Annotated in this window: 53 protein-coding genes and 1 pseudogene; 20 read left to right on the top strand and 34 right to left on the bottom strand. The window is 64.6% G+C overall.

Translation table 11 applies throughout. The annotated features are described in order from the left end of the window. Positions 1-109 precede the first annotated feature (109 nt). The 4 genes from IVA92_RS28585 (at position 110) to IVA92_RS28575 (ending at position 3,362) form a co-directional block, all read left to right on the top strand. Positions 110-577, top strand: coding sequence for a hypothetical protein (locus IVA92_RS28585; RefSeq protein ID WP_247278326.1), 468 nt, complete (start codon positions 110-112; stop codon positions 575-577). Positions 578-823: 246 nt separating this feature from the next. Then, positions 824-952 carry a hypothetical protein gene (locus IVA92_RS35840; RefSeq protein ID WP_256464592.1) on the top strand — a complete coding sequence of 43 codons (129 nt, stop codon included), beginning with the start codon at positions 824-826 and terminating at the stop codon, positions 950-952. A 170-nt stretch (positions 953-1,122) separates the two neighbouring features. Continuing rightward, entirely contained in the window at positions 1,123-1,758 is a 636-nt protein-coding gene (gene upp, locus IVA92_RS28580) for a uracil phosphoribosyltransferase (protein WP_130216606.1), read from the top strand. Between the two features lie 32 nt (positions 1,759-1,790). Further along, on the top strand, positions 1,791-3,362 hold the full coding sequence (locus IVA92_RS28575) for an AMP-binding protein (protein WP_247278325.1): 1,572 nt from the start codon (positions 1,791-1,793) through the stop codon (positions 3,360-3,362). Between the two features lie 33 nt (positions 3,363-3,395). On the opposite strand, the gene IVA92_RS28570 is transcribed toward IVA92_RS28575, so the two are convergent. Continuing rightward, positions 3,396-4,562, bottom strand: a complete 1,167-nt coding sequence (locus IVA92_RS28570; RefSeq protein ID WP_247278324.1) for an acyl-CoA dehydrogenase family protein — start codon at positions 4,560-4,562, stop codon at positions 3,396-3,398. Positions 4,563-4,790: 228 nt separating this feature from the next. On the opposite strand from IVA92_RS28570, the gene IVA92_RS28565 reads away from it, so the two are divergent. Continuing rightward, positions 4,791-5,243, top strand: coding sequence for a MaoC family dehydratase (locus IVA92_RS28565; RefSeq protein WP_126255091.1), 453 nt, complete (start codon positions 4,791-4,793; stop codon positions 5,241-5,243). Beyond that, complete coding sequence (locus IVA92_RS28560; protein ID WP_247278323.1) at positions 5,243-6,094, top strand: CoA ester lyase; 852 nt, start codon at positions 5,243-5,245, stop codon at positions 6,092-6,094. The genes IVA92_RS28565 and IVA92_RS28560 overlap by 1 nt, the downstream gene beginning before the upstream one ends. A gap of 72 nt (positions 6,095-6,166) precedes the next feature. Here the strand turns inward: IVA92_RS28560 and IVA92_RS28555 are convergent, their stop codons facing one another. The 6 genes from IVA92_RS28555 to IVA92_RS28530 all read right to left on the bottom strand — a co-directional run bounded on the left by IVA92_RS28555 (position 6,167) and on the right by IVA92_RS28530 (position 10,322). Then, a complete protein-coding gene (locus tag IVA92_RS28555) occupies positions 6,167-6,550 on the bottom strand; it encodes a hypothetical protein (RefSeq protein ID WP_247278322.1) in 384 nt (127 codons plus the stop codon). A gap of 150 nt (positions 6,551-6,700) precedes the next feature. After that, positions 6,701-7,492: a fumarylacetoacetate hydrolase family protein gene (locus IVA92_RS28550; RefSeq protein WP_247278321.1), complete on the bottom strand. Its 792-nt coding sequence runs from the start codon at positions 7,490-7,492 to the stop codon at positions 6,701-6,703. A gap of 125 nt (positions 7,493-7,617) precedes the next feature. Further along, positions 7,618-8,721, bottom strand: a complete 1,104-nt coding sequence (locus IVA92_RS28545) for a trypsin-like peptidase domain-containing protein (protein WP_247278320.1) — start codon at positions 8,719-8,721, stop codon at positions 7,618-7,620. Between the two features lie 152 nt (positions 8,722-8,873). Then, complete coding sequence (locus tag IVA92_RS28540) at positions 8,874-9,209, bottom strand: hypothetical protein (RefSeq protein WP_247278319.1); 336 nt, start codon at positions 9,207-9,209, stop codon at positions 8,874-8,876. A gap of 84 nt (positions 9,210-9,293) precedes the next feature. Next, positions 9,294-9,785, bottom strand: a complete 492-nt coding sequence (locus IVA92_RS28535; protein WP_247278318.1) for an Hsp20/alpha crystallin family protein — start codon at positions 9,783-9,785, stop codon at positions 9,294-9,296. A 75-nt stretch (positions 9,786-9,860) separates the two neighbouring features. Continuing rightward, the gene (locus IVA92_RS28530) at positions 9,861-10,322 is read right to left on the bottom strand and encodes an Hsp20 family protein (protein ID WP_247278317.1); all 462 of its coding nucleotides are present in this window, start codon (positions 10,320-10,322) and stop codon (positions 9,861-9,863) included. A 355-nt stretch (positions 10,323-10,677) separates the two neighbouring features. On the opposite strand from IVA92_RS28530, the gene IVA92_RS28525 reads away from it, so the two are divergent. The 4 genes from IVA92_RS28525 to IVA92_RS28510 all read left to right on the top strand — a co-directional run bounded on the left by IVA92_RS28525 (position 10,678) and on the right by IVA92_RS28510 (position 16,345). Beyond that, complete coding sequence (locus tag IVA92_RS28525) at positions 10,678-12,240, top strand: hypothetical protein (RefSeq protein WP_247278316.1); 1,563 nt, start codon at positions 10,678-10,680, stop codon at positions 12,238-12,240. Positions 12,241-12,587: 347 nt separating this feature from the next. Beyond that, a complete protein-coding gene (locus IVA92_RS28520) occupies positions 12,588-13,787 on the top strand; it encodes an ABC transporter substrate-binding protein (RefSeq protein ID WP_247278315.1) in 1,200 nt (399 codons plus the stop codon). 7 nt (positions 13,788-13,794) lie between these two features. After that, positions 13,795-15,528, top strand: coding sequence for an FAD-dependent oxidoreductase (locus IVA92_RS28515; RefSeq protein WP_247278314.1), 1,734 nt, complete (start codon positions 13,795-13,797; stop codon positions 15,526-15,528). 22 nt (positions 15,529-15,550) lie between these two features. Further along, positions 15,551-16,345: an IclR family transcriptional regulator gene (locus IVA92_RS28510; protein ID WP_247278313.1), complete on the top strand. Its 795-nt coding sequence runs from the start codon at positions 15,551-15,553 to the stop codon at positions 16,343-16,345. Between the two features lie 222 nt (positions 16,346-16,567). On the opposite strand, the gene IVA92_RS28505 is transcribed toward IVA92_RS28510, so the two are convergent. Genes IVA92_RS28505 through IVA92_RS28490 form a run of 4 tightly spaced genes read right to left on the bottom strand, consistent with a single transcriptional unit; the run spans position 16,568 to position 21,070 of the window. Next, positions 16,568-17,347, bottom strand: coding sequence for an SDR family oxidoreductase (locus IVA92_RS28505; protein ID WP_247278312.1), 780 nt, complete (start codon positions 17,345-17,347; stop codon positions 16,568-16,570). A 39-nt stretch (positions 17,348-17,386) separates the two neighbouring features. Then, complete coding sequence (locus IVA92_RS28500) at positions 17,387-18,130, bottom strand: aspartate/glutamate racemase family protein (protein WP_247278311.1); 744 nt, start codon at positions 18,128-18,130, stop codon at positions 17,387-17,389. Positions 18,131-18,139: 9 nt separating this feature from the next. Then, positions 18,140-19,405 (bottom strand): FAD-dependent oxidoreductase, encoded by a 1,266-nt coding sequence (locus IVA92_RS28495; protein ID WP_247278310.1) that lies wholly within the window; start codon positions 19,403-19,405, stop codon positions 18,140-18,142. Between the two features lie 3 nt (positions 19,406-19,408). Continuing rightward, positions 19,409-21,070 carry a thiamine pyrophosphate-binding protein gene (locus IVA92_RS28490; protein WP_247278309.1) on the bottom strand — a complete coding sequence of 554 codons (1,662 nt, stop codon included), beginning with the start codon at positions 21,068-21,070 and terminating at the stop codon, positions 19,409-19,411. 259 nt (positions 21,071-21,329) lie between these two features. Between IVA92_RS28490 and IVA92_RS28485 the strand changes: the two genes are divergently transcribed. Continuing rightward, entirely contained in the window at positions 21,330-22,019 is a 690-nt protein-coding gene (locus tag IVA92_RS28485; protein WP_247278308.1) for an aspartate/glutamate racemase family protein, read from the top strand. A gap of 167 nt (positions 22,020-22,186) precedes the next feature. Here IVA92_RS28485 and uxuA read toward each other — a convergent pair whose 3' ends face one another. The 6 genes from uxuA to IVA92_RS28455 all read right to left on the bottom strand — a co-directional run bounded on the left by uxuA (position 22,187) and on the right by IVA92_RS28455 (position 28,399). Continuing rightward, on the bottom strand, positions 22,187-23,377 hold the full coding sequence (uxuA, locus tag IVA92_RS28480) for a mannonate dehydratase (RefSeq protein WP_247278307.1): 1,191 nt from the start codon (positions 23,375-23,377) through the stop codon (positions 22,187-22,189). Positions 23,378-23,390: 13 nt separating this feature from the next. Beyond that, positions 23,391-24,440, bottom strand: a complete 1,050-nt coding sequence (locus IVA92_RS28475; protein WP_247278306.1) for an L-idonate 5-dehydrogenase — start codon at positions 24,438-24,440, stop codon at positions 23,391-23,393. Beyond that, a complete protein-coding gene (locus tag IVA92_RS28470; protein ID WP_247278305.1) occupies positions 24,437-25,843 on the bottom strand; it encodes a TRAP transporter large permease in 1,407 nt (468 codons plus the stop codon). The genes IVA92_RS28475 and IVA92_RS28470 overlap by 4 nt, the downstream gene beginning before the upstream one ends. A 4-nt stretch (positions 25,844-25,847) precedes the next feature. Further along, positions 25,848-26,426 carry a TRAP transporter small permease gene (locus IVA92_RS28465; RefSeq protein WP_247278304.1) on the bottom strand — a complete coding sequence of 193 codons (579 nt, stop codon included), beginning with the start codon at positions 26,424-26,426 and terminating at the stop codon, positions 25,848-25,850. 112 nt (positions 26,427-26,538) lie between these two features. Continuing rightward, on the bottom strand, positions 26,539-27,516 hold the full coding sequence (locus IVA92_RS28460; RefSeq protein ID WP_247278303.1) for a sialic acid TRAP transporter substrate-binding protein SiaP: 978 nt from the start codon (positions 27,514-27,516) through the stop codon (positions 26,539-26,541). Positions 27,517-27,586: 70 nt separating this feature from the next. Next, on the bottom strand, positions 27,587-28,399 hold the full coding sequence (locus IVA92_RS28455; RefSeq protein ID WP_247278302.1) for a FadR/GntR family transcriptional regulator: 813 nt from the start codon (positions 28,397-28,399) through the stop codon (positions 27,587-27,589). A gap of 142 nt (positions 28,400-28,541) precedes the next feature. Between IVA92_RS28455 and IVA92_RS28450 the strand changes: the two genes are divergently transcribed. Together IVA92_RS28450 and IVA92_RS28445 are read left to right on the top strand one after the other, a co-directional pair. Further along, positions 28,542-30,026, top strand: coding sequence for a mannitol dehydrogenase family protein (locus IVA92_RS28450; RefSeq protein ID WP_247278301.1), 1,485 nt, complete (start codon positions 28,542-28,544; stop codon positions 30,024-30,026). A gap of 92 nt (positions 30,027-30,118) precedes the next feature. Then, a complete protein-coding gene (locus IVA92_RS28445) occupies positions 30,119-30,526 on the top strand; it encodes a nuclear transport factor 2 family protein (protein WP_247278300.1) in 408 nt (135 codons plus the stop codon). A gap of 67 nt (positions 30,527-30,593) precedes the next feature. Here IVA92_RS28445 and IVA92_RS28440 read toward each other — a convergent pair whose 3' ends face one another. Beyond that, on the bottom strand, positions 30,594-31,313 hold the full coding sequence (locus IVA92_RS28440; protein WP_247278299.1) for an HAD family hydrolase: 720 nt from the start codon (positions 31,311-31,313) through the stop codon (positions 30,594-30,596). A gap of 150 nt (positions 31,314-31,463) precedes the next feature. Here IVA92_RS28440 and IVA92_RS28435 point away from each other — a divergent pair, with 150 nt between their 5' ends. The 3 genes from IVA92_RS28435 (at position 31,464) to IVA92_RS28425 (ending at position 35,083) form a co-directional block, all read left to right on the top strand. Further along, positions 31,464-32,312 carry an SDR family oxidoreductase gene (locus IVA92_RS28435; protein ID WP_247278298.1) on the top strand — a complete coding sequence of 283 codons (849 nt, stop codon included), beginning with the start codon at positions 31,464-31,466 and terminating at the stop codon, positions 32,310-32,312. Positions 32,313-32,436: 124 nt separating this feature from the next. After that, positions 32,437-33,705, top strand: a complete 1,269-nt coding sequence (locus tag IVA92_RS28430; RefSeq protein ID WP_247278297.1) for a serine hydrolase domain-containing protein — start codon at positions 32,437-32,439, stop codon at positions 33,703-33,705. A 313-nt stretch (positions 33,706-34,018) separates the two neighbouring features. Next, entirely contained in the window at positions 34,019-35,083 is a 1,065-nt protein-coding gene (locus IVA92_RS28425; RefSeq protein WP_247278296.1) for a 2-dehydropantoate 2-reductase, read from the top strand. Between the two features lie 27 nt (positions 35,084-35,110). Here the strand turns inward: IVA92_RS28425 and IVA92_RS35835 are convergent, their stop codons facing one another. Next, positions 35,111-35,242, bottom strand: coding sequence for a hypothetical protein (locus IVA92_RS35835; protein ID WP_256464591.1), 132 nt, complete (start codon positions 35,240-35,242; stop codon positions 35,111-35,113). A gap of 424 nt (positions 35,243-35,666) precedes the next feature. Between IVA92_RS35835 and IVA92_RS28420 the strand changes: the two genes are divergently transcribed. Together IVA92_RS28420 and IVA92_RS28415 are read left to right on the top strand one after the other, a co-directional pair. After that, entirely contained in the window at positions 35,667-36,485 is an 819-nt protein-coding gene (locus tag IVA92_RS28420) for a YkgJ family cysteine cluster protein (protein WP_247278295.1), read from the top strand. Positions 36,486-36,589: 104 nt separating this feature from the next. Next, a complete protein-coding gene (locus tag IVA92_RS28415; RefSeq protein WP_247278294.1) occupies positions 36,590-38,104 on the top strand; it encodes an ATP-binding protein in 1,515 nt (504 codons plus the stop codon). 7 nt (positions 38,105-38,111) lie between these two features. Here the strand turns inward: IVA92_RS28415 and IVA92_RS28410 are convergent, their stop codons facing one another. The 9 genes from IVA92_RS28410 to IVA92_RS28370 form a co-directional block, all read right to left on the bottom strand. Then, entirely contained in the window at positions 38,112-39,194 is a 1,083-nt protein-coding gene (locus IVA92_RS28410) for a HoxN/HupN/NixA family nickel/cobalt transporter (RefSeq protein ID WP_247278293.1), read from the bottom strand. A gap of 235 nt (positions 39,195-39,429) precedes the next feature. Next, positions 39,430-40,170, bottom strand: coding sequence for an ABC transporter ATP-binding protein (locus IVA92_RS28405; protein ID WP_247278292.1), 741 nt, complete (start codon positions 40,168-40,170; stop codon positions 39,430-39,432). Continuing rightward, entirely contained in the window at positions 40,167-41,015 is an 849-nt protein-coding gene (locus IVA92_RS28400) for an ABC transporter ATP-binding protein (protein WP_247278291.1), read from the bottom strand. The genes IVA92_RS28405 and IVA92_RS28400 overlap by 4 nt, the downstream gene beginning before the upstream one ends. After that, on the bottom strand, positions 41,015-42,838 hold the full coding sequence (locus tag IVA92_RS28395; RefSeq protein ID WP_247278290.1) for an ABC transporter permease: 1,824 nt from the start codon (positions 42,836-42,838) through the stop codon (positions 41,015-41,017). Before IVA92_RS28395 ends, IVA92_RS28400 begins: the two co-directional genes overlap by 1 nt. Before the next feature lie 54 nt (positions 42,839-42,892). Continuing rightward, positions 42,893-44,050 carry an ABC transporter substrate-binding protein gene (locus tag IVA92_RS28390; protein WP_247278289.1) on the bottom strand — a complete coding sequence of 386 codons (1,158 nt, stop codon included), beginning with the start codon at positions 44,048-44,050 and terminating at the stop codon, positions 42,893-42,895. A 61-nt stretch (positions 44,051-44,111) separates the two neighbouring features. After that, positions 44,112-44,696 carry an alkylhydroperoxidase domain protein gene (locus tag IVA92_RS28385; RefSeq protein WP_247278288.1) on the bottom strand — a complete coding sequence of 195 codons (585 nt, stop codon included), beginning with the start codon at positions 44,694-44,696 and terminating at the stop codon, positions 44,112-44,114. 11 nt (positions 44,697-44,707) lie between these two features. Next, positions 44,708-45,325 (bottom strand): CMD domain protein, encoded by a 618-nt coding sequence (locus IVA92_RS28380; RefSeq protein WP_247278599.1) that lies wholly within the window; start codon positions 45,323-45,325, stop codon positions 44,708-44,710. Between the two features lie 36 nt (positions 45,326-45,361). Continuing rightward, positions 45,362-46,396: a putative FMN-dependent luciferase-like monooxygenase gene (locus tag IVA92_RS28375; protein WP_247278287.1), complete on the bottom strand. Its 1,035-nt coding sequence runs from the start codon at positions 46,394-46,396 to the stop codon at positions 45,362-45,364. A 128-nt stretch (positions 46,397-46,524) separates the two neighbouring features. Next, positions 46,525-47,319 (bottom strand): MetQ/NlpA family ABC transporter substrate-binding protein, encoded by a 795-nt coding sequence (locus tag IVA92_RS28370; RefSeq protein ID WP_247278286.1) that lies wholly within the window; start codon positions 47,317-47,319, stop codon positions 46,525-46,527. 235 nt (positions 47,320-47,554) lie between these two features. Between IVA92_RS28370 and IVA92_RS28365 the strand changes: the two genes are divergently transcribed. Continuing rightward, positions 47,555-48,070 carry a ferritin-like domain-containing protein gene (locus IVA92_RS28365; RefSeq protein WP_247278285.1) on the top strand — a complete coding sequence of 172 codons (516 nt, stop codon included), beginning with the start codon at positions 47,555-47,557 and terminating at the stop codon, positions 48,068-48,070. 153 nt (positions 48,071-48,223) lie between these two features. Further along, positions 48,224-50,011, top strand: coding sequence for a peptide ABC transporter substrate-binding protein (locus tag IVA92_RS28360; protein ID WP_247278284.1), 1,788 nt, complete (start codon positions 48,224-48,226; stop codon positions 50,009-50,011). Positions 50,012-50,246: 235 nt separating this feature from the next. Here IVA92_RS28360 and IVA92_RS28355 read toward each other — a convergent pair whose 3' ends face one another. From IVA92_RS28355 to IVA92_RS28330, 6 genes and pseudogenes are all read right to left on the bottom strand, one after another. Further along, positions 50,247-51,104: an SDR family oxidoreductase gene (locus tag IVA92_RS28355; RefSeq protein ID WP_247278598.1), complete on the bottom strand. Its 858-nt coding sequence runs from the start codon at positions 51,102-51,104 to the stop codon at positions 50,247-50,249. Positions 51,105-51,750: 646 nt separating this feature from the next. Next, the gene (locus IVA92_RS36130; protein ID WP_247278283.1) at positions 51,751-52,038 is read right to left on the bottom strand and encodes a DUF2934 domain-containing protein; all 288 of its coding nucleotides are present in this window, start codon (positions 52,036-52,038) and stop codon (positions 51,751-51,753) included. Between the two features lie 312 nt (positions 52,039-52,350). Beyond that, on the bottom strand, positions 52,351-52,512 hold the full coding sequence (locus IVA92_RS28345) for a DUF2934 domain-containing protein (RefSeq protein WP_247278282.1): 162 nt from the start codon (positions 52,510-52,512) through the stop codon (positions 52,351-52,353). A 543-nt stretch (positions 52,513-53,055) separates the two neighbouring features. Further along, positions 53,056-53,268, bottom strand: a pseudogene (locus tag IVA92_RS28340) (porin); the annotation flags it as partial. A 197-nt stretch (positions 53,269-53,465) separates the two neighbouring features. Continuing rightward, entirely contained in the window at positions 53,466-53,957 is a 492-nt protein-coding gene (locus IVA92_RS28335; protein WP_247278281.1) for a MarR family transcriptional regulator, read from the bottom strand. An 87-nt stretch (positions 53,958-54,044) separates the two neighbouring features. Then, on the bottom strand, positions 54,045-55,583 hold the full coding sequence (locus IVA92_RS28330) for a porin (RefSeq protein ID WP_247278280.1): 1,539 nt from the start codon (positions 55,581-55,583) through the stop codon (positions 54,045-54,047). Between the last annotated feature and the right edge of the window lie 940 nt (positions 55,584-56,523).

Genomic DNA, 56,523 nt, shown 5'->3' with positions numbered 1-56,523 from the left:
TATGAAATCCATATATCTCTCGCCCGATCCTCATCTCGCTTTCAAATACCCTCCCGGCCATCTTGGCAATGCCGGCCGACTGACCGACGCAAATTCCAGGAGGCCTGATATGACCGCCTCACTCCGACGCCTTGACCCGCCTTCCCTGAGCGAGCGGCTTCGCGCGGCACCGGCGATGACACGGGCGCTGATGCTCGACATCATCGAGCACGCCTGCCGGCGCGTTCCCTCGCTCGGGCAAAGCGAACGCACCACACGGATCGTGCGCCTGATCGACGTCGAGGCCTGGGCCGATGCGGCGCTGGCGCTGGTGGAGCTCGAGCTGCCGAGGTGGCAGGTCCGCCGTATCGCCTATGACGAGGGCGAGTGGCATTGCGCGCTGTCGCGCGAACGCGAGTTGCCGGACTGGCTCGACACCGCGGTCGAGGCGCGCCATGTCGACCTTTCGCTTGCCCTGCTGTCGGCCTTCGCTGAAGTCCGGACCGAGCGTGCGGAGACACCGCGACCGAGCGTTTCTTCTGTCCGTCCGCTGCGAGAGCCACTCTACCAGCCGATCACGTGCGACAATTTCGGCTAGACGCTCCTAATGGAAGGACACCAGAAATGTCGACGCTGCGCAGAGCCCGGCTCAAACGTATCGTCCGGCATGGGCTCGCCGTCCTCTCGATGGGCAGCGTGCTCACAGCGCTGATCGCGCTGAGGACAGCAATTCTGTGCCTCGCGAGATAACGCATGATCGGACTCAAGATCATCATCCTGGCATTGATGGCTGCACTGCTGCTCGGCATGCGCATCGGCGCGGCGCCCGCCCCGGACAAGTAGCATGCATCCCTTCAAGGGACACCTGGAGCACGTGATCACCACGACCGTCCTGACCAAAGCGTTGAGCCTGATCTGGGGCGCGATCCTGACGCTCGTGATCACGCTTCTGGCACGCAGGCTCGGCGCCTAGCTGCTCACGGGCCATGCGCATGGCGATCGACCGCGAATAGACCACGTCTGCCTATGAGGCGAGCAACCGGGCACGCAGCGCAGTACGCGATGCCCAGTTGAGGCGGCATATCCCGCGGAAAAGACTCGGCCGATCTGGCGCAATTTCACGGAACCGTGTAGAGCGGTTTTATGAGCACAAGCAGCGTCAACGTGGTCGCCCACCCCCTGGTCCAGCACAAGCTCTCCTTGATGCGCGAGAAGGACCGCTCGACCAAGAGCTTTCGCGAGATCCTGAACGAGATCGGGATGCTGCTCGGCTACGAGGTGACGCGCGACCTGCCGCTGGAGCTGGTGGACATCGAGACGCCGATCGCCCCGATGCAGGCGCCGAAGATCGCCGGCAAGAAGCTCACCCTGGCGCCGATCCTGCGCGCGGGCGTCGGCTTCCTCGACGGCATGCTGGCGCTGATGCCCTCGGCGCGCATCGCTCATATCGGGCTCTACCGCGACCCCGAGACGTTGCAAGCCGTGGAATATTACTTCAAGGCACCGCAGGACCTGTCCGATCGCACCGTGATCCTGATGGATCCGATGCTGGCCACCGGCAATTCGGCCTGCGCCGGCGCGTCCCTGCTCAAGGCGCGCGGTGCCCGCGACATCCGCTTCGTCTGCCTCTTGGCCGCGCCCGAGGGCATCGCGCAGTTCCAGAGCGAGCATCCCGACGTGCCGGTCTGGACCGCCGCCATCGACGAGCGGCTCAACGACCACGGCTATATCGTGCCGGGCCTGGGCGATGCCGGCGATCGGATGTTCGGCACCAAGTAGACAGCTTTGCACGATCGGGTTACTCCGATTGCATGCTGATCGACAGATGTTCGCTGCAATCGCTGCTCCCGACCGAGACCGCCAGTCGCGTCCTCATGTTCGATGGCACGCCGATCTCGCGTGCGGAGCTCTCAGGAAGGATCGAGCAGACCGCCGCCTGGCTGGCCGCGCAGGGCATCGGGAGGGGCGACGTCGTCGCCGTCTGGCTGGTCAACCGGATCGAATGGCTCGCACTGCTGTTCGCCGCCGGCCGCCTGGGCGCGGTCGTCGCCGCCGTCAATACGCGCTATCGCAGTGCGGAGGTCGCGCATCTGCTCCGCCTGTCCGGTGCCAAGCTGATGGTGGTCGAGGCCGCGTTCCGCTCGATCGATTTTGCCGCCATTCTCGCCGGTGTCGCCAAGGACGAGGTGCCCGCGCTGCAACAGCTTGCCGTGGTGGGCAAGACCGCGATCCCCGCGCAATGGCCGAGTGTGCGGTTCGATGCCTTCGACAGGTCTTATCCGCCTGCCCCGCCGGCTCAGGAGGACGTCGATCTGCCCGTCCTGCTGTACACGACATCGGGCACGACGAAGGGCCCGAAGCTCGTCGCCCATTCGCAGCGGACGCTGGCGACGCATGCCGCGTCCGTCGCCAAGGCGCTGCAGCTTGATCCGCAGCGCCATTCGCTGCTGGCGATGCTGCCGTTATGCGGCACTTTTGGCATGACAAGCATGCTCGGTTTCATCGCAGCGGGCGCGACCATCCATGTACTCGATGCTTTCGAGGCGGCGCCGGCCGTGAGGATCCTCGGCGAGTGCAGGATCACGCATTCGTTCGGCTCGGACGAGATGTTCCGCCGCATCCTCGCGCTCACCGATGCACCACGACCGTTTCCGCATCTCGAAATCTGCGGCTTCGCCGCATTCCAGCCCGGCTGGCGCGAGTTGGCCGCGGAGGCCGAAGTGCGCGGTATGCCGCTGTTCGGCTTGTACGGTTCGAGCGAGGTGCAGGCGCTGTTCTCGATCGGCCGCGGCAGCGATGCCTTCGCCGATCGCATCGAAGGCGGCGGCTGGCCGATGTCGCCGGACGCGAAAATCCGCATCCGCGATGTCGAGACCGGCGAGCTTGCGGCCCGGGGCGGCTCCGGCGAGATCGAGATCAGCGCGCCGTCATGCTTCCTCGGCTACTTCAACAATCCCGAGGCGACGCGGGAAGCGATCACCGCCGATGGCTTCTTCCGCACCGGCGACATCGGCCGGCTGCGCGGGGATGGTTCGTTCGTCTACGAGACCCGTGCCGGCGATGCGATGCGGCTCGGCGGCTTCCTGGTCGCGCCCGGCGAGATCGAAGACGAGCTCAAATCGTGCGCGGGTGTCGCCGACGCCCAGGTGGTCGCGATCGACCTGAAGGGACAGGCCCGCTGCGTCGCCTTCGTAATTCCAGCTGGAGAGCCACCACGACAGGAAGCGCTAATCGCCCATGTGCGCGAGCGGCTCGCCGGCTACAAGGTGCCGGCGCGGGTCTATGTCGTGGATGCCTTCCCCGTCACCGACAGCGCCAATGGCGTCAAGATTCAGCGCGCCCGGCTTCGTGCCATGGCCATGGACCGGATCGCCGCTGAATAGGAACAGCCTTTTGAGCTTGCGCCCGAAGGTCGCTCAGTAAGACTTGGCGAGGCCAAGCACCTTTTCCGCGATGAAGCTGAGCGCGAGCTGCGGACTGACCGGCGCGATGCGCGGAATCAGGATCTCGCGCAAATAGCGCTCGACATGGAATTCCTTGGCATAGCCGAAGCCGCCATGGGTCATCACCGCCTGCTCGCAAGCCGAGAAGCCTGCCTCGCCAGCGAGATACTTTGCCGCATTGGCGGCGGCGCCGCAGGGCATGCGCTTGTCGTATTGCCAGGCCGCCGACATCACCATCAGCCAGGCCGCCTCGAGCTCGACCCAGTTCACCGCCAGCGGATGCTGGATGCCCTGATTCTTGCCGATGGGCCGGTTGAACACCACACGCGTCTTGGCGTATTCGGTCGCACGCGATAGCGCGAGCTTGCCGAGACCGACCGCTTCCGCCGCGATCAGGATACGCTCCGGGTTCATGCCTTCGAGGATGTACTCGAAGCCTTTGCCTTCCTCGCCGATCCGATCCTCCATCGGGATTTCAAAATCCTCGAAGAACAGCTCGTTGGAATCGACGATCTTGCGGCCCATCTTCTCGATCTCGTGGACCTTAATCTTGTTGCGGTCGAAATCGGTGTAGAACAGGCTGAGGCCGTGGGTCGGCGAGCGCACCTGTTCCAGCGGGGTGGTGCGCGCCAGCAGCAGGATCTTGTGCGCGACCTGCGCGGTCGATATCCACACCTTCTGGCCGTTGACGATGTAGCGATCGTTCTTGGCGACCGCGCGGGTCTTGAGCTGGGTGGTGTTGAGACCGGTGTTGGGCTCGGTAACCGCGAAACAGGCTTTCTCGCGACCCTCGACCATCGGCGGCAGCATGCGCTTGCGCTGCTCCTCGGTGCCGAACACGACGACGGGGTTGAGTCCGAACACGTTGATATGCACCGCGGACGCGCCGGACATGCCGGCACCTGATTCCGCGATGGTGCGCATCATGATCGCGGCTTCGGTAATGCCTAGCCCGGAGCCGCCATACTCCTCCGGCACGCAGATGCCGAGCCAGCCGGCATCTGCCAGCGCCTTGTGAAAGTCGTGCGGGAAGCCGCCGTCGTGATCCTTCTTCAGCCAATAGGCATCGGGAAAGCCTTCGCAGATCTTGGCGATGGCGTCGCGAATGGCTTCCTGCTGATCGGTGAGCGCGAAATCCATGTTCTTGATCTCCGTGCTAGGAGCCGCGGCGACTCACGTGCCCGATCTTTGAGCCCACCCAACCGGCGATGGAAGATTGCCGCGCCGGACCTTCCCTCGCTTGCGTTCTTTAGCTCGAAAAACTCAGTACAGATACGTGAATTTGCCTGCCAAGTGCGTGTACCATGCATAGGGTCATGCGGCGCGACGGTGCGAGCGCGTCGTTATTTCGCAAGGAGGGAAACCGCGATGGCCGGACTTTATTTCGAGGACTTCTCCGTAGGCCAGGAGTTCAGGCATCCGCTGACCCGGACCGTCACGGAGATGGACAACACCATGTTCAGCCTGCTGACGCTCAATCCGCAGCCGCTGCACATCGATGCGCATTTCGCCGAGAAGACCGAGTTCGGCCAGCGCATTTTCAACAGTCTTTACACCCTCGGTATCATGATCGGCATGACGGTCTATGATACGACCCTCGGGACCACTGTTGCCAATCTCGGCATGACCGACGTCACTTTTCCAAAGCCGGTCTTCCACGGCGACACGTTGCGGGCGACGACGAAGGTGCTTTCGTTGCGGGAATCGAAATCGCGCCCGAGGGCAGGCATCGTCGAGTTCGAGCACCACGCCCTCAACCAGAACGACGAGATCGTCGGCAAATGCCGGCGCATGGCGATGATGCACAAGAGGCCGGTCTGATGCGTTCGATGCTGTTCGTGCCGGGTGATTCCCCGCGCAAATTCGAGAAAGCGAGCGAAGGCAAGGCCGACGCGCTGATCATAGACCTCGAGGATTCCGTCGTCGCCGAGAAGAAGGAGCAGGCGCGCGGGTTGACGCTGGAGATGCTGAAGGGCTCTCGCGGCCCGCACCAGCTCTATGTCCGTGTCAACGCGCTCGACACCGGCATGACGCTTGTCGATCTCGCCACGGTGATGCCGGGCAAGCCCGACGGCATCGTGCTGCCGAAATCGCAAGGCGGCGACGATGTGCGGCAGGTGGCGACCTGGCTCGAAGCGTTCGAGGCGGCGGCCGGCATCGCGGTCGGCGCGACGCGCATCGTCTGCGTCGCGACGGAGACCGCCGGCTCCATCTTCGGGCTTGGCAGCTACAAAGGCTGCTCCCCTCGCCTCGCTGGACTGATGTGGGGTGCCGAAGATCTCTCGGCTTCGCTCGGCGCCACCGAGAAAGCCTCGGGCGGCGTGTTCCACAGCCCCTATCGGCTCGCGCGCGATCTCTGCCTGATGGCGGCGGCCGCGGCCGAGGTTGCGCCGATCGACACCGTCTATACCGACATTGACAATCTCGCCGGCCTCGACGCCGAGACGCGCGCGGCACGGCGCGACGGTTTTGCAGCCAAGGCGCTGATCCATCCCAAGCATGTCGATGTCGTCAACGCGGCCTTCGAGCCGACGGAGGCCGAACGCACATGGGCGGAGAAGGTAATCGCGGCATTCGCGAGCAATCCGAATGCCGGCACGCTGCGGCTCGACGGCCAGATGATCGACAAGCCGCATCTTCGCGCCGCGAAGAAGATCCTGGGCCAACCCTAGATCGCCGTCACTTCGGCTGACCGCGCGGGCGACCTTCAACCTGCCGAAGGTGTGTCGGTTGAAGCCGCGCCGTCAGTCGAACCCCTGAACGGGCGGAGCCGAGGTCTGCGCCGGCACGGCAGGCTCGGCTTGAACCGGCGGGGTCGGGTTGCCGGCAGCGCTCGTCTGGCCATTGGCAGCCATCGCCTCGCGCGTGCGCGGTGGGACGCGGGTCGCGGCAGCGCGACGTGGCGGCTGCGGGTGTCTTGCCGACTGCGAACCACTCAGGCCCCAGGACCGGGCGATCGAAGGTCCGGCGGTGTAACCAACCAACGCTCCGGCGACGGCTCCGACCGGGCCAAGTACGACCGCACCGGATAAGGCGCCGAGCGCTGCATCGCCCGCGCGCTCCTGCGCAACTGCGCTCGCCGGCACACAAGCCAGCATTGCAATAGCGGTGATCACAGCCTTGTTCATCGGAGCGCCTCCCTCGCGGCAGATCACTCCTGCTCAAATATGGCCGTACCAAGTTCGCTTGCCGGCCAACCAAGGGCAATCGATGGAACTCGGCGTTCGCAGCTCTTGCGCCCTCAACCGGGGCTCCACGCGGGCCACTCAGAGCAACTGCTAGACGATCCTGATCGACACGTCCGGCAGGCCCTCGAGCTTGCACAACAGCACGTCGCCCTTCACCACCGGGCCGACATTCTCCGGCGTGCCGGAATAGATGATGTCGCCCGCCTTCAGCTCGAACGCTTCCGACAGCTTTGCGATCTGCTCGGCGACGCTCCAGATCATCTTGCTGAGATCGGAGTTCTGCCGGACGGCGCCGTTGACTGCCAGCGAAATCGCACCCTTCTCGAAATGGCCGGTCTTGCTTGCCGGGTGAATCGGACCGAGCACGGCCGCATGATCAAAGCTCTTGCCGATCTCCCAGGGCTTCTTCTCCGCGGCCATGCCGTTCTGAAGATCGCGCCGGGTCATGTCGAGCCCGAGCGCATAGCCATAGACATGGTCGAGCGCCTTCTCGACCGGAATGTTGGTGCCGCCCGATTTCAGCGCCGCAACCAGCTCGACCTCGTGATGATAGTTCTTGGTCAGCGACGGATAGGGATGATCGGCGACCTCGCCGATCGCGACGTTCTGAATCGCGTCGGTCGGCTTCTGGAAGAAGAACGGCGGCTCGCGGTTCGGATCCGAGCCGCGCTCGATCGCGTGCGCCGCGTAATTGCGCCCGATGCAGTAGATGCGGCGCACCTGAAACACCTGGGTCTCACCGACGATCGGGATCGTCACCATCGGCACCGGAAAGATCGGCTTGGGTCCGGCCTGCGCGGCGGCCGGTGCGACCCCGGTCATCGAAACGGCGGTAGCCGCCGCAGCGGTTGCGAGCAAATCACGTCGCGTGGGTGAGGTCATCTCGGATGCTCCCTTTGCCTTTGCTTGGGCAGCGTCATGCGCGCCGATCCGGCTGATAGTCGATATTTGGTGTGCCAGCAACATGGATCGGCGCGGCTTGCTGGATACCGCGCGGTGCGAACCCGCTAACGGACGAAACGGTTGCCAGCGGCGGCACTGCTTGGTTCGGGCGCGGGAGCGACTCTCACGACCGCCGTTAGCGGGGCGCCATTGCGCAGCAGGACGAGTTTGACTTCCTCGCCGATGCGCGCAAGGCCGATCGTGTTGCGGAGCTGGGCGGCGGTGCGGATCGGGCGGTCGTCGGCCCTGATGATGATATCGCCCTTGCGCAGGCCTGCCTGTTGCGCCGGCGAATCCGCCGCAATGTCCGCGATGACGGCACCTTCGTTGAATCCCTTGTTGACTGATGGATGCAAGTCCTTCAGCGAAATGCCGATCCGGCCGCGCTCGACGCGGCCCTTGGCGACGATCTGCTCCATCACCTTCCGCGCCATGTTGACGGGAATTGCAAATCCGATGCCGACATTGCCGCCGGCAGGCGAGATGATGGCCGAGTTGATGCCCACCAGTTCTCCGCGCAAGCTGACCAGCGCCCCGCCGGAATTGCCGGGATTGATCGCAGCATCGGTCTGGATGAAGTCCTCATAACCCTGCTTGCCGAGTCCGGTCCGGCCCAGCGCGCTGACGAGGCCGGACGTCACGGTCTGGCCGAGGCCGAATGGGTTGCCGATCGCAAGCACGAAATCGCCGACTTCGAGCGCGTCGCTGTCGCCGAAGGAAAGCGCCTTGAGCCCGGCCGGGCTCTGGATCTGGAGCACCGCAACGTCCGTCGGCGGATCGCGGCCGATGACCTTCGCCGAGAACTGCCGGCCGTCCTTGGTGGTGATCTGAACGGCGGAGGTGCCATCGACCACGTGATTGTTGGTGAGTACGTAGCCGCGCTGTGCATCGACGATGACCCCCGAGCCGGTCGCGTTGACCTCCTTCTCGATCTGCCGGGGGACGTCGAAGAACTCGCGGAAGAGCGGGTCGCGATAGAGCGGATTGTCCTCGCGCACACGGCCATGCACGGAGATGTTGACCACGGCCGGCGTCACCTGACGCACCAGCGGCGCCAGGGTCGGCACAGAGCCGCCCGTCTTCAGGTCCGGAATTTGGCCAGCGGCGGGCTGCGATGCCGTGAGCGTCAGCAACAGCAACGCCAGCGAAAGCAAACGCACAGCATTCATCTTCGTCACCTGCCGCCTAGCCCAGAATGGAAGAACTTTGTGGCCTCAGTCACGCGGCGCGGCGGTGAGACCGTGCATGGCCAGATAAGGAACGGCGAAGGCCGCCGAGGCCTGACCGATCAGCACGAGCGTCAGAACAGTGTGCGTGAGCATCATGCGGCTCGCCTCTCGGCGGCGGCCCAGGGCCGCCGCAACCGCATCGGGACGCCGCCCCCGCGCGGCGGGTCGTCATTGTCATTGTCGCCGTCGAGCCGGCGCAACGCCGTCAGAATATCGACGAGCCGCACGGTGTGGCTCATGCCTGGTATCTCGCGCAGCGCGGGACAGGATTCGACCGCGTACATGTCCGAGGCCCAGGATGACAGGATGATCCGCTTCTCCGGCGTGGAGAGCTCCTCTGCATTCAGGACGTCGGCAGGCGAGTCGTAATGGGCAGCGGGATGAAACAGCGGGCTGAGAGTGCCGGCATTGGTGTTCACGTTGGTCATCGGTCCTCCCCTCATGCTCCTTTCCAAGGGACGGGTTTGTTGACGATGGACGGCGGCGCCGACCGCCGCCGTCCGCGATTGATGCTAATGAGTGTTGATCGCGATGCGCTTGACGCCTTCGCGTGCTTTTTCCGACTTCGGCAGCGACACGGTCAGGACGCCATTCTTGAACGACGCCTCGGCCTTGTCCTCCTCGACGCCCTCCAGCGGGATCTGCCGCTCGAAAGCACCATAATAGCGCTCGGTAAAGTACCTGCCTTCGCCGTTGCGCTCGGCTTTTTTCTCGCCGCGGAGCGTCAGGACGCCATTGGCGATCTCGACCTGGACGTCCTTCTCCTCCAGTCCGGGAAGTTCGGCCGAAACGGTCAGCGTCTTGTCGGTCTCGCTGAGCTCGACCTTTGGCCAGCCGAAACGGCCCTCCATCAGCGGCGACAGGCTGGTCCCGCCGAAGCCGCGGAAGACATCGTCGAACAGACGGTTCATCTCGCGATGAAGCGTCAGGAACGGATCGAAGTTATCGCGCGCAGGCGCGAGCTCCTGGTTCCTCGACCAGGGAATGAGATCACGAAAAGCCATGGTTCTCTCCTCCATGCATCGGGGAACGCGGCGCGCATCCTAGCGCCGCGTTCCGCCGTTCGCCCGATCGAATGCTTAGGCTGCTTTCTTCTGCTCGATCTGCGATGCCGCAGGTGTGCCGCCGTTGATCGCGATCCGGCGCGGCTTCATGGCTTCCGGAACCTCGCGGACGAGGTCGATGATCAGGAGCCCGTCCTGGAAGGAGGCCTGCTTCACCTGGACATAATCGGCGAGGTTGAACACGCGCCGGAAAGGACGCGCGGCGATGCCCTGATAGAGGTACTCGCGCGGGGCGCCCTCGGGCTTTCTGCCTTCGATCGTGAGCGCGTTCTGTTCGGCCGTCACCGTGATGTCGTTGGCGCCGAAGCCCGCCACGGCAAGGCTGATCCGGTAATGATCTTCGCCGGAACGCTCGATGTTGTAGGGGGGATAATTGTCCTCGGTCGCCTGGCGCAGCGTGCTGTCGACGAGGTCGGCCAGGTGGTCGAAGCCGATGGTGGAGCGCCACAGGGGCGCGAAGTCGAAACTGGTCCTCATAACCAAGTCCTCCAAAGAGCAAGATGGATACGAAGGAGCGCAAGGCGGGGATTTCAGACGGGTCCGAAAAGACCAGCCCGGCGCCCGTGCCGGACCCGATTCTGGCATCCGGCACACCGCTCTCGCGGCGAAAAACGACTTAGAAAAAGCGATATCAGTTTCAAGGGGGCTGCCACAAATTTTTTGTGCCCCACCCTGGTTGATGCTCGGCTGACGGCCCGCCCCCTCCCTGCCCGCGACCACCGGCGGCGGGTGGCCCGGAAGCCCCCGGGATCGATCGCGGGGTAAAATAGAGATAAATTGGCGAGCTTGGCAAAGACCAGGGTTGCCTCTTATGCATCCGGACCGGCAACGCATGACGAAGCACCGGGCCGCATACGACAGCGGGGGATACGGAACGCACCCAACCGGTCGCGCAGCGGCATGCGCGCTGACGATTGCGCTGCTCGCAGCCGCAACGATGTGCGCGGCGCGCGCCGGCGACGGGCCCGTCGTGGCGGCGGAATTGAAGGCGATCGGAACGGTCGATACGCGCTTTCAGTCCTACAACATCGAAATGGTGGAGGTGACCGGCGGACGGTTCTGGAAGCCCTATCCGCGAACGGCACGGACCTTCGACCAGCGGGATCGTTACAGCGCAAGACCGCCGATCGATCTGACCAATGCACGCCTGCGCCTGCTCGCCGCCGCCTTGTCGCCGGCCTATCTGCGCGTGAGCGGCACCTGGGCCAATGCGACGTTCTTGGCCGACCCGCCGGGAAAGCCGCCGCCGGGGTTCAACTCCGTCCTCAGCCACGACCAGTGGCGCGGCGTCGTCGAGTTCGCGCGCGCGGTCGATGCCGAGATCGTCACCTCGTTTGCGATCAGTCCTGGCAGCCGCGATGCCGATGGCGTGTGGAAACCGGATCAGGCGCAGCAGCTCATCGACACCACGCGCGCGCTGGGCGGCCGCATCGCCGCCGCCGAATTCATGAACGAGCCGACGCTCGCAGCGACCAACGGCGCACCCGCCGGCTATGACGCGACCGCCTATGGCCGCGACTTCAAGATCTTCCGCGACTGGGTGCGGCGCGAGGCGCCTGAGACCTTGATCCTCGGTCCAGGCTCCGTTGGCGACGCGCCATCGCCATCCGGGGCGGGCATCACCACGCGCGATCTGCTCGCTGCATCCGGTTCGGGGGTCGACCGCTTCTCCTATCACCACTACAACACGATCTCGCCGCGCTGCGGCGGGCACGATGATCCGGCGCAGGCGCTCTCGGAAGGATGGCTGGCACGCACGGATGCGACACGCGCGACCTACCAGGCGCTGCGCGACACATTCGAGCCGGGCAAGCCGATCTGGCTGACTGAGACGGCTGATGCGGCCTGCGGCGGCAACCGATGGGACGGGACGTTTCTCGACACGTTCCGCTATCTCGACCAGCTCGGACGCCTGGCGAAGGCCGGCGTCCAGGTAGTGATGCACAACACCCTCGCTGCCAGCGACTACGGTCTGCTCGACGAAGCCACGTTCCGGCCGCGGCCGAGTTACTGGGCTGCGCTGCTCTGGCGGAGGCTGATGGGACCGACCGTGCTCGATGCAGACAGGGCCGCTTCGCCAGATCTTCATCTCTACGCCCATTGCCATCCGACCATGGCAGGTGCGGTGTCGCTGCTCGCGATCAACACGTCGCGCCGCGCCTCGCGCCCGCTGACGCTCTCGGACTCAGCCGAGCGGTACGCACTGCATGCGGCGCGTTTGCAAGGCACGGTTGTGCAGCTGAACGACAAGACGCTCGCGCTGACTGCCGATGGCAGATTGCCCCGGCTTGACGCGCACGCAGCACCGGCAGGAGCAATCCGGCTCGCGCCCGCGACCATCACCTTCCTGGTGTTTCCGAACGCGGCAAATCCCGCCTGCTTGCCGCGACGATGAGGCGGCCGAGCCGGCCGCCATAGTGCCCGATGATCGCGCCGCCGATCAGCCGCGCCGTGAAGCCGACCGCATAGCTCGAGAACGCCGCGAGCGTGCCAACATGCGCGGTCGTCGAGTTCTCCGCTGGCGCAGAGACCCTGTCGCTGCCGTGCCCTGCCGTCGATTCCGGTGCGCATCATGGCCAAATCGCGCTGGAATGAGCACCGATGCTCCAAACTCATGTCCTGCACGGACCCTGACTGCCGAATCCGACCTCTCATTCGCCATTGACAAACTCATTTGCTATTATCTAACCTGCAGCCACAACGACCAGCCGTGCCAAGCGGCCAATAAGCGAGGGAACGACGATGAGAGGGCTTTTGGCCTGCGCCATGCTCGCGGCCATGACGTCTGCTGCTACTGCACAAGTCTCGGACGACGCGGTCCGGATCGGCGTGCTGACGGACCTGTCGAGCTGGGGCCGCGACAACAGCGGGCCTGGCTCGGTCGAAGCCGCCAAGATGGCGGTGGAGGAATTCGGGCCGACCGTGCTCGGCAAGCCGATCGAGATCATCAGCGCCGACCACCAGATGAAGACCGACGTCGGCGTGCAGATCGTGCGCGGCTGGTTCGACAACGGCAAGGTCGACGCTGTCGTCGACATCCCCAATTCCGGCATCGCCATCGCCGTTCACAACATGGTGCGCGAACGCAACAAGATCGCTCTGCTCTCCGGCCCCGGCGCGAGCTCGCTGACCGACGAGCTGTGCAGCCCCAACACCGTGCATTTCACCTACGACACCTACGCGCTGTCGAAGGTGACGGCCTCCGCCGTGATCAAGGAAGGCGGCAAGTCCTGGTATTTCATCACCGCCGACTACGCCTTCGGCCAGCAGCTCGAGAAGGACGCAACCCGCTTCATCAACGAGATGGGCGGCAAGGTGCTCGGCGGCGTCAAGCACCCGACCAATACCGCCGATTTCTCCTCCTTCGCGCTCCAGGCGCAGAGCTCGAAGTCCGACGTGGTCGCGTTCGCCAATGCCGGCCAGGACACCGATAACGCCATCAAGCAGTCGGGCGAATTCGGCCTGGTGCAGGGCGGCCAGAAGCTGGTCGGCCTGTTGATGTTCGACACCGACGTGCACGCGATCGGCCTCAAGGCCGCGCAGGGCACCTATATGACCACGGCCTCATACTGGGCCATGGACGAGGCGACCCGGGCCTGGTCGAAGAAGTTCTACGAGCGCACCAAGGTGATGCCGACCATGATCCAGACCGGCGTCTACGGCTCGGTGCTGCATTATCTCAAGGCCATCAAGGCCGCCGGAACCGACGATTCGGCCAAGGTCATGGCCAAGATGCGCGAGCTGCCGGTCGAGGATACATTCGTCCATGGCGGACGCTTGCGCGAGGACGGTCGCGTCATCCGCGACATGTATCTCGCCAAGGTGAAGTCGCCCGAGCAGTCCAAGGAGCCGTGGGACTATCTGGACATCGTCAAGACCGTGAAGGGCGAGGACGCCTTCCGCCCGGTCTCCGAGTCCAAATGTCCGCTCTTGAAGAAGTGAGATCCAGATGACCGGCAGCGACCAAAGCACAATTGAGACTTACGAGTGCGATGTGCTCGTGGCCGGATCGGGCGCCTCCGGCATGTCGGCGGCAATCACCGCGCGTTATCGCGGCCTCGACGTACTCATTGTCGAGAAGGAGCCGCGCTTCGGCGGCACCACCGCCCGCTCCGGCGGCTGGCTCTGGATTCCCGGCACCTCGCTTGCCAGGGCTTACGGCATCGAGGAGACGCCGGAGCAGGCCCGCACCTATCTCCGCCACGAAGCCGGCAACAATTACGACGCCGCGCGGGTCGATGCATTCCTCAGCGCCGGCCCCGAAGCGGTCGATTTCTTCACTACCAAGACCGCGCTGCGCTTCGACATGCCGCTAGTGTTTCCCGACTACCATGCCGAGGCGCCCGGCGGTGTGCAGGGCGGCCGCTCCATGGTCACGCGCCCATTCGACGGCCGCGAGCTCGGCGACCTCATCAAGACCCTCGGCATGCCCCTGCCCGAACTGACCGTGTTCGGGATGATGCTCGGCTCCGGCAAAGAGATCATCCACTTCATGCGCGTGACGAAGTCGCTGACCTCCGCGGCCTATGTCGCCAAGCGCCTGTCACGTCATCTCATGGACGTGCTGCGCTACGGCCGCGGCATGACGCTCACCAACGGCAATGCGCTCGCAGGACGGCTGGCGAAATCCGCGCTCGACCTGAAGATTCCGATGTGGCTGTCCTCGCCGGTGCGCGAGCTCTCGGTCGAGAACGGTACCGTGACCGGCGCAATCGTTGCGCGCGAGGGACGCGATGTGCGCGTCCGCGCGCGCCAGGGCGTCGTGCTTGCCTGCGGTGGCTTTCCGCACGATGTCGAGCGGCGCAGAAAGATGTTTCCACATGCGCCGACGGGCAAGGAGCACTATTCGCCGGGCCCGACCGGCAACATTGGTGACGGCCTGCGCCTTGCGGAAAGTGCCGGCGGCCATGTCGAGGATCGCCTGCCGAACGCTGCCGCCTGGGTGCCGGTGTCGCTGACCACGCGCAAGGACGGCTCGAAGGGCGTGATGCCGCATTTCATCGACCGCGCCAAGCCCGGCGTGATCGCGGTGATGCGCGACGGCAAGCGCTTTACCAATGAGGGCAATTCCTATCACGACTTCGTCCAGGCCATGGTGAAGGCGGCCAAGCCCGGAGAAGAGATCGCGGCGTTTCTGGTCTGCGATCACAAGACGCTGCGCAAATACGGTCTCGGCTGCGTGCCGCCCTTCCCGATGCCGCTCGGGCATCACCTCAAGACCGGCTACCTCATGCGTGGCGACACGCTGGAAGCGCTCGCGGCGAAGGCCGGGATCGATGCCAAGGCGTTCACCGAGACCGTCAAGCAATTCAATGCGACCGCACCACAGGGCCAGGATGCCGCCTTCGGCAAGGGCTCGAAGGCCTATAATCGCTACCAGGGCGATGCGCTGCACGGCCCGAATCCCTGCGTCGCGCCGATCGAGAACGGCCCGTTTTACGCCATCAAGATGGTGATCGGCGATCTCGGCACTTATGCCGGCGTCGTCACCGACGAGAACGCGCGCGCGCTCGACGCCGAAGGCCGGGTGATTCCGGGGCTCTATGCCGCCGGCAACGACATGGCGAGCATCATGGGCGGCAACTATCCCGGCGCCGGCATCACGCTTGGGCCGGCGCTGACCTTCGGCTACATTGCCGGACGACACCTTGCCGACAGCGCCGCCAAGTGCGAGGCGGCGTAAGCGGACGCACGTCAGGAGGCGCATGAAGAGAGCAAGCCGCGGCATCCAGTCGATCGAGGTCGGCGGAGAACTGCTCCGCGCGCTCGCAAGGAGCGGCGAGCCGATGATGCTGCGCGATCTCGCCCGCGAAGCCGGCATGACGCCGGCCAAGGCGCATCCCTATCTCGCCAGCTTCTCACGCATCGGATTGATCGAGCAGGACGAGACCACCGGCCGCTACGAGATCGGCGCGCTGGCGCTGGAGCTCGGCCTGATCAGCCTGCGCCGCCTCTCCGGTGTGCGCATCGCACGTCCCAGGATCGCTAGCCTCGCAAGCCAGATCGGCCACGCGGTCTCGCTCGCGGTCTGGGGCACGCACGGTCCCACCGTGGTGCAACTGGAAGAGCCGGCCCAGCCCGTCCACATCGTGATGCGGGCCGGCTCGGTGATGGCGTTGCTGGAGACCGCGACCGGCCGGGCCTTCGCGGCATTCCTGCCGGAGAAGACGATCAGTGCCGCGCTGGAGAGCGGCCTCGATCGCCACGGCGTCGGCTACAATCCCAAGCGCGCGGTGAAAGGCGCGAAGATCGCCGAGATGCTCACGGAGGTCCGCAAGCATGGCCTCGCCCGCGCGCTCGGCGATCCTCTGCCCGGCGTCAATGCGTTCGCAGCACCGGTCTTCGATCATTCCGGCCATGTCGCGCTCGTCATCACCGCGATGGGCCCGGAAGGCACGTTCGACGCGCGCTGGGACAGCCCGATCGCGCATGCGCTGCGCGACTGCGCCGGCGCCATCTCGAAGCGGCTGGGTTACGGGATGACGGTTGCGGCGGAGTAAGAGGCAAACCGCCGCCTGACAACTGCTGTCATGCCCCGCGAACCGAAGAGGCATCCAGTACGCTGCGGCCTCTCGGTTCAATCGCAGGAGTCACGGAGTACTGGATCGCCCGGCCCCGTCTCCGCCAAGGGCTTCGCCGGGCACCTCAGTATTGGGCCGGCGAAGCGTCAGCGAAGACGGCAAGCCCAGCGATACAGCGCGTGTGGGACGACCTTTCCAGCCCTACTTCTCCTTCACCGGCACCGTGTAATTCAGGATCAGCCGGCCGCCATCCGGATAGATCGTCTGCCCGGTGATGTAGGAGGCATCGTCACTGGCCAGGAACGCCACGACCGAGGCGACCTCGCTCGGCTCGCCGCCGCGCCCGGCCGGCGTGCGCGATAGCACGGTCTTGCGCGCATCCTCGGACGTATAAATCGCCGAAGCCACCATGTCGGTCAGGATCGTGCCGGGCCCGACCGCGACGACGCGGATGTTGTGCGGGGCGAGCGCGACGGCGGCGACCGAGGTCAGCTGCTTCATGCCGCCCTTGGAGATGGCGTAGGTCGCGAGCGTCGGAATCGCCAGCAGCGCGTTCACCGAGGACATGTTGATGATGACCCCGCCGCCGCCCTGCGCGATCATCTGCTTCGCCGCCGCCTGCACGCCGAAGAACGCGCCTTTCAGATTGATGGCGATGACGTCGTCGAAATCCTGCTCGGAGATATCGAGAATGTCCTGATTGCGGGCCACGCCGGCATTGTTGACCATGATGTCGAGCCGGCCGAATTCCTTGGCAGCAATTGCGACAAGATGATTCACGTCCGCGCGCGCGGCGACATTGGCGGCCACGGTGCGCAAGGCATCCGGCCGTCCGAGCTCGGCCGCCGTGGCGGCCAAGGCCTCGGCATCGACATCCGAGATGACGACCTTGACGCCGTCGTCCAGGAATCTCTTCGCGCAAGCCTTGCCGATGCCGCGCGCCGCGCCGGTGATGGCGGCGACCTTGCCGGATAGCTTCATGGGTTCACTCCAGGACTTGTGACGATCTCACGGACGCGTTCACGCAAAGATGCGCGGGCGCAGTCCGGCATGAAACCAGGTGATCATGGAATAGATGTCATAGACCGGCAACCCGACCTCGGCCTGGAGCGCTGCGGCGTAAGGCGGCATGTTGGTGCATTCGAGCACGATGGCGCCGACGTCCGGATTCTCCGCGATGAGCTGCTTGCCAGCTTCGACCACGTCGCGCTCGGCTTGCGCCACGTCCATGTCGTCCTTCTCGGCCTTGATCAGGACGCGAAAAAACTCCTTGCCGTTTTCGGTGCCGACCAGCGGCGTATCGAGCGGCACGCCGGCACCTTCGAGATGGGCGGGCGAGAGCGTCGAGCCCGACACCGTGACGAGGCCGACGCGCTTGCCGGGCGGCAAGGTCGCCTGCACCCACGGCACCTGCATCAGCGACGAGGTCGCAACCGGCACGCCGACGGCGGCCGCGATTTCCTTCTGGAACAACGAGAGGAAGCCGCAATTGGTGGTGATGGCTTCGGCCCCGAGCCGCACCAGGTCTTTCGCGGCATCGATGAAATCGGGCAGCAGGCCGGCTGCGCCCTTCAGCACCACCTTCTCCGGCGAAGCGCCACTCACCACGCGATAAAGCACGGGGAACGGCCAGGTCGTGCCGTTGCCCATGTCGCCGGGGATGCGCGGAAAGCGCGCTTCCAGCATCAAAATACCGAGCGGCGCGCCATAGATGGCCTTGCCGCCACGGGCAATGCGGGAGGACGAATTGGCTGGAGGAGTCATGGTGCGATCTCAGAGGAAACGATCGGGTGCGAACGGCGCCAGCGGAATCTCAGGCTGCTTGCCGCTGAGGAGCTGCGCGACCAGACGGCCGGTACGCGCCGAGCCGACCAGGCCGATGTGGCCATGGCCGAAGGCATAGACGATATCGCGTGAGGCCCGCGCATGGCCGATGCAGGGCCGTCCATCCGGCATGCTCGGACGATGACCGAGCCAGGTCTTGATGCGCGAGGCTGGCATGTCCTTCGGCAGCTTGGGGAACATGCTGATGAGGTGGTTGCGCAGGATTTCGGCTCGCTTCCAGTTTGGCGCGGCTTCGAGGCCGGCGATCTCGACCGTGCCGGCAGCGCGCAGGCCCCTGTCGGTCCAGTTCACCACCATCTTGGCATCGGACGCCATCATCGAGCTGCGCGGCCCCGATTCCGGGTTCTCGATCATGACGTGATAGCCGCGTTCGGTCTCGAGCGGCAGCGGATCGCCGAGGGACGCAGTAAGTTGCTTCGAGCGGGCGCCCGCCGCCACCACTGCGGCATCGCACGCGATCTCGCCGGTCTCGGTGACGACGGCGACGAGCTTGTCGCCGGAGAGTTTTAGCCCTGTCGCCTTGGCGCGCACGTGCTTCGCACCGCTGGCGAGCGCGTGATTGGCGAGCGCTGCGACATAGGCGCCGGGATTGCGGCAGCGGCCGGCCTCCTCCACCACCACGCCAAAGGTATAGCGCGGATGCAGGTCCGGCTCGCGCTGGCGCATCTCGTCCGCGTTAAGCTCGAGCCATTCGACACCGACGCGCTTGCGCAGGCGCCAGCCGAGATCGCTATCGAAGTTGCCGCGCGACGGGAACACGTGCATCACGCCGTTGCGCTCGATCAGTTCAGGCACGCCCGCCTCCTCCGCGAGCTTTTTGTGCAGCAGCGGTGCGTCCTTCAGCAGGTCGCGCAGCGCAAAGGCGGTCTTCTCGACCCGCGTCTCGGTCCAGCCCGAGAGCAGATACTTGATCAGCCAGGGCAGCGCTTTCGGCAGATAAGACCAGCGGATCGCGAGCGGGCCGAGCGGATCCATCAGATAACCCGGTACCTTCTTCCAGACGCCCGGCTCGGCCGGCGGGATCACCGAATGCGAGGACAGCCAGCCGGCATTGCCATAGCTTGCCGCCTGCTCGCCACCGGGCTGGCCCGGATCGATCAGCGTGACGCGATGGCCCTCGCGCAGCGCCTCGATGGCGCTGATCACGCCGATCGCGCCGGCACCGATGATGGCGACGTGGCGGCCGGTCGCCATCGCCTAAGCCTTCGCCGCCGGCACAAAGTCCTTGCCGACCGAGATCGCGCGCGGATCGATGATGCAGTGGAGGATCGACGGCTTGCCCGAGGCGAGCGCGCGCTCGAACGCCGGTGCGAACTGCTCCGTGCGCTCGACGCGCTCGCCATGGCCGCCGAACGCTTTCGCGTACATCGCGAAATCAGGGTTCTTGAGCTGGGTGCCGACGACGCGGCCGGGATAATCCCGCTCCTGGTGCATGCGGATGGTGCCGTATTGCGAATTGTCGACGATGATGACGATCAGCGGTGCGTCATACTGCACGGCGGTGGCGAACTCCTGGCCGTTCATCAGGAAGCAGCCGTCGCCGGCAAAGGCGACGACGACGCGGTCGGGATATTGCCGTTTTGCCAGCACGCCCGCCGGCACACCATAGCCCATCGAGCCCGAGGTCGGCGCGAGCTGCGCGGCAAAGCTGTGGAAGCGGTGATGGCGATGAATCCAGCCGGCATAATTGCCGGCGCCGTTGCAGATGATCGCGTCCTTGGGCAGGCGGTCGCGCAGCCAGGTCATGATCTGGCCGTACTGGAACGTGCCCGGCAGCTCGCGCGCCTCCTCGGTCCAGGCGAGATAATCGGCATGCGCCTTCGCCGCTTCGCCCTTCCAGGCCAACGTCCCGGCGGGCTTCAGCGTCTCGACGGCCGCCGCGAACGCAGCGGGTGTCGCCTGGATCGCCAGCGCCGGCTGATAGACGCGGCCGAGCTCTTCGGAGCCCGGATGCACGTGGATCAGCTTCTGCTGCGGGGTCGGAATGCCGAGCAGCGTGTAGGACGAGGACGGCATCTCCGACATGCGGCCGCCGATGAGCAGAATGACGTCGGCGCCCTCGATGCGCGCCTTCAGGCCCGGGCTCGGCCCGATGCCGAGATCGCCGGCGTAATGCGAATGGTCGGCATCGATCAGCGAAGCCCGGCGGAACGAGGTCGCCACCGGCAGGTCGAAGCGCTCGGCAAAGCGGGCGACGCTCTTGGTCGCCTCATCCGTCCAGCGCGAGCCGCCGAGAATGACCATCGGCGCCTTGGCGCCGGCGAGCATGTCGCCGAGCTTCTCGATATCGGCAGGGGCCGGCCAGCTCACCGCCGGCTCGATGCGCATGGCGTCGGCAACCGCCGCGGTCTCGGTCAGCATGTTCTCCGGGAGCGCGATCACGACGGGACCAGGGCGGCCCTGCATGGCGACACGGAAGGCGCGCGCGACCAGCTCCGGAATGCGGTCGGGGCGATCGATCTCGACGGCCCATTTCGCTATGGTGCCGAACACGGCCTTGTAGTCCAGCTCCTGGAACGCCTCGCGCTCGCGCATGCCGGTATCGACCTGGCCGACGAACAGGATCATCGGCGTCGAATCCTGCATCGCGATGTGGACGCCGTGGCTGGCATTGGTCGCGCCGGGCCCGCGCGTGACGAAGCAGATTCCGGGGCGGCCGGTGAGCTTACCGTAGGCCTCCGCCATCATCGCAGCGCCGCCTTCGGCGCGGCAGATCACGACATCGATCGGGCTGTCGTGCAGCGCATCGAGGGCCGCCAGATAGCTCTCACCCGGCACGCAGGTGACGCGCTCGACGCCCTGGGCGACGAGCTGATCGATCAGGATCTGGCCCCCGGTGCGGGTGTTGCGAATGGTCATGACGGCTCCCTCAAGGCTTCGGCGATGCACTCTATTCGGGAACTGGGGTAGGACAGGCCGCGAAAGCGCGCAAGATCGAAAGGCTTCTCGCCGCCTGCGCAGCCGTCATGCCGGTCCCTGCCGTTTGCACTTCAGCCCCGTGCGACGGCCACCCCTGGAGTGGACCCGCAGATGATCAAGGGCTTCGCGATCGTCGTGATGGCGAGCTTAGAGGTCTTCCACTACGATCCGGTCAAATTGACTCGCCTGGAGCACCGGAATGCAAACCATCGGCCTGATCGGGGGCATGAGCTGGGAGAGCACTGCGTTCTATTACAGGCTCATCAACGAGCGGGTCCGCGACCGCGTGGGCAAGCTGCATTCGGCGCCGCTGCTGCTGTATTCCTACGATTTTCAGGAGATCAAGGAGATGCAGTATGCCGGCCGCTGGCGGGAGGCGGCGACGAGCCTGTCCGAGATCGCGCGGCGCCTCGAAAGCGCCGGCGCCCGGGCGATCGTGCTGTGCACGAACACGATGCACAAACTGGCGCCCGAGATCATGGCGAGCGTCACCGTGCCGTTCATTCACATCGGCGATGCGACGGCGGAGCGGATCCGGGCGAAGGGATACCGGCGGGTCGGACTGCTCGGCACCAGGTTCACGATGGAGGAAGACTTCTACATCGACCGATTGCGCGCGCACGATCTCGATGCCATGATTCCTCCCGCGGACGAGCGCGCCGAGGTGAACCGCATCATCTACGACGAGCTGTGCCTCGGGACTGTCGCTGCACCCTCGCGCCGTTGCTATCAAGGGGCAATGGCGGCGCTCGTCGAGCGCGGCGCGGAGTGCATCATCCTCGGCTGCACCGAGATCACGATGCTGGTCGGCCCTGACGATACCTCGGTCGAGACGTTCGACACGACCGCCATTCACGCCGAGACGGCCGCCGACTTCGCGATCGGGTGAATCTGTATCAAGTCCCGGCGACGGCAGCACGCCACCAGGCAGGCGGTGCTGGGGTGAAGCCCCTCTCTCCACGTCATTGCGAGCCATCGGGCCGCGCTTCGCGCGGACCCGTTGGCTCGCAATGACGGTGTGGATAAACGCCTCGCTAACGGATGAGAAGCGAGCCTCTACCGATGCTGGATCGCCCTGATCGCGCCACGGAGCTCGGCGAGGCCGCGCAGGCGGCCGATGGCGGTGTAGCCGGGATTGGTGCGCTTGGTGGCGGCGAGATCGTCGAGCATGCGGTGGCCATGGTCGGGACGGAAAACAATCCTCTTGTCCGGCGAGCGCCGCGCATTCTCCTTGAGCAGCGCCTTGAGCACTGCGATCATGTCGACGTCGCCGTCGAGGTGATCGGATTCGTAGAAGGAGAGACCATCAGCCTCGCGCTTTGTTGCGCGCAGATGGGCAAAGGCGATGCGAGGGCCAAAGCGCTCCGCCATCGCAGGCAGATCGTTCTCGGCGCGCACGCCGAGCGATCCAGTGCACAGGCAGATGCCGTTGGCCTTGGACGGCACGGCGTCGAACAGCGCCTGGTAGTCCTCGGCCGTCGAGGCAACGCGCGGCAGGCCGAACAGCGGGCGCGGCGGATCATCCGGATGCAGCGTCAGCGATACACCGAGTTGCTCGGCGACCGGCGCGACACGGCCCAGGAATTCGGCAAGATGCCGCCGCAGGATCTTCGGCGTGATGTCGCGATACGTCTCGAGCCGATCGCGGAATTGCGGGATGGTCATCGGCTCGGTGGTCGAGCCCGGCAGCGCGCTGGCAATGACCATCACGAGATAGTCGATGTCGGCCTGGCTCATCTTGTCCAACAGCTGTTTCGCGCGGGCCTGCTGCTCCGGCGAATACTCCTGAAGCGCAGCAGGACGCTTGAGGATATGCAGCTCGAAGGCGGCAAAGCGGTCCTGGTCGAAGCGCATGGCGCGGGCGCCGTTCGGCAGCTCCCATTCCAGATCGGTGCGGCACCAGTCGACGACAGGCATGAAATTGTAGCAGATGATCTTGATGCCCGAAGCGGCCACCGCTTCGAGACTCGCGATCCACGCCTCGATCGACTTCGTCGCCTTAGCCCCGAGTCGCTTGACGTCGTCGGGGATCGGAATTGATTCCACCACCGACCAGGTCAGTTGCGAGCGGCCGGGCTGCCCGTTCTCAACGAAATTCTTGCGCTCCTCGACCGCCTTGCGCGTCCAGGCCTCGCCGATCGGCACCTGATGCAGCGCCGAGACAATGTCCGTCGCGCCGGCCTGCCTGACATCGTCGAGCGAGACTGGATCGTCCGGCCCGTACCAGCGCCATCCTTCCAGCATCATGCGTTGTCTCCGATCAATTCGCGGTCAGCACGACCTTGACGCTCTGCGAGCGGTCGAGCGCCAGCCTGAGCGCATCGGGCGCGGTCGACAGCGGCCGCTCCGCGGTGACCAGCGACAGCACGTCGACGCTGCCGTCCGCGATCAGTTCCACCGCCGTCATGAACTCCAAGCCAAAGCGGAACGAGCCGCGCAGGTCGATCTCCTTCGCCATCACTGCGTTCGACGGCGTCAGGATCTGCCCGCCCGGCAGATTACCGATCTGCACCACGACACCGCCGCGCCTGACGATGCCGATCGCGCTGGAAAGGCCGGCGGCCGTGCCCGAGACCTCGAAGGCGACATCATAGGGACGCGATGCGGCGTGCGCCTTCAGACCCTCTTCGCCGCCCGAAACGTTCTCGACATGCGAGGCGCCGAGCCGGGTCGCGAAGGCCAGCGGCGCCGGCGCAATGTCGGCCACCGTGACATCAGTCATACCGGCGCGACGCGCGGCCAGCATGGTCAGCAGCCCGATCGGGCCGGCGCCGAAGATGATGCCGCGCTTGCCCTCGATGTTGCCAGCGCGCGCGACCGCGTGCAGGCAGACCGCGAGCGGTTCGGCCAGCGCCGCGGCCTGATAGGAGACGTGGTCCGGTATCTTCACGCACTGCGCGGGAATCGCGTCGAAATAATTGGCGAAGCCGCCCTGCATGTGCGGCGTCTTCGAGGCCGAGCCCATGAAGTAGATGTTCTCGCAGAGATTCGGCCGCCCCTCGCGGCAGGCGACGCAATGGCCGCACCAGCGCGACGGGTTGACGGCGATGCGGTCGCCGATCTTCAGGTTCGCCGCGGCGCCGGCGATCTCCACGACCTCGCCGGAGATCTCGTGACCGAGCACCAGCGGCGACTTCACGACGAAATCGCCGGTGCGTGCGTGGCGGAAATAGTGCATGTCCGAGCCGCAGATGCCGCCGGCGCCGAACCGGACGCGCACCATGCCGTCGCTGAGCTTGTCGAGCGGATGCTCGATCATGCGCAGGTCTTCGGGCCCGAATAGGGTTGCGGCAAGAGCAGTGGAAGTCATTTGGAAAGTCCCATGTATTTTGGCAGCCAGAGGGTCAGTTCGGGAATGTAGGTGATCGCGATCAGCGCGAGCATCAGCGGCACCAGCCACGGCAGGATCGCCACCGTCGTACGCTCGACCGAGAGTTTTGCCACGCGGGCGAGCACGAACAGCACCATGCCGAGCGGCGGGTGCAGCAGTCCGATCATCAGGTTCAGCGTCATGATCAAGCCGAAATGGATGGGATCGATGCCGAGCTTGAGCACGATCGGCAGCAGGATCGGCACCAAAATGGTGATCGCCGCCGTGGTGTCGATGAAGCAACCGACGAACAGGATCAGGACGTTGGCGAGCGCCAGGAACACCCATTTGTTGTGGGTGATGCTGAGCATCCAGTCCGACAACATCTGCGCCGCCTGCGACACCGTCAGCAGCCAGGCGAAGATCGAGGCTGCCGTGACGATGAACAGCACCGAGGCCGTGGTCTCGATAGTGTCGAAGGTCGCCTTGGCGACGGTCTGGAACGTCATCGTGCGATAGCGCACGAGGCCGAGGAACAGCGACCAGATCACCGCGGCGACGGCGGCTTCCGTGGGCGTGAACCAGCCGAGGGTCATGCCGCCGATCAGGATCACCGGCGCCATCAGCGCCATCACCGCGGAGAAGTCGAAATACCAGTCGATCACCAGCAGCGTGCCGAGACCGATCACTACCGCCATGTTGGTCGACATGCCGGCGAGCGTCATCAGCCAGATCGCAAGCGGGAACGACAGCACGATGACGATCTCAAGCCCGGCCGAGCCGAGCTGCGGCCAGGAGAACGGCGTATCGCTGCCCCATTTGTTCTTGTGCGCGAAGTAGGTGACGGTGGCCATCATGAACAGGGTCAGGACGACGCCGGGAATGACGCCGCCGAGGAACAGCGCGCCGATCGAGACGTTCGCCATCATGCCGTAGATCACGAAGGGCAGCGACGGCGGGATGATGGGTCCGAGCGTCGCCGAGGCCGCGGTGACGCCGACCGAAAACTCGGTGGAGTAGCCGTGGTCCTTCATCGCCTTGATCTCGATGGTGCCGAGACCGGCGGCATCGGCTATCGCGGTGCCTGACATCCCGGAGAAGATCACCGAGCCGATGATGTTGACGTGGCCGAGGCCGCCGCGCATCCAGCCAACGAGCGCAACGGCGAATTTGTAGATGCGCCCCGTAACGCCGGCGATGTTCATGAGGTTGCCGGCCAGAATGAAGAACGGCACGGCGAGCAGCGGAAAGCTCTCGACGCCGGCGATCATGCGCTGCGCCAGCGTGACGTCGGGCGTCACGCCGCTGACCAGGATGTAGAGCAGCGACGACGCGGCCATGGCAATCGCCACGGGAACGCCGAGCAGCATCAGGATGAGAAAGCCTCCGAGCAACAGCAGCATGGTCCTATCCTTCCGATCCGTCGTAGGCACCGGGACGTTCGAGGACCGAGTAGCCTTGCCGCCAGTTCTGCATTGCCACCTGCACCGAGCGTGCGAACATCAGCACGAAGCCGAGCAGCACGGCATAATATACGTAGTCCTTGGGAAGATTGATCGTGGTCATCTGCTCGTCGCCGATGATCTGGATATAGACCCAGACCAGCTTGATGGCGTAGCCGAAGAAGACGATCCGGATCAGGTCGATCACCGTCGACAGCGCGCGCGCCACGGGTTGCGGCAGATAGCGGTAGACGAGATCGACCTGGATGTGGCGCGACAGCCGCACGCACATCGAGGAGCCGATGAAGACCACGCCGATCAGGCAGTAGGTCGCGATCTCTTCGGTCCAGGCGTAGCTGTCGTTGAGCACGTAACGGGTGAAGAACTGGAGGAAGACGGCAAGCGCCATCACCCAGAAGATCGCGAGCGCCAGCCAGTCCTCGAGCGCGTAGATGCCGAGATCGACCTTCGGCGTCGCCTCTTCCTCGAAGGTATGGGCGATCTCGTCCGCGGTGATCTGCCGGTGGATTTCGGCGGTCGACATGGGTTGCTCCTCAATGGACCTCAACGTCGTTCCGGGGCGACGCGTCAGCGTCGAACCCGGAACCTCGAGATTCCGGGTTCTCGCTTCGCGAGCCCCGGAATGACAGCCACTGCTATTTGACTTGCTGGATCTTTTCCCAGTCGGCCTTGCGGTAACCAAAAGTCTCGAACGCAACGTTCTTCAGCACGGTGTCGCGGAACTCGTTCTTGTCGACTTCGGTCACGCTCAAGCCTTTCTCCTTGAAGAAGGCGACCAGCTTGGCCTCGTTCTGCTTGATCTCCTCGGTGGCCCTGGCGGCCGCTTCCTGCGCGACATCGGTGAAGATCTTCTTGTCGTCGTCGCTGAGCTTCTTCCACAGCGCGCCCGCAATCACGGTGTTGAGGTGGTCGACGATGTGGCCGGTCAGCACGATGTGCTTCTGCACCTCGTAGAACTTCTTGGCCTCGATTGTGGTCAGCGGATTCTCCTGCGCCTCGACGGTGCCGTTCTGGAGCGCGAGATAGACTTCTGCGAACGCGATCGGCGCGGTGTTGGCGCCGCAGGCGCGCGGCATTGCGAGATAGGCCGGCACGTCGGGCACGCGCATCTTCAGGCCTTTCATGTCGGCGCAGGTCCTGATCGGCTTGTTCGACGAGGTCTGGCGCACGCCGTAATAGGTCACCGCGACGATCTGGTGGCCGCTCTTGTCCTCGTAGCCCTTGGCGAGCTCCTTGAAGATGTCGCTCTTGGTATAGGCGAGAAGATGGTCGGCGTTGCGGAAAGTATAGGGATAGTAGGTCACGGCGATCGGCGGGAAGCTCTTGGCCGCGAAGCTGGAGCCGGAGATGATGATGTCGACCGAACCGAGCGCGAGCCCCTGGTTGATGTCGGCTTCCTTGCCGAGCTGGGAGGCCGGATAGACCTCGATCTGATAGCGGCCATTGGTGCGCTTGCCGATCTCCTGCGCGGCCCAGACCGATGCGGTGTGGAACGGCTCCGAGGTCTCGTAGACATGGGCCCATTTGAGCTTGGTCTGCGCCATGCCTGCATTGGTCGCAGCCAGCAGCGCGGCGGCGGAGAGCGCCGCGGCAATCGTCATCTTCTTCAACATCGACTTTTCCTCCATCGTTCAAGTCTGCTTCTTGTTCGCCCGCCCCAAAGCGGAAGCGAGCCGCCCAATCTCATCGCCGCCGTGCGCTGCTGCTCGCAGCCCGCTTCTTCGGCGCATGTTTCGGTTTTGACGGTTTTGCCCCGGCTCGCTCCGTGCGGCTGGGTCCGGACGAGGATCCCACCGCGTTCTCGGCACCAAAATTCTGCGCGAAGCGTTCCTGGGAGCGCGCCAGATGATTGCGCATGGCATCGCGCGCGGCCTGCGGATCATGCGCCGCGATTGCATCGCGCACCGCGCGATGTTCGTCGAGCGCCGTGCGCCACGTGCCCGGACTCTCGAAATAATGCGCAAGCTGAGCGAAATAGGGATTGAGGCGCTGGTCGAACAGGTCGCCGACCACGCGCACCAGAACGGCATTGCCGAGGCTCCCGGCGATCGCGATGTGAAACGCGCGATCATGGACCATCGAGGCTTCGCCGGGATGCTCGACATTCTCCATCGCGACAAGGGACGCATCGATGCGGGCGATGTCGTCCTTGGTCGCCACGCGCGCGGCCTCTTCGGCGACGGCGCTTTCCAGGAATTCGCGGGCGCGCAGCAGCTCAAACGGGCCCTCGATGACGGATGCGGGTGCTGGTGCCGCAACGGCGGCGGGCTCGATCACGTAGATGCCGGACCCGACCCGGATGCGGAGGCGGCCTTCGACCTCGAGCGCGATCAAAGCTTCGCGCACCGTCGGCCGCGATACCTTGAGCTGCTCGGCGAGCTCGCGCTCGGTCGGCAAGCGGCTACCGACGGCGTACTCGCCGCTGTCGATCAGGCTTCGCAATTGATCGGCGACCTGGCGATAGAGTCGTCTCGCCTCCACAGCTTCCAGCGGCACGCTGGTCCTCCCGAACGGGTCGCGAGGCACCTCGTGCACCCGCGACCGGCCAATTTTGGAAAATTGGTCTTACCAATTGACCGGAGCATTGACCGAAGACAGGCGCCATGTCAAGCAGCGGCAAAGCAAAGGGGAGACGTCCATGCGCCTTCGTTCAACGCGCCTTGGCCGCACCAATCTCGAGCGGCTGTCTCCCGGCATCCGCCGCCCGGCCTATGACCGTTCGCGCGTCACGCCGGGCGTCGTGCATCTGGGCTTGGGAGCGTTTCACCGTGCACACCAGGCCGTCGTCATCGACGACTGCCTTGCCGCCGGCAGCGCGTCCTGGGGGATCGTCGGCGCGAGCCTGCGCAGCCCGGACACGCGCGACGCCCTCGCCCCACAGGACCACCTGTACACCGTTGCCATACGATCGGCCGAAGGCACCGAGCACCGCGTCATCGGCGCGCTGCTCGACAGCGTCGTCGCTCGCGAGGATCCGGCACGGCTGGTCGGGCGGATGGTCGATCCCGCCATTCGCATCGTGTCCCTGACCGTCACCGAGAAGGGCTATTGCCACACGCCGCAAACCGGCGATCTCGACGAGCGGCATCCCGACATCGTGCACGATCTCAACAATGTCGACGCACCGCGCTCGGCTCCGGGCTTCATTGCGGCCGCGCTGGCGCGCCGGCGGGCGCAGGGTCTTCCACCGTTCACCGTGCTGTGCTGCGACAACCTCGCCGCCAACGGCCACACCGTGCAGCGGATCGTGACGCAGTTCGCCGCGCTGCGGTCGAATGAGCTCGGCAAGTGGATCGCGGATGCAGTCGCTTTCCCCTGCACGATGGTCGACCGCATCGTGCCGGAAACCACGGACGCCGACCGGGACTCGGTTTCATCCGCGCTGGGCCTTCACGACGCATGGCCCGTGATGACCGAGCCGTTCACGCAATGGGTGGTCGAGGACCGCTTCCCCGCGGGCCAGCCCGATCTCGCCGCCGCAGGGGTCGAGCTCGTCAGCGACGTCAAGCCGTTCGAGCTGATGAAGCTGCGGCTGCTCAACGCCAGCCATTCGGCGCTGGCCTATCTCGGCTATCTCTCAGGCTACGAGACCATCGCCGACACCATGCAGGACCCGCATTTCGCCCGTCTCGCCGCGCAGGTGATGGAAGAGGCCGCGGTGACGCTGACAATGCCTTCAGGCACGGACCTCGCCGCCTATCGCGCCTCGCTGCTCAAGCGCTTCGCAAATCCTGCACTTCACCACCGCACCTGGCAGATCGCGATGGACGGCTCGCAAAAGCTCCCACAGCGCCTGCTCGGCGCGATGCAGGATCGCCTGCGCAAGGATTTGCCGATCGCAACCCATGCGCTCGCGGTGGCCGGCTGGATGCGCTACGTCACCGGGCTCGACGAGCAGGGCCGCGCGATTGACGTGCGCGATCCGCTCGCCGGCGAATTCGCCGCACTGGCGCGCGAGGCAGGTCCCATCGCCGAGCGGCTCGCGCCCGCAATGCTCGGGGTCGCAAAGGTGTTCGGACCTCTTGGCGCAGAGCCGCGCCTGCGCGAGGCCGTGACTGCGGCGCTCGGCCGTCTCTATCAGGATGGCGCACGGCGAGCGGTGGCGGCGCACGTTTCGGCGTGACCACAAAGCGCAGCATCTTGAATGCTGCATCGCGGTCAAAGCCGACGGAAGTCGCGCTTGATTTTTGCTTGCCATTGCCGCACCCGGGAGGCATGGCAAAGGACAGCAAGGTCATCGCCGCGAACGCGGCCTTCTACGCCGCCTTTTCGACCGGCAATTTCAACGAAATGGAGCGAATGTGGGCGGATGATGACGCCATTTCCTGCATCCATCCCGGCTGGCCGGCCATTATCGGGCGGGCCACCGTGATCGGAAGCTGGCGCGACATCCTGCAGAACCCGGAGCGGCCGCAGATCGTGTGCGCCGAACCGCAGGCCATCGTCGACGGCGACAGCGCGCGCGTGCTCTGCATCGAGATCGTCGACGGCACCGCTTTGGCGGCAGCGAACCATTTCCGCCGCGTCGGCGACGGCTGGCGCCTGGTGCATCACCAATCGAGCCCGATCGCGCAGATTGTCGAGCAGGCCGAAGAGGATAGCCCGAGCCACCGCGTCCACTGAAGATGGCGATCACACCGGCGTGATCTACTGTGCATGGGGTTGTTTTGCGAGTTTTTTGTTTAGCACCTCATCCAAGCCTCGACAGATCGTCCAGCACGACCCGCGCAGCACTGAAATCATCGTCCCGGAAGAACATGCTGCGCGTGATCAGAACCGGTATGCCGGCTCGTGAGGCCGCGATCATGCCGTTAGCGGAGTCTTCGATCGCCACACAATCGTGCGCCGTCAGCCTCAGCCGTGCCAGGACCTCAAGATAGACGTCCGGTGCAGGCTTCTTGTGCCGCACGTCGTCGCCGGCAACGATCGCGTCGAAAACCCTGGCCCAGCCCGGCCCCAGCGCCTGCGAGAGCAGTGCGTCGATATTGCCGTGAGAAGTGGTGGTCGCGATCGCGAGCCGCTGGCCGCGCGCCCTTGCCGCGGCGAGCAGCTCCGCCACGCCTGGCCGCAACGGACAGCAGCCGGTCTCGACCAGCTCGGCATAATGGGCGGTCTTGATGCGATGAAGCTCGGCGATGTCCTCGCCCGTCAATGGTTGGGCGATCCGCAGCCTTGCGTGGTAGGCGCGCATGCGTTCCTTGCCCCCGGTCACCCGCAACAGGTCCTTGTAGACGGCGCGATCCCATTCCCAGCCAAGCCCGTGGCGCGAGAAGGCATGATTGAATGCCTGCCGATGCAGCTCCTCCGTTTCGGCAAGCGTGCCGTCGACATCGAAGATGAGCGCGGCGGCGCGCCGGATCAGGTCGGCAGCATTGCATGCTACCGGCGTGGCGGATGCTTCTGCCTGCATGATCGATGATCTCTCCTAATGCCCGGGTGACCATCGCCCGCGGCCGCAGGTGAGACAAATTGCAATATCTTTTGCCGGCCCCAAAAATCTCTTATGAGCGGAGAGGCGCGCAGGTAGCGCGACGGGAACCCCGACCAGCACGGCAGAGGCATGCGGCTCTTCATCCTTGGTATCGGCTATAGCGCCAGGCACTTCGTCCGCAGGTTCGGCGGCGCCTTCTCGCACGTCGCCGGTACCGTGCGCGATCCCGGCCAGCGGGATGATCTCACCGGCATCGAGGTGCAAGCCTTTTCCGGGAGTGATCTGGATCGCACCACGGTCGAACGCATCAGCGACGCCGACGTCCTTCTCATATCGATCCCGCCCGGCAGCTCCGGCGATCCCGCAGTCACCGGCCTTGCGGACGTAGTGGCGGCAGGTCGCCGCAAGGTCGTCTATCTCTCGACCATCGGCGTGTATGGCGATCACGGCGGCGGATGGCTCGACGAGAGCACGCCGCCACAGGCGATGTTCGAACGCACGCGGATGCGGCTCGCGGCGGAGCAAGCCTGGACGGATGCAACAGGCGGCGCTGCCGCGATCCTCAGGCTTGCGGGCATCTATGGCCCCGGCCGCAATGCGCTCGTGACCTTGCGTGCGGGGAAGGCCCGGCGCATCATCAAGCCGGGACAGGTCTTCAACCGCATCCACGTCGACGACATCGCGAGCGCGATCATGGCCGCTGTCCGTCACCCGAACGGCGGCACCTGGAACGTGTGCGACGACGAGCCCGCGCCGCCGCAGGACGTGATCGCCTACGCCGCGCAGCTGATGGGCGTTGCACCGCCGCCCGAAGAAGCGTTCGCGACAGCCGAGATGTCGGCGATGGCCCGCAGCTTCTATGCCAGCAGCGCCCGGGTCTCCAACGCGAAACTTAAGCGCGAGCTCGGCGTCACGCTTGGTTACCCGACCTATCGGCACGGCCTCGATGCGCTGTGGCGCGCCGGCGAAGGACGATAGGTTCCGGCATCTCCGGCGCGTCCCAGACATGTTCTGCCCGCGCTTGACTCCGCTCAGTCGCAGACGTGTGATCTCGGCATTCGCGAGCCACTGCATAACGAGCTCGCGCCTTTGGGAGGACGCAATGAACAAGACGATCACCATGATCGCGGCGGCGGCTACCGCCATCGCGTTCGGTACGGCCAATGCCGCGCCGCTACCCGAAGCCAATCCCGACGATGTCGGCTTCTCCAAACAGGGCCTTGCACGCCTCGACAGTTTCTTCGCGCGCGAGATCGCCGCCAAGCGCGTACCCGGCGCGGTCGTCGCGGTGGCGCGGGACGGCAAGCTCGTGCACTACAAAGCTTACGGCATGCTTGATCCAGACAAGAGCACGCCGATGCCTGTCGACGCGATCTTCGCGCTGGCCTCGATGACCAAGCCGATGGCAGCGGTCGCGGGCCTGACGCTGATGGAAAAAGGCCAGTTGCCGCTTCAGGCCAAGCTGTCCGACTACTATCCGGCCTTTGCCGACATGAAGGTCGGCGTGCATCAGGCAGACGGATCGCTCAAGCTCGAGCCGCAGGCCTCGCCGATCTTCATCCATGATCTCTACCGGCATACGTCCGGGCTGATGTATGGCGGCCGCCCCGACAGCTCCAGTCCGGTGGCGCGGCAATATCCCGATGGCATAGCGCCTGCGATCGAAGGCGACACCCAGGCCTTCATCGATCGCATCACAAAACTGCCGCTGGCGCATCAGCCCTCGACTGAGTTCGAATACGGTTTTTCGATCGATGTGCTTGGTGCTGTGGTCGAGAAGGTGAGCGAGCAGAAGCTCGGCGACTATCTCGCTGCCAACGTCTGGCAGCCGCTCGCAATGAAGGACGCGACCTTCCACCCGACGGACGCACAGCGCGCTCGCCTCGCCCGCCCGTTCGCCAATGATCCGCTGACCGGCAAGCCCCAGGCGATCAAGCTATTGGACACGCCGACTAAATTCGACTGTGGCGGTGCCTGCGCGTTCGCAACGATCGGTGACTATGCCCGTTTCGGGCAGATGCTGCTCAATGGTGGCGAGCTCGACGGCCAGCGCATTCTCTCCCCCAAGACCATGCATCACATGACGGCCAACCATCTCGGTCCCGAGATCAAGAACAACGTGGCGAACATCGAGCCGCATCGCGGCGGCTTCGGCTTTGGCCTTTCGGTTGCGGTCCGCACCAGCGAAGGCCTGTCGTCGGTCCCCGGCAATCCCGGCGAGTTCACCTGGAATGGCGCCTTCGGGACGCAGTTCTTCTGCGATCCCAAGGAGCGTCTCGTCGTCGTCGTGGGAACGGCGGCGCCGGGCGAACTCAGGAAATATTATCGCGAACAGGTCCAGGACATCGTTTACGGCGCGATGGTGAAGTGAGATCGGCGCGCCGAAATCTAAATGGCGGCCGAACGGGCCGCCCTTTAGCATCTAACGTCAGCACGGGACGCCGTACTTCTTGCGCTCATCGCGACACATGATTGACCCTCTCGGTTGAGCCGGGATATGGGGCGATAGAAGGTGCCCGCCCGGGCGAGCGCCTCCGGATTCGCTTTCGCGCCATCCGGTCTATCGGTGCCTTCTTGTATGCATTATCCCAGTTGCCATCCCCACGCACTTCGCTTTACATGCCCGCAATTCGCCCTCCGGACGGCGGAGGGGACAAAACTGCACGATTGCCAAGGGACGAAATATGGCGCGTAACATCCTGATTCTCGGAGCTTCTTACGGCTCCCTGCTGGGCACGAAGCTCTTGATGGCTGGGCATAACGTGACCCTGGTGTGTCGCGCCAAGACCGCGGAGCTGATCAACCGGGACGGTACCGAGGTGCGCATCAAGTTGCGCGACGAGGCGGTGCACCGGGCGATCTTCTCGCGTGACTTGCCCGGCAAGCTCGACGCGGTGACGCCGGCCAATGTCGACCTCTCCCGCTACGACCTGGTCGGCCTCGCGATGCAGGAGCCGCAATACACCAACCACACGGTGCGCGTTCTCATGGTCAAGATCGCCGCGGCGAAGCTGCCGTGCCTGTCGATCATGAACATGCCGCCGCTGCCCTATCTGAAGCGGATTCCGGCGCTCGCAGACATGGATCTCGAGGAGGCCTACACCAATGCGCAGGTGTGGGAGCGCTTCGAGCCGGGGCTGGTGACGCTGTGCTCGCCCGACCCGCAGGCGTTCCGTCCGCCGGAAGAGGCGGCGAACGTGCTCCATGTCGGCCTGCCCACGAATTTCAAGGCATCGGTATTCGCAGACGAGAAGCACAACAAGCTGCTGCGCGAGCTCGAAGGCGACATCGACGCGGTGACCCTCGAGGGCCACGACGTGCCGGTGAAGCTGAAGGTGTTCGACTCGTTGTTCGTGCCGCTGGCGAAATGGTCGATGCTGCTGACTGGCAATTACCGCTGCATCACGCCGAATGAGCCGCAGTCGATCCGCGACGCAGTGCATGGCGATCTCGCGCGGGCGCAGACGATCTACGATCATGTCGATGCCATCGCCCGCCGCCTCGGCGCCGACCCGCAGGACCAGGTGCCGTTCGCGAAATATGCCAAGGCCGCCGAAAGCCTGCTCAAGCCATCGTCGGCCGCCCGCGCGGTCGCGAGCGGCGCGCCGTTCATCGAGCGCGTCGACTTGCTGGTGAAGCTGATCTCGCATCAGCTCGGTGTGCCCAATGCCGAGATCGACCGCACGGTCGACACCGTGGACCAGAAGCTCAACGAGAAGATCGTGCAGGGCGGATCCGGCGCGCAGTAGGAGCGCCGCTTCCAGCGACACCGGCCCTCACGCGCTGCGAGCGAATCGAATCCAGATCAGGCCGGTCACCGCGACCAGCGTGATCGCGCCGGTGCGCGTGACCAGGTCGGGATGCCCAAGACGACGGGCGCCACGGCCGAGCGTTGCACCAAACGTCACCCACGCCGCGCCCGCCGTGGAATCTGAACCAGCATCACTACAGGTTCGGCGTACGGCACTGTTCCGGTGTGGCGCAAACTCAACGACAGTCGTCGCATCTCGATTGTCACGCGATCCGGTCGCCTTCACATCGCGCCGACGCGCAGGCCGCTGACATCACGACTGCGTGAGACGACAGCATGCCGCCCGTCATATCCCGGCACTTCGCGAGCAAAGCGAGCCGATTCGACGCGAATGAGCTCTCCTTTACGTGCTGGCCCGTCATTCGCGCAGACGTTGCATGCACGCGGGACAGGCTCGGCTTATTGCCCAGCCGACAGAGAGATGAGCAACATATCTTTTTAGGTCAAGTGTTGACCTGTTTGCCGGTCTGTTGTCCGGCGCAATCGCAAGCGCGGCTGAGAGAACCAGAACAAGAACAACAATGGATCAGGCGATGCTGAGCGTCGTCCGCGCGGTCGAGGCAGGCGCGACGACGATGAAGGGCGTGATCGACGCAACCGGACTGTCCCGTCTCAAGATCGAGCGGGCGTTGACCGCACTGGAGAAGCAGAAGCTGCTGGTGCGCGACGGCCAGGGCTTTCGCGCGACCGGCCTACCGAGGGCGGCGCGCCCTGCCCGGCAATGCGGATCGTGCAACGCCTGCTGCGATATCCTCGAAGTCGCCGGCGTCGACAAGCCGGTGAACCAGCTCTGCAAACATTGGCAGGCCGGCACCGGATGCACCATCTACGATCGCCGCCCGCAAATGTGCCGGTCGTTCGTCTGTGCCTGGCTGCAGGGCCATCTCGACGACGACTGGTTTCCGGCGAAGTCGGGCATCGTGGTGCATTTCAGCCAGGACGCCGTCAACGTCACGGTGGACGACGATTGTCCCGACCGCTGGCGCGAGGAGCCGTATTTCAGCAAGCTTGCCGAATGGTCGCTGAACGGCGTCAGGCGGATCGGAAACCGCGGCTATGCGACCCTCGTCGTGTCCGGCACCGAGCGGTTCCTGCTGCTCGGACGCACCATTGTTCCGGATCCGACGCTGTTCGGCACCGCGTTCCTTCCGCTCACCGCCGACACCTTCCGATTCTGGCGGGCGACGTCGCCCGAGCATTTGCAGCGGCTGCATGAGCGCATCGCCGAGATCGACCGGATCAGGCAGGAATTCGGCTCCTGCGCCATTCCCGAGAACGAGGACGACGATCCGCATCCGCCCTATCGGCCCGCACTTTTACGGTTGTCGCATCACGCCTGAACTCCGCCGTGGGCAACGCGGCCTGATTCGCGCGGTAGCGCTCGACGCGCCCCGGCGGGGTTGATAAGCCCCTGTCCGCGAATGAGGGGACTTGAGTCGGGGACATGACGGTTGCGATCGAGATGGGGCAGACCACGGCAGGCGCCGCGGCGGCCATGGACCTCGAGGAGCTGCTGGCGACCCGCCTCCTGGTTCAAGGCAATTCGGGCTCCGGCAAATCACATCTGTTGCGGCGGCTCTTGGAACAGAGCGCGCCCTGGGTGCAGCAGGCCATTATCGATCCCGAGGGCGACTTCGTCACGCTGGCCGATCGCTTCGGCCATCTGGTGATCGAGGCCGAAGATCACACCGAGCGCGGCCTTCAGGTCGCCGGCGAGCGCGCGCGGTTGCATCGTGTCTCCACCGTGCTCAATCTCGAGGGGCTCGATGCCGAGAACCAGATGCGGCGCGCCGCGGCGTTCCTCGGCGGGCTGTTCGACGTCAATCGTGACCATTGGTACCCGATGCTGGTGGTTGTCGACGAGGCACAGCTGTTTGCGCCGGCGGTTGCGGGCGAGGTCTCGGACGAAGCGCGCAAACTGTCGCTCGGCGCGATGACCAATCTGATGTGCCGCGGCCGCAAGCGCGGGCTCGCCGGCATCATCGCGACCCAGCGGCTGGCGAAGCTTGCCAAGAACGTCGCGGCGGAAGCCTCCAACTTCCTGATGGGCCGGACCTTCCTCGACATCGACATGGCGCGCGCCGCCGACCTGCTCGGCATGGAGCGGCGGCAGGCCGAAGCTTTTCGCGATCTCGAGCGTGGCCAGTTCATGGCGCTGGGACCTGCGCTATCGCGCCGTCCCCTGCGTTTGAACATCGGCCCGACCGCTACCTGCCCGCGCAATTCCACGCCGCGGCTGATGCCGCTGCCGGAAGCGATGCTGGAAGACGCGCGCGCCGTGATCCTGGCCGCGCCGCCGCCCGACGCCAGCCGGCCGCAGCGCCGGCCGGCGCCGGATCTGCTCGAGCAGCTCCGCGCCGCGAAAGCGGCAGCTACGCCGGAATCGCGCACGGAGCCGATCGAGCTGCCGGTCAGCGCTGAAGAGCTCGCTGAACGGCGCGAGCGCGTGGATCGTACCCTTCGTGCCGTGCTCGCCGGGCCCGATGCCGGCTTCCGCGCCATCGGCGTGCTCTATCAGGAATTCGTGGTCCGCTGCCGCATCGAGGGGCTCGGCGCGGCGGTGCCTGATCTCAACGAATTCCGCCGCATGCTGACGCACGCGCGCGCCGGGCTCGGCACCGATTTGGCTGAGGACGACGCCTGGCAGGACGTGTCGCTGCGCGCCTCGATCCTGCCCGACGACATGCAGGGCGTGTTCATGATGATCGCGAGGGCGGCGAAGGAAGGCTGGCCGTGTCCCGGCGATGCCGCGATCGCGCGCGCCTATGGCTCGCATTCACTGCGCCGCGCGCAGCGCCTGCTCAGCTATATGGAGGAACAAGGCCTGATCGTCTGCCAGCTCGACGGCGCCGGACGCCGGATCGTGACGCTGGTGGAGCTCGCCTGGGCGACGGCGCCGGGCAATCCCAACGGCGATGATTTGCCGGCGGCGCCGGCGCAAACCGCGGCCGCGCTCTAAGCCCGGATTAGCGTCTCATCACCGACGCTGCCTCGGCCGCATCGAAGCCGCGCGCCGCATTGCGCCCGTCCTCCGCGAACATGCGGCGATAGAGCAAAGCGGAGACGAGCCAGGCGACCGCGAACAGCGCGATCACGACGAAGCCGACATTCGCCAGCGACTCGTTGAGACCATCGACCACCGCCCACACGCGGCCGGACAAGCCGAGACGATCGCTGATCAGGCCAAGCGCTTCGATGCCGCCGATCAACAGTGCGATCGCGACCGAAGCCCCCGTGATCGTGAGATTGTACCAGAGCTTGCGCAAGGGATCGACGAAGGCCCAGCGATAGGCACTCACCATCAGCGTGGAGTCGGCAGTGTCGACCAACGCCATGCCGGCGGCGAACAGCGCCGGGAAGACCAGGACATCGGCGAGCGAGGTACCACGCGCGGCTTCGCTGGCGGAAATGCTGAGCAGGCCGATCTCGGTCGCGGTATCGAAGCCGAGGCCGAACAGAAAGCCGAGCGGATACATGTGCCAGGGTTTCGTCACCAGGCGGAACATCGGGCCAAGCAGCCGCGCCAGGATGCCGCGATTGGCGAGCAGCGCATCGAGGCCCGCGGCGTCGTGAACGCCCTGCTCGCGCGCCATGCGAAACGTCCGCCACAAGCCTGCGAAGATCGCGAGATTGATGGCCGCGATCACGAGCAGGAACAGCGCCGAGATCGACGTGCCGATCAGGCCGCCGATTTCCTTGAGCAGGCTGTCGCCGCCAAGGCTCACCACGCCGAGCGCGAGCAGCATGGTCGCGACCACCACGACGGTGGAATGGCCCAGCGCGAAATAGAGGCCGACGCTACGCGGCGCGCCGCCCGCCTGCATCAGCTTGCGCACGACGTTATCAATGGCGGCGATGTGGTCGGCATCGACGGCGTGGCGGAGCCCGAAGACCCAGGCCAGCAGCGCGGTCGCCATCACCGTTGGTCGGTCGCCGAACCGCGCGAAGGCCCAGGTCCACGCGGCGATGTTGGCGGCGATGAGCCCGCCGAACAGCAGCGCAGCTCCGGGCTCGACCGCCCGCAAAGACCATTTCGTCACGACAACCATTCCGTCCGTTGCACGCCCCGTCGCGCCACCGGTATGATATTTTCACAAGATGATCACACTGACCAGTGCAATCCCCGAGGGGCGACACGGTTCTGCAGCAGTGCTTGCAGCCATCCTCCGAGACGCCCGCTCGCGCGGCCCTCAGGATGAGGTCCTTGTTTTGCGACCAAGCCCTGGGTCCTCATGGTGAGGAGCCCGCCATAGCGGCCGTCTCGAACCATGAGATCGGCTCGCTCTACGCCGCCTCGGAACCGCCCAGATAGGCGTCGCGGATGCGAGCATCGTCTTTCAGTGTCCGCGCCGGGCCGGAGAGCACGATCTTGCCGGTCTGGAGCACGTAGGCTTCATGTGCGATCTCGAGCGCAAGGCTGGCATTCTGTTCGACCATGAACACTGAGACGCCGTCCTGGTTGATGGTACGGATCAGCTCGAGCACGCGATCGACATAGAGCGGCGACAGACCCATGGTCGGCTCGTCCATCACGATCATGCGGGGACGGCTCATCAGCGCCCGCGCCATCGCCACCATCTGCTGCTCGCCGCCGGAGAGCGAGCCGGCGCGCTGCGACAGCCGCTGGCCGAGCTTCGGGAACAGCGTGAGCATCCTGTCGAGATCCTGGGCCACGACATCGCGGTCGTTGCGCACGAAGGCGCCCATCAGGATGTTCTCGCGCACGCTCATGTCCGCGAACAGCCGCCGCGCCTCCGGCACCGAGGCGATGCCGCGACGGACGATCTGCGGCGTGGTCAGCCCGATGAGCGAGGCACCGTCGAACGTCACATCACCGGAGCGCGGCTTCACCAAGCCCAGAATGATCTTCATCGTCGTGGACTTGCCGCTGGCATTGCCGCCGAGCAGGCAGACGATGTGACCGCGCGGGACCGATATCGAGAGGTCGAAATGCACCTGGGCCTGGCCGTAGAAGGTGTTGACATCGGACAATGCCAGCAACGGTTCCATCGAGGAGTTCGTCATGCCGCGCTCTCCTGCTCCGCCTTTCCGGAGAGACCATGGCCGAGATAGGCCTCGATCACCTTGGGATCGCTCCGCACCTGTTCGCCCGGACCTTCCGCGATCTTCTTGCCCTCGTCCATGACAATGACGCGGTCCGACAGGCGCATCACCATTTCCAGCTTGTGCTCGATCAGGAGGATGGTCAGCCCCTCCGCCTTGAGCTCGGCGACGAGGGCCTGCATCTCCGCAGTTTCAGTTGGGTTCATGCCGGCGGTCGGCTCGTCCAGCAGCAGCAGCCGCGGCTTCAGCGCCAGCGCACGCGCGATCTCGATGCGGCGGCGGTTGGCGTAAGAGAGGCTATAGGCCGGCTGTTCGATCCGCGGCAGCAGCCGTTCGCCGAAGCGGGCGAGAATGGTCTTCACCTCTTCGCGCAGCCGCTCCTCCTCCGCTTTGACGCTGGCGGGCCGCAGCAGCGCAAGGCCCAGCTCCAGCAGCGGGCCGATCGCCGGCACGGCCGGCTTCACCGCCCGCAGCCGCGTATGCGCGCCGATCAGGACGTTGTCCATCACGCTGAGATTGCCGAAGACGCGACCGAGCTGGAACGTGCGCGCGATGCCGTGGCCTGCGAGCCGCTCCGGCGACAGGCCGGTGATGTCCTGCCCTGCGAAGCTGACAGTACCGGCGTCGGGCCGATCGAGACCGGTCACGAGATTGAACAGCGTCGTCTTGCCGGCGCCGTTCGGGCCGATGATGCTGATCAGCTCGCCTCTGGCGAGATCGAGATCGATGGCATCGACTGCGGTGAGACCTCCGAAGCGACGCGTCAGCCCGCGCAGGGACAACATGGGCAGGTGCTGCTCCGCCATCAGATCGTCCCCAGCAGGCCCTGCGGCCTGAACCGCACGAGCAGCAGCAGCACGATGCCGTAGATCAGGATTCGATACTCCGCCGCGATCCGGAAGACCTCGGGCAGCCCGACCAGCGCCACCGATCCGAGAACTGCGCCGACGACATTGCCGAGGCCGCCGAGGATCACGACGGTCAGCGCCAGAATGGATTGCTGCGTGTTGAAGGTCTCGTGGTTGATGTAGGAATAGAGATGCGCGGCGATGCCGCCGCTGACACCGGCAGCGAAGCCGCCAAAGATGAAGGCGAGCGATTTGTAGCGGTTGAGGCTGAGGCCATAGGCGCGCGCGGCGATGTCGTCGTCGCGGATGGCACGAAAACTGCGGCCGAGATGCGAGGTCAGCAGACGACCCTGCAGCAGCGCCAGCACGACCATCACCGCAAGGCTGAACCAATAGACCGACGATGGGCTGATCAGGTCGTAGCCGAACAGCGATAGCGGCGGAATGCCGGAGATGCCGATCGGGCCCCGCGTGACGCTCTCCCAGTTCAGGATCACCAGCGACACGATCTCGCCGATGGCGAGCGTTGCGATCGACACGTAGTGCCCGCGCAGGCGGAACGACGGCGAGATCAGGAGCGTACCGAGCGCAGCGCTCATCAGGCCACCCCCGATGATGGCGAGGCCGACCGGCACAGAGAAGGTCAGCGACAGCAGCGCGGCGGTGTAGGCGCCGATCGCCAGCAGCGCGGCATGGCCGAGCGAGACCTGACCCACCGTTCCCGCGACCAGCGTCAGGCTGAGCGCGAGCATGCCGAGCAGCCAGGCATTGATCAGCGTCTGGAGCACGTAGAACGACACCGGCAACAGCGGCAGGATCGCGAACCCACCGACTGCAAGCACCGAGGCCCAGCGCGGAATGCGCACAGGACGGCTCGGCGCGATGAAGGTGCCGGTGAGCGGCTCCGGCGGCGCCTGCCGCGCACTCGCGAACAGCCCGTTCGGCCGCAGCACGAGCACGACGACCAACAACAGGAACGCGAACAGATTGCGATAGCTGGTACCGAACACGGCGACGCCGTAGCTCTCGACCAGTCCCAGCAGCAGGCTACCGACCACCGCGCCTGGCACGTTGCCGGCGCCGCCGACGACTTCCGCGACCACGCCCTTGAGCGTGGCCTGAAGGCTCATCGCGGTGTCGATCTGATTGTAGTACATGCCGACCAGCATGCCGGAGACCCCGCCGAGCGCCGCTGCAATGCCGAATACGGCCTGATTGACGCGGTTGACGTCGACGCCCATCTGCATGGCGGCGTCACGGTCCTGCGCGGTGGCGCGCACCGCCCAGCCGAGCTTGGTGTAGCGCAGGAAGACGAACAGCAGCAGCGCGCTGGTGATGCCAACTCCGGCGATGAGTAAGTCCAGCGGTCCGATCGTGCCGTTGCCGACCTGGAAGCGGACGTCCGGCAGCTGGCTCGGGAGCGCACGCGGATTGGGCGAGAAGGTCAGCATCACCAGCTGGTCGAGCACGAAGCTGATGCCGATCGTCGCCAACAGCGGCGCGATACGCACCGAGTTCTGCAGCGGACGGAGGCCGAACCGCTCGATGATCAACCCGACGATCGCGGCCGCGACCGCGACCACGATGATGGTGAGCGGCAGCGGAGTATGCAGCTGCACCACCGCGACCCAGCCGATATAGGCGCCGACGAGATAGATCGAGCCTTGCGCAAAGTTGATCAGCCGGCTGACGCCGAAGATCAGCGCGAGCCCGACCGCAACGAGGGCGTAGACATTGCCGACGATCAGGCCGTTGATCGTGTAGTCGAGCCAGGAAGCCACGCAGCATTTCCAATCAGAGGAAGGGGGCCGGAGCGATCGCTCCGGCCATCATTATCAGGTTGGCTTGCCGTCCCAGAGTGCGAACTTGCCGTTGCGCACGACGAGCTCGGCATTCATGGCGCCCTTGACGCGGCGGCTCTCGACGTCGAACGTCGCCGAGCCGAAGATGACGCTGGAGACGTCTCTCACCTTGGCGAAAGCGTCGCGGATGGCGCGGCGATCGGTGCCGCCGATCCTGAGGACGGCAGCGGCCATGTTCATCGCGTCATAGGAATAGGCGTTGAAGGCGTCGGGCTCCTGCCCGTTGTACTTGGCCTTGAAGCCCGCGATGAATTTCTTCACCTCGGGCCGCGGGTCTTCCGGGAAATAGCGTGTGCCGAGATGGACGTCCTCGACCGCCTCGCCGCCGAGCTCCAGGAATTTCGGCGAGTAGACCGAGCTCGCCGCGCAGATGGTCTGCTTCAGGCCGACCTGGCGCGCCTGGCGCGCGATCAGCGCGCCGTCGGAATAATAGGAGATCAGGATCAGCCCGTCGGGATTGGCGTCGCGCACGCGCACCAGGGTGGAGCGAAAATCGCGCTCCTCCGCGATATAGCCTTCGGTGACCGCGATTTCGGCGCCGTATTCCTTGGCCGCCTTGACGAAATGATCGCGGCTGGTGCGGCCCCAATCGGTGTTGAGGTGCAGCACCGCCAGCTTCTTCAAGCCGAGCCGCTTCACGGCATAGGATGCCAGCAGCGGCTGCTCGTCGGCCTGGCTTACGGACGTGCTCCACATGAAGTCGCCGCCCTTGGTGAAATCGGGATGCGAGTTGGTGAAGCCGAACTGCACCAGGCCGCCGCGCTGATAGATCGGCGAGGCCGCCATCGAGGCCGGGCTCGAGAAATCGCCGAGCTCCATGACGATGCGGGGATCGGAGACGAACTTCTGCGCGATCGCCACCGACTGGCGCGGATCGCTCTGGCTGTCCTCGAACTGGTAGGCGAGCTTACGGCCGTTGATGCCGCCGGCGGCGTGGATCTCGTCGAGCGCGAGATCAAAGCCCTGCCTCCACTGCGCGCCGTATTGGGCGTTAGGCCCAGTCAGGGGACCGCTGACGCCGAGCAGGATCGGCTCGGACGACTGGGCGAATGCGCTGCGCGAGATGGCGGCTCCCGCCATCATGACGGCAAGCGAGCCCTTGACCAGGGACCGACGATCGATGTTGCTCATGCACGGCTCCATCCATTCAGGTGTTACGAATAAGCGGCAATTTATGTGCCAGTGACACTGCTTATTTAGTGGGCTCGCCGAGCGACAGCATCAGCCGGTTCGCCCAGTTGAAGAACGACGCGCCGTTGATGACATCGACGATCTCGGCATCGTCGAGACCGGCGCGGCGCAGCTCCTCAACGTTGTCGGGGCCGAACGCGATCGGCGTTGCGCTCAGCGCCACCGACGCCTTGACCACGGCATTCCAGCGCTCGCCGAGGTCGGCCTTAACCCCTTCCTCAAGCAGGCGCTGCACGTCGTCGCGGCGCTTGGAATAGGTGCTGGCAAACCGCGCATGCACGGAGGCGCAATAGATGCAGCCGTTGTAGCGCGACGTCGCGGCCGCCGCGAGCTCGCGCTCGGCGCGCGGCAGGCCGTCGGCGACGTTGTAGAAAATGTCCTTGTCGGTCTTGGTGCGGGCTTCGAGCACCTCAGGGTCGCGCACCAGCAGGCGAAAATATTCCGACTTGGCGCGGGCGCGATCGACGAGGCCAGCGAAATGCCGCTCGGTCAGCTCGCCCTCGGGCAGCGGATCGATCCACGACACCCAGCCGAGCTCGTCCTGGGTGAAGACGACGGGCGGATTGACGTTGTTTGCAGCGCTCATATGCAGTCTCCTTACGCTCCGGCCGCGGTAGGCCCGAGCGAAGCGCCGAGCACGCGCAGGCCGGTGACGACGCGCACCTGGAACGACAGGAACGCAACAAGCTGAGAGAAGGTGACGATGCCGGTGTTCGACCAGCCGGCGACGAGCAGCGCCTTCATGTCGGCCGAGGCGGCATCGCGCGGACGGAACACCAACAGATGCGCATGCTCGAGCGCCGCAACGAGCCGGGCGCCAAGGACGGGCTTGCCCTCGGCGCTCACGCGGTAGATCAACCCGGCCGTGTTCTCGACTGACAATGGTCCGGCTGGATACGCCCCATACGGGCCTGAGGTCTTGCCGCGTTCGATCTCGGCCTTGATCGCGTCGAGCAAAGGCGCGCCATCCGCATTCGCCGCAAGCTTCTCGCGATAGAACGCTGCGACGGGGGACTCGCCATGAAGTCCGGTCACGAAGGCCGCGACCGCGGCACGCTCGGCAAGCGAGAACGCGCTCGCATCGATCGGCTCGAACAGGGCGAGATAGCTCTTCTGCGCGTTCTCGCGGGCCTGAAGGCGGCGTGCGCGGATGGCATCCAGAGCTGATTCCGGTTCGATGCCGGCGAGCGTGTCGATGATATCTTGCGTTCCCATCATTCAGCCTTGCGACGTGATTTCCGTTGATTCCGATCAGCCCGCCATGGCCACAGCGGGCGCCGCCCGGGTCCAGCCCAGTGCCGGCGCGACCTTTTCCGCGACCAGCTCGATCGAGCGCAGGATATAGGGATGCGGCGCATCGACCGAATGCGCCTGGAACACCAGATCGGTCACTCGTTCCAGCGTGGCATCGCTGCGCAGCGAGGCGATGACGTCGTCGGCTGCGCCGATATGAGTGTCGAACGCGGTGATCATCTCCTCCAGAGTTTCGCCGGGCCTGGCGTGGCCGCCCTTGAGAAATTGCGGCAGCGCGCGCCGCAGCCCGATATCGGCAAGGCGCATCGCCTCAGCCCGGTCGTCGGCGACGAAGACGCTGCGCGAGGCCATGATGCGCGGCTCGCATCCTGGCGGCAGCGCTTCGAGATAGGCATCAATGATCGGATTCTGGATCTCGGCCAGCGTGGCCTTCGGCGCCTCCTTGGTCCGCGGCTGGGTGCGCGACAGCAATAGGCCATCGCCCGCCTTGCCTGCCCGGGCGCCGCCCGCGACCGAGAATGTGGCCTGCCAGATGTGCTTGTCCAATTCCGGCCGTTGCGGATAGAGCGTGTCCCCGCCATCAAGAGGTTTGCCGACCAACGCCGCGCGGACGACCTCCAGATTGCGGGCAAAGATCTCGTTGCGCTGCGCACTGTCGAGACCGAAGGCGGCGAAGGCCGACGGGTTGCCGCCGGTGCCGACGCCGAGCTCGAAACGGCCATTGCAGAGGAGATCGAGCACCGCGGCATCCTCCGCCACCCGCACCGCATTCTCCAGCGGCAGCGTCACGATCCCGGTGCCGAGACGGATGCGCGAGGTCTGCGCGGCGACGTAGCCGAGGAAGGCGAAGGGCGACGGCAGGCCGCCTTCGCGCTCGTGAAAATGATGCTGGGCAATCCAGGCGGAATCGAGCCCCGCCTTTTCCGCGCGCACGATCTGCTCGGCCGCATGGCGATATCGCTCGGCCGGCGGAGCCTCATCGAGCAGCCGCGTGAAAAATCCCAGTCGTTTCAGGTTTGCAAAGCGTTTCATACGACCCCTGTCGGGCGAGGATGGCCACGAGCCGATGATGTCGGTTGCCGCAGCTCCAGACAAGCGGGCATTGCGCAGGGCTGCCCGCCGGGATCACCGCTGCGCCGGACTATGGCTGAGCAGGTTGCCTACCAACTCGGCAGCACCGCGCCCTTGAACTTGGTCAGGACGAACTCCTTGACCTCCGGCGTGTGGTAGCTGTCGACGAGGGTCTTGACCCAAGGCTTGGCCTTGTCCGCGCTGCGGACGGCGATCAGGTTGACATAGGGCCCCTTCGGGTCCTCGCGCAGGATCGGATCCTTGACGGGATCGAGGCCCGCCTGAGTTGCATAATTGGTGTTGATCGCGGCAGCGTCGACGTCGTCGAGTGCGCGCGGCGCCTGCGCTGCATCGACCTCGATGAATTTCAGCTTCTTGGGATTCTCGGTGATATCGAGCACGGTCGGCTTGAAGCCGGTGCCCTCTTTCAGCTTGATGACGCCCTTGTCGCGCAGCAGCAGCAGCACGCGACCACCATTGGTTGGATCGTTCGGAATCGAGATCTTGCCGCTGTCGGGAATATCGGAGAAGGCCTTGTGCTTCTTCGAGTACACGCCGATCGGGAAGTTCACGGTGAGCGCGACGGCCTCGATCTTGTAGCCGCGGTCGGCCTTCTGGTTGTCGAGGTAAGGCTGGTTCTGGAATGAATTGGCCTGGATCTCGCCGGCATCGAGCGCCGCGTTCGGCACGACATAGTCGGAGAACTCGATCAATTGGATGTCGAGGCCCTGCTTGGCGGCGATCGGCTTTACCGCTTCCAAGATCTGCGCGTGCGGTCCCGGCGTCACGCCGATCTTGATGGTCTCGGCGGCAGCCGCCGCCGACCAGGCGGCGAGCACGGTCGAGAGAATCAGGGGCAGGCGAAACGACATCTTGGTCTCCATGGTCTTGCGGCAACGATTGGAACCGTATTCGCTTCTCCGCCGCGCGAAATCAATGAAATTGAAATCCTTTTTGGCCGGCTGATGCGGAGAAGGTTTCTCCTTTCGATCCGATGTGGGGAACGAATGCGCCCGCGCTCTTTCGCCGCTCATCCCGACTCTCGTCTTGGTGAGCCAGGCGGGAACAGCCGGCCCGCTGCGGCGTTCCCCTGCCATCATTGTGAAAGAGGAGTCTTTTATGGGTTTCTTCACCAAGGACATCAAATCGATGGAGGACCTGCTGATCCATGGTCTCCAGGATATCTATTATGCCGAGCAGCAGATCCTGAAATCGCTGCCGACGATGATCGAGAAGGCCACCAACAGGGACCTCGTCGCCGGCCTGAAGGCCCATCTGGAAGAGACGCGCAAGCAGGTCGAGCGGCTCGACAAGGTCTTCGCGAAGCTCGGCAAGGAGCCGAGCGGAACCCACTGCCCGGGGATCGACGGTCTCATCAAGGAGGCCGACGAGACCGCCGGGGAGATCGAGGACAAGGCCGTGCTGGACGCCGCCATCGTCGCGAACGCGCAAGCTGTCGAGCACTACGAGATGTGCCGCTACGGCACGTTGATCGCATGGGCCGAAGAGCTCGGCCACGACGAGATCGTGCGCTTCCTCACCACCAATCTGAACGAGGAAAAGGCCGCGAACACCAAGCTCAACACGGTGGCGCTGCGCAAGGGCGTCAATGCCCAGGCCTCCAACGCCGCTTGACGACGCGTTGGCGGCTCCGCCTCGGAGCCGCCAAGGTCGCGTTGCTCGGACCAAACCAATGCGACATCTTCGACTCCCGCACGCTCACCTCCTGAGCTAGACTGCGTCACTTCTGGTGACGACTTTTTTCTTGGGACGAGTGGGGAGCATCCGATGAACGAGAATGAAATCCGCAATCTGATCGCGGAGGTGAAGCAAGGCACGCTGTCGCGACGCTCGTTCATCCAAAGGGTAGCCGCGATCGGAATCACAGCGCCGATCGCGAGCCAAATCCTGGTCTGGCACGATGTGGCGATGGCGGATGCCACGCTGCCGTACAAGCCAACGAAGGCGGGCGGCGGCGGCCCGCTCAAGCTCCTGCTCTGGCAGGCTCCCACTTTGCTCAATCCGCATTTCGCGAGCGGCACCAAGGACCAGATCGCCTCACGCGTCTTCTTTGAGCCGCTCGCCGGCTGGGACAAGGACGGCAATCTCATCCCCTGCCTTGCCGCCGAGGTTCCGACCAAGGCGAACGGCGGCCTCGCGGCGGATGGCATGAGCGTGATTTGGAAGCTCAAGCAGGGCGTCAAATGGCATGACGGCAAGCCCTTCACCGCCGACGACGTCGTCTTCACCTGGCAGTACGCCGCGGATCTCGCAACCGCCGCCTACACCACGGGCTCCTACAAGGACATCAAGGTCGAGAAGATCGACGACCATGCGGTCAAGGTGACCTTCAAGGCGCCGACGCCGTTCTGGGCCGACCCGTTCGTCGGCTCGGTCGGTCAGATCCTGCCAAAGCATCACTTCGGCGACTATGCCGGCGCCAAGTCGCGCGAAGCGCCCGGCAATCTGAAGCCGGTCGGCACCGGCCCCTACAAATTCGTGGAGTTCAAGCCGGGCGACATGATCCGCGCCGAACGCAATCCCGACTATCACGTCAAGAACCAGCCGCATTTCGACACGCTCGAGGTCAAGGGCGGCGGCGACGCGGTGTCCGCGGCACGCGCGGTGCTGCAGACCGGCGAATACGACTATGCCTGGAACATGCAGGTGGAGGAGGAGGTGCTCAAGCGCATGGAGGCGAGCGGCAAAGGCAAGGTCGACGTCACCGTGTCGGGCAATGTCGAGTTCATCATCCTCAACACGACCGACCCGTGGACCGAGGTCGACGGCGAGCGCTCCAGCGTCAAGACCAAGCACCCGACGCTGTCCGATCCGGCCGTGCGCCGCGCGATCAACTTGCTGATTGACCGCGAGTCGATCCAGAAATTCATCTACGGCCGCGGCGGCATCGCGACCGCGAGCTTCGTCAACCAGCCTCCGCAGTTCAAGTCCAGCAAGCTCAAATACGAGTTCGATGTCGACAAGGCGAACAAGATCTTGGACGAGGCCGGCTGGAAGAAGGGCGCGGACGGCATCCGCGAGAAGGACGGCAAGAAGCTCAAATACGTCTTCCAGACCTCGACCAACGCCCCGCGCCAGAAGACCCAGGCCATCATCAAGCAGGCCTGCCAGAAGGCCGGCATCGAGATCGAGCTCAAATCGGTCACCGCATCGGTGTTCTTTTCCTCCGACGTCGGCAACCCCGACACCTACTCGAAATTCTATGCCGACATGGAGATGTACAACACGACGCAGCCGCAGCCCGATCCGGAGCGGTTCTTGAACCAGTGCGTCTCCTGGGAGATCGCCAGCAAGGACAACAAATGGCTCGGCCGCAACAACTCGCGCTACTCCGATCCCGAGGCCGACAAGGCCTATAAGGCCGCGCAGAACGAGCTCGATCCGGTCAAGCGCGCCGCACTGCTGATCAAGGTCGACGAGATCTTCTGTGAAGCCAACGTGTTCCTGCCGCTGCTCTCGCGCAACATCGTCAACGCCGGCGTCAACAACCTCATGGTCGACATCTCGGGGTGGGACACCATAACGTGGAATCTGGGGGCGTGGTATCGCAGCTAACGGGGGCACGGGTGAGCGCGAAAGCAACATCGTCGCCGCTCACTCGCGTGTCCCGGACAAGCTGCAACGCTTTGAGCGTTGTAGCGCAGAGCCGGGACCCAGAAGGCGGACAATACGATGCGGCAAGATGGCCCCGGCTCTGCAGCGCATCGCTGAAATGGGGCTGCGTCCGGGGCACGAGAGGAGAGCAGCCATGCTCTCTCAACCTCGTCATTGCGATCATTGACGTCGCCGGTCAGATAAACGGCTTGCCGCCCGTGACGGCCAGGGTCGCCCCTGATGTGTAGCTCGAGAGCGGATCGGCGAGCATGACGTAGGCGGTGGCGAGCTCGGCCGGCTGGCCGGCGCGCTGCATCGGAACCTGCTTGCCGAAGTTCTTGACCCTATCCTCCGGCATCGTCGAGGGAATGAGCGGCGTCCAGATCGGACCCGGGGCGACGGCGTTGACCCGAATGCCCTTCTCCGCCAGCATCTGGGCAAGTCCGCCGGTGAAATTCTGGATGGCTCCCTTGGTGGTGGCATAGGCGAGCAGGCTGGGGTTCGGCATGTCGGAGTTCACCGAGGCCGTGTTCACGATCGCGGCGCCCGGGCGCATATGCGGGACAGCGGCCTTGGTCAGATAGAACATCGCGTGGATGTTGGTCTCGAAGGTCCGCTGCCATTCCTCGTCGCTGATGTCGGCGATGTCCTTGAACGTGGCCTGATGAGCGGCATTGTTGACGAGGATGTCCAGGCCGCCGAGTTCCTCGACGGTCCGCCGAACGATCGTGCGACAATGCTCGGGATTGCGGATGTCACCAGGGATCAGAACGGCTTTGCGTCCCTCCCGCTCCACCAGCGCCTTGACCTCGGCGGCATCCTCGTCCTCATTCAGATAGGAGATGACGATGTCGGCGCCTTCCCTCGCATAGGCGATCGCGACCGCGCGGCCGATGCCGCTGTCACCCCCGGTGATGATCGCCTTCTTTCCAGCCAGGCGCCCGGCGCCCCTGTAACTCTCCTCGCCGTGATCCGGCCTGGGATTCATCGCTCGGGTCGAACCGGGCATGGGTTGCTGCTGCGCAGGAAAAGGCGGCTTTGGATAATCGGTCATGCGACGGCTCCGGAAGTTTGCTCCGCTAACGGAGAGCGGTGGGAAGCGTTCCTCGCCGCTCGGGGATCTCGTCTCCCGGTTCGCCGACACGTTTTTGCCGATCTCGCGGCGCCTTTCAGGCCGAGCTTTTGCTTCGTCGCTCCACGCTCTCAAAGCCAAGAGGGCCCAAGGCGGGGCGACACATACGCCGATCCCGAATTTCGATAAAGCGAAGTATCTATGTAGGAAGGGGTTCGACGGGTGGGCGGGTGTTTTGCCCGACGGCAGAGAAGCAGCCCCCCAGCAATTCGGCTTCACGATCATCGTTGCCGCCTTGCATTGGATACGAGCCGTGATGGATTTGTAAGGGCTCCACCCCATCCGACCCGCCCCGAGCTCTCGCGCATCTTCGCGAAACCCCGACATCGTCCTTCCACTGTGTGCTTCAAGTCACAGCAGAATCACCCGCGTCCGCCTACAAAGACCAGGCATGGCCGCAAACAAGGTAACGGCGGTACGCACGAGCTGGGAGGCGATCAACAGCTGCGGACTTCTGAAGCCGCCAGGGTGAAGAACCCGGCGGCTTTTTTCTGTCGCAAGGAGACGAGCGGCCGGAGCCAAGCGCCTTGCTGGCAATATCGGCATCCAGCGCCAGCGGCGATCGTCGCTATGACGGTCCCGAGCCCTTCCTCTGTTCGCGTTCTTCTTCGATCTGCCGCTCCGCTTCGAGCCAGAAGTCCAGTTCGCGGTTGGCCGGACGGCCGGCCTGCTCCCAGAGCTCGTAGGCGCGTGCCCGGACCTTGCCGCGCCGCATCATGCGCAGGAGCTTTTGCGTCAGCTCGTCGGCAAAGCTCCGGAATCGCCCGACAGTGGTTTCGTCTTTGGCAAGCGCCGCGGCTCGCGTTGCGAGCTCAATCTGGTGCTCTATCTTTTGCTGCTCGTCCACGGTGGCCACCACGCCCTGCGAACCGGTCTGCGGCGCAGCCCGTGCTGCTCAGAGCCTCAATTCATTTTTGAGAGCTCCGTTCCGCGCAGCTCAGACGCAGCTAGGACCAGCACTTCGAGCTGAGGAGACTGTCGCTGTTTTAGTGCCACGTCGTGTCCGCTTCCACGATCACCACTCTTATCTCGGGATCTTCGGCCGTGTTGCAGGTGCACGGCATCCCCTCACCGCACCGGCAGCCGCCCAGCTTGTCACTCCAGGCCCGGAGCGGATGGTTTGTGCAAACCCACCCCAGACCGAAGCAGAATGGGCATTTCTTGCGGGTCACAGCGTATCCGGCGTCCGCGTGGTGTTCGACTTGTCCTCGTTGCGCAGCTCCTGCTCGGCCGCGTGCCAAAACTCGTCCTCACGGCCTTCGGGCTTGCCAGCTTGCTCCCAGAGTCGGTGCGCGCGCTCTCTGATCTCCTGCTCGGTCGGCTCAGGCATGGGGATCTCCTGCTATGAAGCACGGCCCCATCCTTGGGGGGTATGGGGGCTTGGAGGCGGGGCCGTGCAGACCAGCAATCGGCGGCGACGCTGGTCCGCGGATTCAAGCCGCGATCATGCGCAAGAGTTCCTTTCCTCGCGCGAGCTTCGCTGCGCGATGCGGCCGCTGCCGGAGATCGATGCGCTTTGAAGGTCATTGGTCGCGGCAGCGGGATCCGCTGCCCCATTCCAAAACCGGAAAATCAGCAGTAATTCGAGAAACTTGCCTGAATTGCGTCAGCATTACGCGGGGCGACCCAAATTCGAGTGCATCTTTGGGGAAGATGCCCAAAGCCTTGGCCGCGACGCATGCGAGGACAAGGACATCATTGCTCCCCTGAACCTTCCGGAGTTTGCGCGTTGTTGCGTCAGCCGGCTCAATGTCGGACGTCCCGAGGCCAGCAAACACCCACGGCGTCTGATTGCAGGCAGGCTCCGCGGCAAGCAAACCAAAAAAAACGGCGGTTTCCCGCCGGGGCTCTCTGTCAGGTCGTTAGACCGAACTTACCAGTTGCGCTGAGCGCGGAGCAGCAGGGTCAGCGAGTCCTGATCCTTCAGCTCGTACACAGCGGCCGGCTTCGCGATTGCACCAGCGCCCCCGTAAGCGAACGTACCCGCCATCTTCTGGTCCAAGTGGGTCCAGTTGAAGTCAGCCGAGAACGTCAGGTTCTTAACCGGGGTCCAGCGGGTGATCAAGCCGACCTGGCCGATGGCGAAGTGTCGATATCGTTCCGAGCGGTCCGCAGAGCGCGGTCGGCCCGCGAGCCGTACTGCCCCCGCGGTAGGCATCGTAGGCGCGCCCGGTCCTCTGCTCTTCTAGTCTAGGTGGTTGCCCACATAGATGGTCCGCCTTCCAGAATATAGAAGCCAAATGGAAAGATAACCATGTGCCCTTCCCTCATTCGGAGCGGTCCCTACTCTTCAAGCTGCAGCCTCAACCGGCAGCGCAAAATGCAGTTGTCGAGGTCCTTGAGTAATTCGATGGTTCGCAACGTGCCGATCTCACCGAATGCTCGTTTGATGGAGGCGTCAAATGCGTTCCTCGTCTCCGTCAGGTCATCGAGCTGCTTCCGGGCCTTGGGTGTAAGTGAGAGATAGATCATCCGCTTGTCAGTGCGGGAGCTTCGCTTCTCTAGCAATCCTCGCGCGACCAAGGTTTTCGATTGGGCGGTGACAAACGTGCTTTCGACCCCAAGCAACTCCGCGACCGTTTTGACGGACATCCCAGCTTTGTCATCCGCGTCGGAGATGATGAGGAGCATGTTCAATTGCGGGACGCTCAGTTGGAGCTTGCCAGCCCACGTGGCCTGAACCTCGCCAAGTGAAGCGCTGATAGACCTGACCAATCTGCTTATCTGTTCGGAAGCAGCGGGTCTTAGTGCCTCGCTCGTCAGTACGCGCGCCATTGGCTTCTTTGCCGTGTCACCATCAACGAAAGAACCCCCGGCAGTTTCCCGCCGAGGGCCTTTGGAGGTCAGGTCGATAGATCGAACTTACCAGTTGCGCTGAGCGCGGAGCAGCAGCGTGAAGCTGTCCTGATCCTTCAGCTCGTAGGTAGCCAAGGGCTTGCCAAAGGTAGCGGTCGGCGTAACAGGACCAACCACACCGGCATACTTCTGATCCACACGCGTCCAGTTGAAGTCGGCTGAGAACGTCAGGTTCTTCACCGGGGTCCAGCGAGTGATCACACCCACCTGGCCAACGTTGAAGTCAGGGTTACACGAGGTAACGCCTGGCACCGCGAAGAAGCCGGCAAAGCCGCCACCACCGCAGAGGAAGTTCTTGGCAAGCGATCCAAACGATGCATGTGCATAGGCACCGTAGATTGCGGTGTTCCAGTACGGGTCCCAGTTATGGGTGTACGCACCACGGAAGCCCCAAGTCTTGACGCTCTCCTGGCTCGAACCGGGGACGAACACCGTGTCAGGCGCATTGGCAAAGCCGATGCTCTGGTACGCAACGCCCGAACCGCCGAACATGGAGTACGAGCTACCCGCGAGGTTCTGGAAGTTGTAGCGGGTTGCGCCGTCGGTGTAGACGCCCGAAACGTTGATCACGTCACCCGCACCGGTCGGGATGTTCTTGATCGACAGAGCGAGCTGAACCGCCCAACCCCACTTATCGTCGGGATGGCCAGTCGCTTCGTCCGCGCCGTAGTAAGCAACGTGGTTGTCATGCGCAGCGACCGACGCCTGGAAGAGACCCCAAGCCTGGTCGACACGGACCATAGCAACGAGGTTCGGCGAACGCGAGCCGCCAATGGCGTTAGCGCCATAGGAACCACCGAGGACGCCGGCAGAAGTGATGCCAAACAGATTAAGGTTGCCGGCCTGATAGTACGCAGTCGCGTCTTCCGCCGAGAACGATGCCGTGATGCCCTGACCGAAGTCAGCGGTGTAGGTGAACTGGTTGACACCAGTAACCGTTCCGCTGCCGCCGACGAGGCTGTCGATGTTGTTACCCGGGTAGTTGGTCCAGGGCGCGTCGAACTGCGACACGGCCTTACCCATGGTGAAGCCGGCGAACTGGATGAAGGCGTAGTACACGCCGAGCGAACCGCCCGAGGTGCCGCCATCGGTCGGGTTGATCGTGGTCGTACCCGCGGTGGTGGCGGTGTAGCCCGTCGTGCCGAAGGCCGAGCCGGTGCCGACATAACCACCCGTCGTCCACGAGAAGACGCCATCGAAGAAGGTGCGGACGACGCCGTACTCGGTCGCGGTGCGCGTGTCGATGTTGAGGTCCTCACGAGCACGCATCGTGTAGTAGTTGCTCAGGCGATTGTGCGCACCACCGGGAGCGCCGTTCGCAATCCCGAAGACGCTATTGGTGCCCAGCGCGACTTCAGCGCGCAGATAACCACCCAGCTTGATGCAGGTGTCAGTGCCGGGGATGTAGTAGAAACCCGCACCGTAGAGCGAGCAGATCTTCACGTATTCGACCGCCTTGGCCTTTACGGGAAGATCAGCCGCTTGTGCTCCCCCAACGGCGAGCAGAGCTGCCGCGGAACCGAGCAAAAGGCCCTTGAACTTCATGTTAACCCTCCAAGTTGAAGCCCCGTACAAATCTTCGTACAAAGCCATTTGAGCTACCCGCGAAAAGACGTTGAAAATCAACGCATCCTCGTAACGATGGTCTACTTAAGCGAACCACCTAAAACGGGACGACCTCGGGATGCCCCCCTCCGTCGCGGGTTGGATAAGAGCCTAAGAGGCTTGATCAATCAACGGAAGACGTCACCGTTTTGCCCTCAAGTGGAGCGTTTTCGCGCCGATGTTGCACAAATATCACGCGACCGTGAGGCGATGGTATCTAAGCAACTTATTGATTTTGATTATAAATTCCGACTTTGGCTGAGCACGTTTGCGCGGCAGCTCCAAGGGGCTGTTGTGACGCCACAACGGGTCGATTGAGGCGGTGCGTCGGCATCTGTGCACAGGCCCTCGCTTCAAACGACGTGGGTATTACGGAGATTCTCGTTCGTTGTTCATGCATTGCGCCGCCCCGATTCTCGTTTGAGCAGGCCGTCCGCGGCGCCCCCTTTGGACGGAACCGCTGCGTCCCTCAGCTCGGTCGCACAATGAAGGCGCCGAGCGGATCGAGATGCGGCTCGCTCACTTGCCTCAAGGCAGGTCGAAGAGGGGCTACGCCGATGTTTCGGCACAGTTTGCGCCAGGATGCGCTGGCGACACCGGTGATATTGCTTAGATCGCTGAATCGCCACGCACCGTCTGCCAACACCAAAGGATCAGCAAGCTCCGACGATCCCCATTTGCCAGATGTAGTGCCTCGCAGCGACAAACCGGGCGTGTGCGACCCGGATCTGAGCGCTAGGTTTGCGCTAAAGCGTGATGGCATTAAGTTCGATAGCCTGAATTTTTGAGGTAATTGGCGCATTCGTCGGCGGTGAAGGCATCGAGTGCGTGGCCGATTGCGGCGCAGACCGCATCGACGGTTCGGGCGGCAGCTTTGCGG

The sequence above is a fragment of the Bradyrhizobium sp. 154 genome, assembly GCF_023073875.1.
Taxonomy (GTDB): Bacteria; Pseudomonadota; Alphaproteobacteria; order Rhizobiales; family Xanthobacteraceae; genus Bradyrhizobium.
Note: the sequence above shows the minus strand (reverse complement) of the source record. Positions and strands in the feature narration are given on the sequence as shown.

Coding starts and splice junctions, on each gene's coding strand:
- IVA92_RS28585 (WP_247278326.1), top strand. CDS start 110: ATGACCGCCTCACTCCGACGCCTTGACCCGCCTTCCCTGAGCGAGCGG.
- IVA92_RS35840 (WP_256464592.1), top strand. CDS start 824: ATGCATCCCTTCAAGGGACACCTGGAGCACGTGATCACCACGACCGTC.
- upp (WP_130216606.1), top strand. CDS start 1,123: ATGAGCACAAGCAGCGTCAACGTGGTCGCCCACCCCCTGGTCCAGCAC.
- IVA92_RS28575 (WP_247278325.1), top strand. CDS start 1,791: ATGCTGATCGACAGATGTTCGCTGCAATCGCTGCTCCCGACCGAGACC.
- IVA92_RS28570 (WP_247278324.1), bottom strand. CDS start 4,562: ATGGATTTCGCGCTCACCGATCAGCAGGAAGCCATTCGCGACGCCATC.
- IVA92_RS28565 (WP_126255091.1), top strand. CDS start 4,791: ATGGCCGGACTTTATTTCGAGGACTTCTCCGTAGGCCAGGAGTTCAGG.
- IVA92_RS28560 (WP_247278323.1), top strand. CDS start 5,243: ATGCGTTCGATGCTGTTCGTGCCGGGTGATTCCCCGCGCAAATTCGAG.
- IVA92_RS28555 (WP_247278322.1), bottom strand. CDS start 6,550: ATGAACAAGGCTGTGATCACCGCTATTGCAATGCTGGCTTGTGTGCCG.
- IVA92_RS28550 (WP_247278321.1), bottom strand. CDS start 7,492: ATGACCTCACCCACGCGACGTGATTTGCTCGCAACCGCTGCGGCGGCT.
- IVA92_RS28545 (WP_247278320.1), bottom strand. CDS start 8,721: ATGAATGCTGTGCGTTTGCTTTCGCTGGCGTTGCTGTTGCTGACGCTC.
- IVA92_RS28540 (WP_247278319.1), bottom strand. CDS start 9,209: ATGACCAACGTGAACACCAATGCCGGCACTCTCAGCCCGCTGTTTCAT.
- IVA92_RS28535 (WP_247278318.1), bottom strand. CDS start 9,785: ATGGCTTTTCGTGATCTCATTCCCTGGTCGAGGAACCAGGAGCTCGCG.
- IVA92_RS28530 (WP_247278317.1), bottom strand. CDS start 10,322: ATGAGGACCAGTTTCGACTTCGCGCCCCTGTGGCGCTCCACCATCGGC.
- IVA92_RS28525 (WP_247278316.1), top strand. CDS start 10,678: ATGACGAAGCACCGGGCCGCATACGACAGCGGGGGATACGGAACGCAC.
- IVA92_RS28520 (WP_247278315.1), top strand. CDS start 12,588: ATGAGAGGGCTTTTGGCCTGCGCCATGCTCGCGGCCATGACGTCTGCT.
- IVA92_RS28515 (WP_247278314.1), top strand. CDS start 13,795: ATGACCGGCAGCGACCAAAGCACAATTGAGACTTACGAGTGCGATGTG.
- IVA92_RS28510 (WP_247278313.1), top strand. CDS start 15,551: ATGAAGAGAGCAAGCCGCGGCATCCAGTCGATCGAGGTCGGCGGAGAA.
- IVA92_RS28505 (WP_247278312.1), bottom strand. CDS start 17,347: ATGAAGCTATCCGGCAAGGTCGCCGCCATCACCGGCGCGGCGCGCGGC.
- IVA92_RS28500 (WP_247278311.1), bottom strand. CDS start 18,130: ATGACTCCTCCAGCCAATTCGTCCTCCCGCATTGCCCGTGGCGGCAAG.
- IVA92_RS28495 (WP_247278310.1), bottom strand. CDS start 19,405: ATGGCGACCGGCCGCCACGTCGCCATCATCGGTGCCGGCGCGATCGGC.
- IVA92_RS28490 (WP_247278309.1), bottom strand. CDS start 21,070: ATGACCATTCGCAACACCCGCACCGGGGGCCAGATCCTGATCGATCAG.
- IVA92_RS28485 (WP_247278308.1), top strand. CDS start 21,330: ATGCAAACCATCGGCCTGATCGGGGGCATGAGCTGGGAGAGCACTGCG.
- uxuA (WP_247278307.1), bottom strand. CDS start 23,377: ATGATGCTGGAAGGATGGCGCTGGTACGGGCCGGACGATCCAGTCTCG.
- IVA92_RS28475 (WP_247278306.1), bottom strand. CDS start 24,440: ATGACTTCCACTGCTCTTGCCGCAACCCTATTCGGGCCCGAAGACCTG.
- IVA92_RS28470 (WP_247278305.1), bottom strand. CDS start 25,843: ATGCTGCTGTTGCTCGGAGGCTTTCTCATCCTGATGCTGCTCGGCGTT.
- IVA92_RS28465 (WP_247278304.1), bottom strand. CDS start 26,426: ATGTCGACCGCCGAAATCCACCGGCAGATCACCGCGGACGAGATCGCC.
- IVA92_RS28460 (WP_247278303.1), bottom strand. CDS start 27,516: ATGTTGAAGAAGATGACGATTGCCGCGGCGCTCTCCGCCGCCGCGCTG.
- IVA92_RS28450 (WP_247278301.1), top strand. CDS start 28,542: ATGCGCCTTCGTTCAACGCGCCTTGGCCGCACCAATCTCGAGCGGCTG.
- IVA92_RS28445 (WP_247278300.1), top strand. CDS start 30,119: ATGGCAAAGGACAGCAAGGTCATCGCCGCGAACGCGGCCTTCTACGCC.
- IVA92_RS28440 (WP_247278299.1), bottom strand. CDS start 31,313: ATGCAGGCAGAAGCATCCGCCACGCCGGTAGCATGCAATGCTGCCGAC.
- IVA92_RS28435 (WP_247278298.1), top strand. CDS start 31,464: ATGCGGCTCTTCATCCTTGGTATCGGCTATAGCGCCAGGCACTTCGTC.
- IVA92_RS28430 (WP_247278297.1), top strand. CDS start 32,437: ATGAACAAGACGATCACCATGATCGCGGCGGCGGCTACCGCCATCGCG.
- IVA92_RS28425 (WP_247278296.1), top strand. CDS start 34,019: ATGGCGCGTAACATCCTGATTCTCGGAGCTTCTTACGGCTCCCTGCTG.
- IVA92_RS28420 (WP_247278295.1), top strand. CDS start 35,667: ATGGATCAGGCGATGCTGAGCGTCGTCCGCGCGGTCGAGGCAGGCGCG.
- IVA92_RS28415 (WP_247278294.1), top strand. CDS start 36,590: ATGACGGTTGCGATCGAGATGGGGCAGACCACGGCAGGCGCCGCGGCG.
- IVA92_RS28410 (WP_247278293.1), bottom strand. CDS start 39,194: ATGGTTGTCGTGACGAAATGGTCTTTGCGGGCGGTCGAGCCCGGAGCT.
- IVA92_RS28405 (WP_247278292.1), bottom strand. CDS start 40,170: ATGACGAACTCCTCGATGGAACCGTTGCTGGCATTGTCCGATGTCAAC.
- IVA92_RS28400 (WP_247278291.1), bottom strand. CDS start 41,015: ATGGCGGAGCAGCACCTGCCCATGTTGTCCCTGCGCGGGCTGACGCGT.
- IVA92_RS28390 (WP_247278289.1), bottom strand. CDS start 44,050: ATGAGCAACATCGATCGTCGGTCCCTGGTCAAGGGCTCGCTTGCCGTC.
- IVA92_RS28385 (WP_247278288.1), bottom strand. CDS start 44,696: ATGAGCGCTGCAAACAACGTCAATCCGCCCGTCGTCTTCACCCAGGAC.
- IVA92_RS28380 (WP_247278599.1), bottom strand. CDS start 45,325: ATGGGAACGCAAGATATCATCGACACGCTCGCCGGCATCGAACCGGAA.
- IVA92_RS28375 (WP_247278287.1), bottom strand. CDS start 46,396: ATGAAACGCTTTGCAAACCTGAAACGACTGGGATTTTTCACGCGGCTG.
- IVA92_RS28370 (WP_247278286.1), bottom strand. CDS start 47,319: ATGGAGACCAAGATGTCGTTTCGCCTGCCCCTGATTCTCTCGACCGTG.
- IVA92_RS28365 (WP_247278285.1), top strand. CDS start 47,555: ATGGGTTTCTTCACCAAGGACATCAAATCGATGGAGGACCTGCTGATC.
- IVA92_RS28360 (WP_247278284.1), top strand. CDS start 48,224: ATGAACGAGAATGAAATCCGCAATCTGATCGCGGAGGTGAAGCAAGGC.
- IVA92_RS28355 (WP_247278598.1), bottom strand. CDS start 51,104: ATGACCGATTATCCAAAGCCGCCTTTTCCTGCGCAGCAGCAACCCATG.
- IVA92_RS28345 (WP_247278282.1), bottom strand. CDS start 52,512: ATGCCTGAGCCGACCGAGCAGGAGATCAGAGAGCGCGCGCACCGACTC.
- IVA92_RS28335 (WP_247278281.1), bottom strand. CDS start 53,957: ATGGCGCGCGTACTGACGAGCGAGGCACTAAGACCCGCTGCTTCCGAA.
- IVA92_RS28330 (WP_247278280.1), bottom strand. CDS start 55,583: ATGAAGTTCAAGGGCCTTTTGCTCGGTTCCGCGGCAGCTCTGCTCGCC.